This is a genomic window from Segatella maculosa DSM 19339 = JCM 15638 (assembly GCF_000382385.1).
Classification (GTDB): Bacteria; Bacteroidota; Bacteroidia; order Bacteroidales; family Bacteroidaceae; genus Prevotella; species Prevotella maculosa.
Genome location: NZ_KB908332.1, coordinates 1 through 57,671 on the forward strand (window position 1 = coordinate 1; position 57,671 = coordinate 57,671).

Below are 57,671 nucleotides of genomic sequence, written 5' to 3' on the forward strand. Positions count from 1 at the left end.
ACAAGTTCAATGTTGCTATGGGCATCAACTCAAAATAATGTATAACCCTAAACCAAGAAGATTATGACAACTAAGAAAGAACTATCCTACTTCCGTCTGAAGTTAGAGAACTACCTCAGTGAGCATTTCCCCGAAATGCTGAGTGACAAACCATTCATAACGGCAAGAGCCGACGAAGCTCTTACCACCTACTGCGATGCAGTGGCACAAGGCTTCTCGCATCTCGAAGCTGAGAGTATGGCAAGCGAAGTGTTGTATAGAGGACTGCATTTCTCAAAGTACGACACGCTTGTATCTGTCTTGGAGAATGAGTTTGAGAAAGAACTGCCCTCCCCACTCCCCGAAAGACTATCCCCGATACTCCTGAAGAACAAGGCTGTGCAAAGCGTTTTCGACAAGTATGAACTCACGGACGATTTTGGCGCAAGTCCTGAGTATGAGAAACTCTACACCGAACTGACAGGAACAATCGTTCTGCTCATTGAGGTCAATGGTCTGCCAACGATAGGCGGTGAGAACATGACTTGATGCAGCACCATCGGGAGCTTTTGTAGTGTCAAGAGCCAAGATAAACGCTCCGCTCCACACGCCAAGAGTTTGTACCAACACTTGTCTTTGTGTAGCCTGCGCATCTTGTTATTGCTCTTGAACTATTCAAAGCTCCGATTATGAATACAATCATCATGAATCAAGATGTCCACACACCTGCCTTCATCAAGGCAGACGCATCGAACAAAAGCAATAACATCAAGCAGCAGCCGATTTCTTTCAAGCAAGTCCGCCGCTTCGGTTGGACACGCTTCATCGAACTCACTATCCTGCTTTCCATCATTATCAGTGTCGTTTGGCTTATCTCAAAGATAGTAACGCCACAGGTCGTTACCGCCGTGTCAGTCATTGCAGGCTTTCTGATACTGCGCTTTATTGTCAGAGTCATTCTCCAAGTTACCTTTACGCTGCTGAGCTTTCTCTTCTGGCTGGCGATACTCTGTGCCATCCTGCTTTGCGTGCTTTGAGAAGCACGACGATGTAATCTGTAAACACTTTCATTTATCGTTCATCAGGTGGTTATCTCGCATTTTGAGATAGCCACCTTTTCTGTTTTCCACTATGGGCGTTGTACTTTCGCTTCCTTTCCAATGCTCCACAATATGCGAAATGAAGAAAACGGATGCTGTTCCCTTTTTATCCGCAAAGGTAGTACGGGGGTTGTGGCTTTCAAAAGGTCAGTGCCGCTGGGTTTGTCTGGAAAATCTCCACACCTATGGGTAGTATTTTCCGCCAAAACCTTGTGCAAGCCTCGCCCCGCTACCTCTATTTTGCTACAAAAAGGAATCAGCATACTCCGATCTTTGGACGCATAAAAAAAATGTCGCTATGGATAAGCAAAAAGTAAATACAACATCTTCGATGAAAAGAAAAGGATATAGCTCCTCCTCTCATTACCGCATTAACTCTGTGGTTGGAAAAAGTGAGCAAGTGTTGGCAATTAAGTTTGTACAATGGGACGTTCCCCCTTTGGAGAGCCTTTGTAATAGCAAAGTATATCTCCTACGTGTGAAACTCTATTGTGGCGAGCGTATGAGCCGTGAGGAAAAGAATTGGCTATGTGAAGCGGTGAACTCTAATACCTACTTCCGTACTGCCGTTCCCCTACAAGGCTATCGCTTTGACTTCTTTGACGTGCTGAAGAAATACCTTGTCAATCAGTACGGACAATGGACAGAGTATTACGCACCCGATAGAACAAGCCTAAGAGCCTACCTGTATGGACGTATCAATCAAATAGTTGAAATTCCCAAGTATTAACAACATCAAAACATATACGACAATGAAAGGAACAGAACATTTCACACGGACAATAGCCGAGTATCTTAATCAGCGTGCTATGACAGACCCATTATTTGCCCCTAACTTGTTGAAGCCAAACAAGAATATCGAGGAGTGCATCACCTACATTCTTAATGAAGTGCAGAAAAGCGGTTGTAACGGCTTTGATGATGATGAAATCTTCTCTATGGCTGTTCACTACTACGATGAGGACGATATAGAGGTCGGCAAGGCTGTTTCTTGCCAAGTTGCCGTTAATCACGTTGTGGAACTAACGGAGGAAGAAAAAGCCGAAGCAAGGCAGGAAGCCATTAAGCAATATCAGCGTGAGGAACTTGCAAAGATACAGAGCCGTAACGCACGAGTGAAGAAGACTGAGAGTGTAGTAACCCAAGTACAACCATCCTTATTTGATTTTTAAGCCTATGAAACCAAGAAACAAATTTGAAAAGGCGGTTTTGGAACAAAGCAAGCATCTTCGCCCGATAACCAAGCAACAAAGCAAGTGGGCATTCCGTGAGTGCATAGACCACTTCTCCTACCGCTTGCCAAAAGGTCGTACCACTTGTATGGATTGTGGGCATAGTTGGGTAATGAACAAACATAGAGAAACTTGCACTTGCCCTCATTGTAGGGCAAAGTTGCAGGTCAAAGAAACCTATGAGCGCAAGTTGCAGCAGAAGCAATATTTCACCATACTTACCACTTGTGGAGAGTTTCAAGTATTGCGTATGTTCCTACTTATTGTGGGTATGGAGAAAGGTTACAAAGCACAGACTTCTATAATTGAGATTGGGCAATGTTGGTGGAATATGCAGGGACGAAAAGCCGTGGTTGCCATACAGAGGGTATTGGGACACTATGTTGATACCTTTTCCTATTATAGTCCTATGGCAATCCGTAACGATAATGAAGCCTATCAGCATATTGCCTACTCACCGATATATCCGAAGTTCAAGGTTACAGACATACTTCGTAGAAATGGTTTTAAGGATAATTTCTATGGTATCGTGCCTACCCAACTTATTCCTGCATTGCTTACAGACAGCCGTGTGGAAACATTACTAAAGGCAGGTAGCACAGACCATTTACGTTACTTTCTTGGCAACAGGAGGACTTTTGAGGAACTATGGCAGTCCTACAAAATTGCAGTTCGTAACGGCTATGAGATAGCAGGCATTTCTCTTTGGAGTGATTATGTAGATACACTTAGAAGATTAGGAAAGGATATTCATAATCCAAAGTATTTATGCCCCACAGACCTTAAAGACGAACACGACCGCAGGCACGAGGAACTTCTCAAACTGCGTGAAAGGGAGGAGATAGAACAGAAGCAGCAGAAGGCAATCGAAGATGAGAAACGCTTCAAGGAACTCAAATCCAAGTTTTTCGGTATCTGTTTTACGGACGGCATAATCCAAGTCCACGTGTTGGAGAGCGTGCAGGAACATTTGGAAGAAGGTGTATCAATGCACCATTGCGTATTTTCTAATGCATACTACCTTAAGGAAGACTCCCTTATCCTTTCGGCTACCATTGAAGGCAAGCGAATAGAAACCATTGAAGTATCATTACGAACTTTGGAAGTGGTGCAAAGTCGTGGGGTATGCAACAAGAATACGGAATATCACGAGCAAATTGTAAACCTTGTCAATGCCAATCGAGGTCTTATAAGCCGAAGAATGAAAGCAACAGCATAAAGTATGAACCATTAAATTATCAGAGATATGAAGACAGAGATTGAGGACATCATCTACAACTATGCGGATGAATTGAAAATTGGCGGACAAGGTGAAAGCCAAATACTGCATATTCTCATTAGGGTTATTAATTAACCATATCCAAATCTACAGAAGAGGTTTGTCAGTTTCTTCAAAAAGGGTCTACCTTTTCGGCAAAAAAGGTAGACCCTTTTGACGAAAAAGGTAGACCCTTTTCTGATAATAGGTAGATAGTTTTACTCATTTAGGTGAACCCCTTTGCGAAAAAGGGTTGATAAGTGTCAAAAGAAATATGTGCTTTTCTTGGAGATAATCAAGAAATTTCTTACCTTTTTGATATAAATCTATTAACAAGTTGAGGAGGATAAAGCCCCAGCCTCCAAAGGCTTAACAATCGGGGGCAACACTAATGACTATGGCGAACAGACCCATTGCTTATACGCTAAAGGAGCGTAAAGGAACAGTTGGAAATTTGAAAGGGAAAATCGTTGTGCAGGCTCATCCTACAGGACGAAAGAGAGTTGATCATCGTAGTTTCTGTGATGAAGTGGCACACGCTACAACGTTCACAGGTGCAGAAGTCGAGGCTGTTCTCAGACTTGCAGCTGAGATAGCAAAGAAGCACGTTGAGAACGGAGACATTGTAGACTTCGGAGACATCGGGACACTTACACCTTCTTTCCAGAGTAAATTGGTTGAGAAGGGAAAAACGGAGTTCAACCCAAAGGTTCATATTACGAAACCTGTGGTACATCTCACCCCTTCAAAGAAGTATTTTACACTTACTGGCGTGAGCTACGAACGTGTTTCAGCACCTGACAAGAAGTCTGGTGAGGAACATCCCAATCCAGGACCTCAGCCAGAACCGCATCCATAAAATAAGATGTATGTGTGATTGCTAACTATAAAATTGATGCGTGGAGACGATGTACTCCACGCATCAATTTTATTTAGTAGTATGACTACTATTTTACAAATCCATTCTTATAAAAGTCATACCAAGCTGCAATCTTTTCCGAGGTATTGGCTTTCAGAAGTAAGAGCATTTCACGAGTGAACTCCAAGTGACCAGTAATATTTGCTGTAACGATGTTTTTATCACTTACAGCCTGTGCGTTCACATATCCTGTTTCGTTCGTGTATCTTTCACCACCCCATTGTTTAAGTTGGTCGAGACCATTACCCGTATGTTTTACGTTGTTCAAGAAGCCATGAGCACACAGAAACGATGCTCCGTTGCATATCGCTCCTACTATTTTACCCTTATCCAATGCTTCTTGTACCAATGGCGCAACAAGTTCTGCTTCAGGTGAATCCCATCGATTGCCACCGATAAGGACTAAGGCTGCATAGTCTTTGGGCATATTCTCAAAAGAATAATCAGGTAACGTTTTGAATCCACCAATGGAACAGACTGCATCTAATGTCGGAGCAACTGTATGCACTCTGTACTTGATTTCACTACCTGGTATTACGCCAACATGAAGGGCTGTAGAGAGAAAAGCACCTTCCCAATCTGTGTACTCATTCAATAAGACGAAAAGTACCTTTTTTGTTTCTTTATTCATTGCTTATCCTATTTAATCGTAATACAAAGTTACAATTTTTCAGCAAAATAGAAACAACATCATAGGAATAATTCTTGGTTTAATATAGTCAGATGATAAAGAACAACGCAAACTCAACCTTTCGGCGTTTGACTAACCCATTCAAAACTTTACCCTTATATCGGCAAAACGAAACATACTCCCAATAGAAGTTTCTATCTCCAGCCTCTATCTTTCGCAGTAGCTTACTCTTTGGGTGCTTACCATATCCAAGCAATCGCCCTACACCCACATTGTAGGCAAGCAAGGTCAGCAGCAGGGCATCCTTACCATACCCTTTGAAGTGTTCAAAGCATTTCCAAAGGTCGGCACGGAGCAGGGAGTCTGCCTGCCGTTCCGTCATATCCGCTGTGAAACGCTCTCCTGGTTGCAGCTGATGCCCATATCCAACATACGGATAATTCTTCCAGCCGTGCATACCCTCAAAGTATTTCACTACGACAACTGCACGCTCAAAAGGTGGCAAGTCTGCCAGCCGCACCCTGCGCTGGGCAAGGGTCGGCTGACAGAACAGGCAGAATACACAAAGTAAAATGAAAGCATTTATCGTTCGCATCAATTATGGTCTTAGTGGCGAGAAGATGCAGGCTTATCCTTGCCCTCTTCCCGCTCGTTGTTAAAACTAAAGGTCAGCTGCTGAACCCTGCCGAAACTATCCTCCACATATACATCAATTGTCTGGCGGTCAGATGACAGCGAGGTGTAGTACAAGCGGAACACATCTTTTGTTAGCGGATAGCGGTCGTTCGGCTTGAATACCGTGCCATTATCCATTCTTAGCAAGCCCTTTCCGTCATACTGGAAATAACGTATCGTATAGCGAGTGTCGGCAAACTCACCGCCTCGTTTTAGCGTGCAGCGTATCTCAGCCGTCTGCCCCCTTATGATGTCCTTCTGAACTGGCATTGTCTCCACCGTAAACGGATAAGACTGCTGAACATCCAAATCCCTATCACAAGCAGATAGGCAAAACACGGCAAGGGACAGCACGCCGATTACCCAAATCGTATTCAATATATTCTTCATCTTTTCTTCTACTTAAAAGTTAAACCTTAGTCCTACTGAAATAGCAGGACGAAAACGATGCACGTCCGTTCCAAAGAGGAAACGTCCCTGCGCTTTTATAAGAAAGAGCACCCTGTCTGTTAGAAACACTTCCACCGAGCCATGCACGGCACCGCCATAGACAAAGCGGGAACGGTCGAGCAGTGTCGCCCCATCGGGCAGCAACTTCTTATCTCTATTTAGTTCTTCATAACCACACAGGGCAGAAACACCCACGTAAACCAACACATTCTTTCCTCTATCTGCAAGGACGGGTTGCATATAGCCCAAGTGCAGCAATATGTCTTTCATCGGGATATTGTAGCTGCGATAAGGCAAGTTCTGTTGTTCATATCCCAAAGACGCAAAGGTGTAGTTCTCCTTTTTGAGATAACGGGTAAGCGATATGCCTACACCGAAATTATCACCTGTAAAGGGTTTCTCACCTTTGATAAGCGGAACACTCCCTAAGACTTCAATCCCACGCTGTTTTGGAATAAGCCGCTGTGCATGCGATGGCAAGCTAAAGAGCATTGCCACCGCCACACAAACTATCACTGTAATATGATGTTTCATCTTTACCATTTGAGTTTGAGATTATCAATCTTCTTTGCCAACTGCAGGTCCTCTGCCGTTACATAGAAGGTCAGCGTGCGCCCTCCGTTTCGCTCATAGAGCGTTACCTCGAGTTGTTTGTCCTCCGAAAGCGCAAATTGCTCCAGCACAAACACAGCGTGTTCACTGCCCATGCCACGCACCTGCATCATCTGATGATAGGCGCGAAGCGGCTGCAATACCTGTTCCTGTATAGCGGTTCGCTTCGCCATCTTCTTATCAACCACCTTAAAGGTGATGAAATCCACCGAGTACGGCATGTTTGTGTCGTTTTCCATTCGAGTGTGGAAATACAGCAAGCCGTTATGGGCATACAAGCCACGAAGCAGGAACTTCATGCCGAACTGCTGAGCACCGATGTGCTTGATGCTGCGCCTGTCGTTCTGATAGATGGTCTGCATCATCAGTTTTACTAATACGGGCGACTCGTTACCGAGTTCCTTAAAGTAAATATCAGAGCGATTGCTTGGCAATCGTCCGTCCGTTGGTGACAGAAAGTCCTTCATCTCTATGCTGAGCTTCTCTGGCTCATCAGCATACTTTACGTTGAAAGCATAGAAAGAGCCGTCCTCACAGATGACACTCATATTGGTTTCCGTCTCAAAGTCCTTCACGGCAGCCTTCACACGCAGCACGTTCTCCGCATCCTCCGCCTTCCCTGCGATGATGTTCTGTGAGCCCAAGTCCACATAGCGGACGGCAGCGGGAAAGATAAGATGCACGGTCTTGTCGAAAGTAACGTCCAAGCCATACGGCAGGACAACACGAGCATTGGGAATGGCACGGCTCATCCCTTGAAAGAGCTCTCCAGAAGTAAGCGGACGGCTTGGTGTCAGACCATCATTGCTTTTCTGTGCTGTGGCTGTTGCTCCCACCATGGCAAGCATAGCCATTGATAAAATAATTTTCTTCATTGTTCCTTTTTTATTTGATGTTATTTTTTACTTATCATTTTCGATTGTTTTATTTGGACTGAACCAAGAAAAGGCGGTAGCCCCCTTTGAGCGTTACCTTGATGGTGCGCAGCTTCTTCTGAAGTAGCTGACTTGCACCCTGCATCACCCCACGGGCAGCCTCGGAGATAATCTGGTCCTTGGCAGAGGAAGCGAAGGTAAAGGATGTTCCCATTGAACCGCCGATGTTCGCCCCAACTTCCTTAAGCGCATTTACATCCTCCGAACCTGGTATATACACACCCTCCTGTCCATCTGTATCGTATGCCGAGAGCTTGACGGCTATGATATGCCCGTCCACCTCAATGCTTTTGATAAGCAGGTGCATACGGTTGCCCTCTATCTTGGCAACGGCTATCAGCCGGCTCTGCCGTGGAATGCGCAGCCCCTCTACCTTGGCACTTTCAAGCAGACGAAGCACCACATTGTCGCCCTCCTTGAGTGTCGTAGTCCTGTCCACCACAACCTTGAGCGTGTTGCGCATCGTGGGTGCAGCCGTGCTTGCAAGCGAATAAAAGCCCATATTACGAGCCTTCTTGCCGTATTCCTCCATAAAGTACACATCGCTCATCGGCTGATCAAGTGAAGATACTATCTGCCTACGCTCTGGCAGAACTTCCATTACAGGCTTCTCATTCTGCATGGTCTTGCCCTTAGCGGCTTCAAAGCCGCCTGCTGTATCTTCCGTTTTTTCATTTCCTGCCGCCAGACCATTATTGAAGGTAGGTGGAGTTGATGCTTTAGGAAGATACCTCGCTGCCATCTGATAGCTCTTTTCCATCAAGGCAAGCTGCCGTTTCTCTTCATTGTCCTCCCTGCTATCCTTTTGGGATAGCTCTTTTTTGAGGTTGTCTATCTCCGAACGCAAAGCCTCACGCTCCTGCTCGTGTGGGTCAGGAGCGTAGAAGGAGTTCAAGAGCCGATTATTCTCTTCATAGCGATGCATGGAGCTTTCTATCTTTGCCGTAGAAGCAGCCGTCTCTGCACGCTGCGCCTCTGATGGAGCAGTGTTCTGTGCGAAATAGTCTGATAGTCTGCCCATCTCCTCGCGGGTCTGTTCCTCCTCGTGTGCCTTGTCGCCCAATTCGTAGGCTTTGAGCTTGTTTTCGGTGAGCTTTTCTGTCGTTGCCTGCGGGATGCTGTCATTGAGTCCCTGCTCCGCTGCGGTCTTGTCCTTGCCCGATGGTGCGAAGATAAACCACATCGAGAGGGCAAACAGTAGTCCCAGACCTCCGAAGACCAGGCCTTTCTTCATTTGTTCTTTCTGTTTATTATCCATTTTCTTTGATTGTTTGATGATGTTGTAGGTAAAAATTGCCGTGTAACTCCTGTAAGGTGCTGTCCGTTCGTATGGGACTGTCCATCAGCTTTCCCGTGGGGATGGGTAGTTTCTCCTTCTTTGGAGGAAGGAAAAACTGCGCTATCATCCAGAGGGAGCAGATAAGATAGACAAGGCTCAATCCATAGACGATTTCCTTTCTCTGCCTTATCGTGAGCCGTTCACACCGATGGCGGAGCCATAGGTGAAAGCGCAGATAGTGACGTGAGAGTAAAAAGTTTCTTTTTCTTGCCATAGCCTTATCGTTTATAAGTCTGTATGTCCCTGTTCTCCTTAACGAGGAAGTTCTCCATCAGGAAGCCTTGTGGGTTGTTGTCCGAACGGACAGAGTTCTGCAACGTGCAGGTCGTAATGAGACTACGCTCCGTGACGTTACTCTGACGGACGATAAACTCCCGTGCATAGGTCGTTACCGCATAAGGGTAAGTATTAAAGTTGCAGTGGATAGAGTCCACCTCTATGCGCTGATTGATATTACCCGATATGGCACGGTTATAATAGCCCTTCTCTGCCAAGTCTTTGTAATAGTTGAAAGCCGACTTGTCACACAGCACAAAGGCACGTTCCATATTCTTCTCAATGGCATCCTTGTCGGGTGCAATGGTGAAGAACAGCTCATGGAAGCGACGCACGTGTTCTCTTGCCTCTACGGGACGGTTACGACTTGCATCCTGACTGAGGGCAAGCATGAGCGACTTGCCTTGGTCGAGCACATAGATTTTCTCCCGCTGCTCCTTGGCGAAGCTGTACGAGGCATAGACGGCATAACCGCTTACCGCCACGCAGACGATGGCGAAGACAAAGGCGTAGAGCCTTATCTGTCTGAATGAGGTCTTGATATTGTTAAGTGATTTGAATTCCATTTTTTTCTTTTCCTTTCTTTATTAGTGATTACTTTCCTTTGAGCAATACTCCCTTGATACGTCCACCGACATTGCCGATGACCGACCCGGCACCTGCCGCGGCATATCTTCCGCCCGTGTAGGCACTTTGTGCACCGCGTTGTGCAGCCTGATTGACATTGCGACCATAAGAGCCGATACCGCCTCCTGCTTCGATAATCCAGCCTGCAACGGTGGGAACGCAGAAGTAACCCACGATACCGATAAGGAAGAAGACGATGTAGTACCACGTCCCCGAATCAGGCAGGTAGTTGGGGTCACTGAGCGCTTCGATGTCCTTCTGTACCATCAGCACCTGTATCTTCGTAAGCAGTGCCGTAAGGATAGAGCTGACAGGCAGCCACAGGTAGACAGAGATATAGCGTGAGAACCAAGCCGTGAGCGAACCCGATAACCCGTCCCATACGGCAATGCCGAAGACTATCGGACCGAGAATGGAAAGGACGATGAGTATGAACGTGCGCAACGTGTCGATGATAAGCCCTGCGGCATGGAACAGCAGCTCCATGAGGTCGTGCACCAGCTTCATCACCCACTGCTTGGTCTGATAGGCAGCACGCTCGGCATACATACCCGCTATCGTCACGGCATCTTCGGGGCCGATGATACCCATCTCCTCAATTTTCTGGTCGAACTTCTCGTTGGACACCAAGTAGGCCGTTTCGGGGTTGCGCAGGTAGGCTTCCTCCTGCAAACGGTTACGCTTGGCGGTAAGTTCCGCCAAATTGGTCTCCTGCTGGTGTACCATCATCTCCGTTCCCTGCACTACAGGCGAGAGAACGGCATTCATCGTACCCAGTACGACTGTCGGAAAGAACATGATGCAAAAGCCCAGCACGAAAGGTCGGAGAAGCGGAAAAACGTCTATCGCCTGGGCACGGGCAATGGAAGCCCATACCCGAAGGGCAATGTAAAAGAGTGCTCCCAAGCCCGCAATACCCTTGGCAATGCCCGTCATCTGTGCACAGAGGGGCATCATCTCGTCATAGGTCGAGCGTAGCAGCTCATGTAAACTGGCAAAATCCATAAGCAAAAGTGTTTTATGAAATTTCTTTCAAGTTCTTTTAAGTCTATGGATTTACCAATACCTGCTTGCCGTATTGCCATAGAGTGCCTTGACAGAGGCAAGGTTATTCTTCTCACGGGCACGGACGTAACTTACGGAGATGTTTTTCCTTGTGTAGTACGATACGAGCGAGCGGTTTTCCCTCAGTGTGGTATAAATGTGGTCGATGGCCTGCATGCGCTCGTGGTCGTTCATCGAGAGGACACCCGACTTGACGATGGACTTGAGTTCTTTGAGACTCTCCCCGCTCTGCTCCAGAAGCTTGGCATAGCCCGAAGCCATCGCAGCAAGTTCTGAAGGGCGGAAGTTCTTGTCCGAGAGCATTTTCTTATACGAGGTGACGTAAATCTCCGAGATGTCGCCCACCATCAGGATGCACTCCTTGACCTTGTAGGCATCTCCGATGAGATTGTTCACCTTCTTAAGCGCATCGTAATACTTCTTGGTGTCGTTGTAGAGTTTTTCCACCTCCTTGAATCCGTCCAAGGTGTTCTTCACCGTCTTGGAGGCGGTGGCTATCTCCTTGACCGAATTGACGATGTTGCCGGCAAAATTGCCAGGGTCGGTTACTACCCACTGTGCGTGGGCTTTGGGAACAGAAAGGCTCAATCCTAAGAGAGCCATGAAAATGTACTTTTTCATTGTTACTATAGTTTTGATGGTTTATACTTATTTCTTTTTATTGTTTCTTTTCTCTATGGCAAGCTGACGAATAGCCGTTTCGATATCACCACTGAGCTGTGCCGCACGTTGCATCACCTCCACCTTCTCGGTTTCCTCCGTGGTGTAGGTGAGGTATTCCTCCATGCTCACCTCCGTGGCATAGACAGCACTCTGCATACCGCCCAGACCTATCCACACTTCCTTGTAGAGTCGGTTCGGGTCGTTGTTCTGATTGATGGAGAGAATCTGGCTCTTTTCCTTTTCCGAAAGACCGAGCATCGCCTGTATGCCGTCGAACTTGGTCATGTACTTGCGCTGGTCGAGCAGTATCTTGCAGTCAGAGTTATTAATAATACTTTCCTTGACAATGGGCGACTGAATGATGTCGTCCACTTCCTGCGTCACGACAATGGCTTCTCCGAAATACTTTCTCACCGTCTTATAAAGATACTTGATGTAGTCCGCCATGTTTGCCGAAGCTATGGCTTTCCACGCTTCCTCAATGAGTATCATCTTTCTGATACCCTTCAAGCGACGCATCTTGTTGATGAAGGCCTCCATGATGATAATCGTTACCACAGGAAAGAGGTCCTTGTTGTCCTTCACTTGGTCAATCTCGAAGACGATGAAGCGTTTAGAGAGCAGGTCGATATTCTTATCCGAGTTCAAAAGGAAGTCGTAGCGACCGCCCTTGTAATACTGCTTCAGTGTCGTCAGGAGGTTATTGATATTGAAGTCCGAGAGCGTCACCTTGATGTCACGCTTTTCCATATCCTTGCGGTACACGTCCCGCAGATACTCATAGAAAGTATTGAAACAGGGCGTAACGCTGTGGTCAGCACATATCAGCTCGATATAGGAGTTTACGGCAGAACCAAGTTCGCCTGCCTCGGTCTTCGTGATATGCTCGTCGGCACTCTTCCAGAGCGTGAGCAGCAGTGTACAGATACTCTCCCTTTTCTCTACATCGAAGAAGTAATCGTCCGTATAGAAAGGGTTGAAGGATATCGGACTTTCATTGGTATAGGTGAAATACACACCGTCCTCTCCCTTGGTCTTGCGGTGGATAAGTTCACACAAGCCCTGATACGAGTTTCCTGTATCGACCAAGAGGACGTGCGCCCCCTGCTCGTAATACTGACGTACCATGTGGTTGGTAAAGAAACTCTTGCCACTGCCCGAAGGGCCCAAGATAAACTTGTTGCGGTTGGTGATGACTCCCTTTTTCATCGGCAAATCCGATATGTCCAGATGAACAGGTTTTCCTGAAAGGCGGTCTGCCATCTTGATACCGAAGGGAGAGAGTGAGTCCTTATAGTTTGTCTCTGCCGTAAAGAAGCAGAGGGCAGGCTCGATGAAAGTATAGAATGACTCTTCTGCGGGAAAGTCTGCCGCATTGCCGGGAATGCCAGCCCAGTAGAGCGTTGCCGCATCAATGGTGTTGTGGCGTGGTCGGCATTCCATCAAGGCAAGGGCAGAGCCGACATCGTTCTTGATTTGGCGGAGTTCCTCCTTGTCGCTGCTCCATGCCAGCACATTGAAATGGGAACGGATGGATGTCAGTCCCTGTGAGTGGGCAATGTTGAGATACTCCTGTATCCACTCCTCGTTGATTTGGTTGCTACGGCTGTAGCGTGCCAGCGAGTGCATGTTTCTTGCCTGCTTCTCAAAGCGTTCCAGATTGGCGTCGCTATCCTCGATGAAGAGGTACTGGTTATAGATATGATTGCAGGGTAGCATCAACCCTACGGGCGAGGCAAAGGAAAGACGGCAGTCGCTCCTGTCGGTTGATAGTCGCTCATACCGGCTGTCCGTGCTGACCGTTGTCGGCAGGTCATCCGTATCGGAAAGCGTATGCAGGCACAGGCGATTGTCGCCCACACGCACAAGGTCTGCGCCCAGACGGATGTCCTCCAAAGACGCATGCCCTTCTTCTGATAGAGAGAAATACCTGTCGAGTAGTCCTCCTTTTTCATTTGTGCCAACCAACTCTTCTTCTGTCATGCGGACAATCCTTATCTGCTCGGTATCGTTGATGATACGCTCGAACTGGTCTACGGCTTCCATAAACTTCATCACCTCGTCCTTGTTGGTGATTTCCTTGGGTAACAGATGTCCACGACAAAGCGAAGAAAAATTGCTCTGCTGTGCCATGCGCTGCTTGTTCGTCTTGGTAAGGAAGAGATAGACTGAATGGTGGAGATACGGACGCTCGTTGAAATGCCGTTCAGAGGAACGGGCAAGGAAGCTCAGTCCGCCATCGGAGAGCTTTCCTTGGTAGTCCTCCTTGATGAACCAGTCCTGCTTGTGTACGATGCTGTAATTGGGTAGCACTTTTATAGCCTTGTGCCAAGCCGAGTGCATCGCCTCGTATTCGGCAGAGGTGACAGTGAAGAGTTCGGGCAGTTCCACACGGAATGCCACGGTGATGTCTGCGTCCTTGCTCACCATACAGCCCTGTTCGACGGAGAGCAGCGGAAACTTTGATTCAAGGGTCGTTATCTTGCTTTTATTTCTCATTTCTTTGCTTTCTTTGGTTGAAGGTTACGGATAAGGTGGCAGACCGTTCGGCGGTTCACAAGGTAGCGTGGGTACATACGCACTGCTCCTTTTTTCATTAGTCCGTATTGCCCGTACTTTCTATTCATGGTGAACGTTTGCCATACCACAAGGCTGGCACCCACTACACCTATGACAAGACAGGTAATTTGGCTGACTCCACAGAGATAGAGAATGACCACAAGAATGAAGACTGCCAGCAGTCCTCCTGCAAAGAGGAAGAGGTACTGCGCCTTCAAGCCCTTGAACTCTACCGTCCGACCTACACCCTTGTTGATTTCAAATGATGCCATCGCCTTACAGGAAGAAGCTTCTCAGGATAGTGGCTGCCACGATGAGAAAGATACACGCACCGAACCAAGAGGCTGCGGTCTTGCTCGTATCGGGATCACCACTTGAGAACTTGTTGTACACTTTTATTCCTCCTATCAACCCCACTACTGCCCCTACAGCATAAATGAGCTTCGTGCCGGGATCGAAGTAGGAGGTTACCATTTTTGTAGCTTCATTGATTCCGGCAATGCCGTTGCCCTGTGCGTATGCTCCTATGGCGGTAGCCGTCAGCAGGAACAGCATTGTGATTTTCTTTTTGTTGTTCATTGTTCTTTTTATTTTAAGTTGTTAAATGAATTGTTTTCTTTTAGATAGAGGTGGTAAGGGGTGGCTCGGTTTTATTGTATGGCTGATATTGGTTGATTGTTTTACTTTTGAGCCACCCCTTGAACACCGTACAATATGAACAAAAACACTAAGTTTTACAAATAGTATGAAAGTGGACGGTCAGCTTCTTCCGATGTCTCGCTATTGCCGCTCTCTACATTTGAGTTCGTTTCAAAGTCAGAAGAAGAGTTTATATTATTTTCCTCTAATTCCGCTTCTTCCACCTTGCGAATGGCAGCAAGTAGCTTTTGATGGTCTTTCTCCTGCTTGAGCGTTGCCTCCTTAATGTAGTCCATTAGCTGTGTACCCCGTATCGCTTGCAGCGTGTCCTGCACCTCCGTTTCGTTTTCCTCATCAAGTGCATCGTCATTTCTGTGCCAGCCGTTGACACGGGACAAGTCCCTTGTAAGGATTGCCGATGGTGAGACTTCGGGTAAAGAATCGTCTGCAATATGCAGTTCTTCACGGATAATAGCGTCTTCGTCAGACTCGTCCATTGTATAGTCAACCTGCATTTCATTGTCATCATCCGTTTCTTTCTCACCTTCTTTTTCTTTGGATACAGATGAGTTTTTCTCTGCAAAAGTATTAGGTTTTTCATCAGGATTTTCAGAGGAGGGAACAGCGGGAACTTCTGAGATTTTTCGTGAATTGGTAGCAACCTCTTTTGATAGCTCTTCATATTGCTCCCTATATGATTTACTCTTACCAACAAGCACTTGACGTGCCTGTTCAAGCTGGTCTTGCGTAGCAGAAGAAGTACTCTGCTTTTGTTTCTGCTTGTTTTTCTTCTCGCACGCTTTCTCCAATCTACGGCGCGCTATACGGAACTGCTGCCAAAGGAAGAGTATTCCAATGAACACCCATACTACTATCAGAAGCAGAAGAATGTTGAATAGTATTGTTTGCATAATGGTGATGTTGTTTGTCATTTATTCTATGTTCAAAAGTCTATTGCCACCTTGCGTCGATGCTTTGCAGTGGCATTATTGAGCAGTTCCTTATGTTCTTTAAGGTGTTCACGGAGAATATTGTCAATATAACAAGCCATCGATACCCGCTCACCTAAGTCCTGTAAAATGTTTCTCAGCACTTGGAGTGTATCAGCACTCATAGTAAAATTGGTCCGCTCCCGAAGACGGATTGACTGTAAATAGCGTGTTCGGTAGTCCTCCAAGGAAATCCGAGGTGTTTCCGCACTTCTCTCATATCCTCTCTCGTGGCTTTTACACAAGGTTTTGTCCTGCGTATCGTCCGAGGTAGACATAAGCTCCTTTACCAGATGTTGTTTTTCCTTTTGATTGGTACTGACCTCTGGCTTCACGTCCTCTTCATCTTCCTCATCAGGTGGGTCAAAAGACACTGTTTCCTTGGGTGGTGTCTTCATCACCCCGTCTTCTGCCATTTCTTTAAGCTTGGCTTCCAATCTCTGCCGTTGTTCCTGTATCCTTGCCATAGTGCTATCTTATTTAAGTTGAATATGGGTAAGCAATTCCTCTGTCAGCTCTTCAATGCCGGTCCCAATTCGTAAAGCCTTATTGGGAGGTAGGTAAGTGGAACGGAATACTCCACGGAATCCATATTGCTCTAGTTCATGGCTGAAGCGGTGAGCAGCATAGACATGCTGATTAAGTAGCGTGTAATCTTCGTTCTTGATATACCTACTATAGTGTTCTATGAGCGTGTTCTTAACTCTTCGGTCAACCTTGTTCCATAGGAGAATGACTTCCTTGATACGGACACTTGACATGGATACACCCAAGTCGTTCACCGCCTTGATATAGGTAAGACAGGCAACCATCGACTGCACGTCTGGCTCTAAAGGTGAAAGAATATAGTCCATCTCCAGCGATAGCTGCAAAAGGTCACTTGTACCAGCATGACCAGGAAAGTCGAAAATGACCAAATCAAACTTCTCAGACGGATGTTTACGGATATACTCGTTAGCCCTTTCTATTGCCTCCTTAGGGTCTGCCTTGAGGATGCGATAGGCTGTACGCTTCAAAGAGTAGAAATGTTGCTTCATCTGCTTAGAAAGCTGTGGATCACTTTCAATGCAAGCCTTTTCCCTTTCACGGAGTTTATAGAATGAGTCCTGAGACAAGTCACAGTCTACTACAAAAAGATGGATATTTCTTTCGTAGTAAAGAATGCTGCTGACAATCTCAGCCAAAGTGCTTTTGCCAACACCTCCCTTTTGAGAGGAAAAGCCCAGGAATATGGGCAATGTTTGTATCTGTGCCATACTATAGATATTTTAATCGTTTGAACTATAATTTGAATGGTAGGTCGTTAGAGTAATCGTCAGAGCGAATTATTAATTCTTTTATCTGTCGAAACACCGAATTATCTATCGTTTTATTTGTCGATTTGTCGACATATCGATAGTTCTATCTGACGATATTTTGAACTATTGAAATAGAGTTCGTCATATCGTTCTTTAAATAGTTCTATCGAACGATATTCCGTTCGTTTTATCTGCAAAATAAAAGCTTTTTCGATAGATATTTCTATACGATAGAAGTACAGGGAAATGCAAGGAAAAAGAGTGAACATCATTGATAATGAGATATTTGAAAACTCGCCGTAACTTTGCAGGCAGATAGAAGATATGGAGGTATACTCTTAGAAACAGACAGCCTGAAAGGTGGATGCTTCTATTGCATCAACTCTTGATATTGGCAAGGTGTGTCTTTGTCCGACAAACTTCGTTTTTGCCGACAAAGCCCCTTGCCCCGAAGGGGAGATGAATTACTCCAAAGTCGTAATTAGATAAAGATAAAAACAATGAACGAAAAGATAGAACGATGGGACAGATGGGATACCCGTCTTCCCAAGCCCAAAGACCAGCAAAGGGCGATAGATTTGTTTCAGCGTTCGGGTGCAGAAACCAAGTCGGATTTCGTACGCGCTCGCATTCTTGGAGAGAGTTTCAAGGTGATTACGGTGGATAAATCCGCCGTGGAATATTACCGAAAACTCTCTGAATTGACGGCACAAATCCATAAGATTGGTGTGCTCTATAACCAGACAGTGCGTGCCATCAACAGCTATCACAGCGTAAAAACTGCACAGATCCTGCTTGAAAAGTTAGAGCATTTATCGGCTCAAATCATTGTCTTGCAGGAACAGGCTATCAGTCTTACCATAGACTACCGTAAGAAATGATTGCCAAGATTTCTGTAATGGAAAACCTTGGAGGGGCATTGGGTTACAACTTCAAGAAAGTAGAGAAAGAGAAAGCAAGCATTCTTCTTGCTCAAGGCTTGTATCAAAACAAAGAGGAAACTTATACGATGACAGAGGTGTTTGCCGATATGCAAGCAGTTATCCCGGAGAAATGTCGAACAAAAAAGATGGTATTCCATTGTTCGCTCAATCCGCATCCGGACGATAAACTCTCCGATGAAACACTCACACAGATAGCCAAGGAGTATATGGAAGCACTCGGTTATGGCAAGCAGCCCTATATCGTGTTCAAGCACAACGACATCGCCCGTGAGCATATCCATATCGTTTCACTTCGAGTGGACAATCGTGGTCAGAAGATTAATGATAAGTTTGAGAAAAGGAGGAGCAAGAAGATTACCGATACCTTGGAAAAAAGGTTTGGTCTCATTCCAAGTTCAAAGGTCAGAGATAATGTGGAAACAGAAACGCCCAAGGTGGACATTGATAGAGGAAACATCAAGGAGCAGGTGGCAAATGTTACCCGCATGGTACTGAAACATTATAAGTTCTGTTCATTAGGAGAGCTGAATGCCATTCTTTCCCGATACCATCTTGCAGTAGAAGAAGTGAAGACGGAGTTTCGGAGAAAGAAGTATGACGGACTGGTTTATGTTCCAACTGATGATAAGGGCGACAAGGTAGGCACACCCATCCACGCCTCGGACATCGGTCGTGGTGTGGGCTATACTGCCGTACAGAACAGGATGCAGAAGTCGAAACAAAACGTCAAACCACTGATACCAACCGTCAGGAACAAAGTGTTAAAAACTATGCGTACCTCTCCCAATACGGAGAAAGAACTTCAGCAAAGACTGGAGGAACAAGGCTTGCGTGTGTTTATCCGAAAGAACGAAAGTGGACGTATCTATGGCATTACCTTTATTGATGATAAAGCGGGCATTGCGCTCAATGGTTCTCGATTAGGTAAGGGATATGCCGCCAATGTATTCAATGGCTATTTCTCTAATCCTGCTCATAACCCATTCTTGGACGAAACGCTGTATGGCAATCCGTCTGTCCGTTTGGAACAATCAGCAACTGTCCAGCCTTTACAATCCAATGCAGAAGAAGGGGATAACCTTATCGATGAACTTATCGAGGATATGGCAGATGGGTTTTTCCTACCTACGGGCAACGATGATTGGAAGGAAGCGGTATGGCAACGCAAACTCCACAGACAAAGTAAGGTAAGTCTTAAACGCAGGAAGCGCTAAGTACACTATTCAAATAATATTCAAAAACTTTTCAAATAGTATTCAAACGATATTCTAAATAAAACTGCATTATGGCACAAGAAGATGATTTAAGGGCATTAGGTAAAGTCATGGACTTTATGCGGGGTATATCGGTGATATTCCTCTTGATAAATTGTTATTGGTTCTGCTACGAGGCTTTTCATGTCTGGGGTTTTACGCTTGGCATCATTGATAAAATTCTGATGAACTTCCAGCGCACCACGGGATTATTTTCGTCTATCCTTTGGACAAAACTCTTTTGTGTGGTTTTCCTTGCCTTGTCCTGCCTTGGGACAAAAGGCGTGAAAGAGGAGAAAATCACTTGGCCAAAGATTTGGACGGTGCTTTTCTCAGGCTTCGTTTTTTTCTTTCTCAATTGGTGGCTGCTGGCACTGCCCATCGGCAAGGTTGGGGCAGCTTCCCTCTATATATTTACACTTTCCGTTGGCTATATCTGTCTGCTGATGGCAGGTGTATGGATGAGCCGACTGCTGAAGAACAACCTGATGGACGATGTGTTCAATACGGAGAATGAGAGCTTCATGCAAGAAACCCGACTGATGGAGAATGAGTATTCTGTCAATCTGCCTACACGTTTTTACTATAAGAAGAAGTGGAATAATGGCTGGATTAACGTAGTCAATCCCTTCCGCGCCTCGATGGTACTCGGCACACCGGGGTCGGGTAAGTCCTACGCTATCGTGAACAATTATATCAAGCAGCAAATAGAGAAAGGCTTTGCCATGTATATCTACGACTATAAGTTTCCCGACCTTTCCGAGATTGCTTATAATCACCTGCTTCAGCATTTGGATGCTTATAAGGTAAAACCGCAGTTCTATGTAATTAACTTTGACGACCCTCGAAGAAGCCATCGCTGCAACCCTATCAATCCTGCCTTTATGACGGATATATCGGACGCTTACGAAAGTGCCTACACCATCATGCTCAACTTGAACCGTTCGTGGATACAAAAACAGGGAGATTTCTTTGTGGAGTCGCCGATTATCTTATTGGCAGCCATCATTTGGTTTCTGAAAATCTATGAGAACGGAAAGTATTGTACTTTTCCTCATGCCATCGAGTTCCTGAACCGCCCCTACGCACAGATATTTCCTATACTCACTTCCTATGATGAACTTGCCAACTACCTTTCGCCTTTCATGGACGCTTGGGAGGGTGGAGCGCAGGACCAGTTGCAGGGACAGATTGCCAGTGCCAAGATACCGCTTTCGCGTATGATAAGCCCTGCCCTTTATTGGGTGATGACGGGCGATGATTTCTCACTTGACATCAATAACCCTAATGAGCCGAAAGTCCTTGTTGTGGGTAACAACCCCGACCGCCAGAATATCTATTCGGCTGCACTTGGACTTTACAACAGCCGTATCGTAAAGCTCATCAACAAGAAGAAGCAACTCAAATCCTCGGTGATTATCGATGAGTTGCCAACGATTTACTTCCGTGGATTGGATAATCTCATAGCCACAGCACGAAGCAATAAAGTGGCAGTGTGCTTGGGCTTTCAGGACTTTTCACAGCTCACCCGTGATTATGGCGACAAGGAGAGCAAGGTAATTCAAAACACGGTGGGCAACGTGTTCAGTGGTCAAGTGGTGGGAGAAACAGCCAAGACACTTTCTGAGCGGTTTGGAAAGGTGCTCCAGCAACGGCAGTCGATGACCATCAACCGAAACGACAAGTCTACTTCCATTTCTACGCAGATGGACAGTCTTATTCCAGCATCCAAAATCAGTAACCTCACACAGGGAATGTTTGTTGGTGCTGTGTCCGACAACTTCGACGAGCGTATCGACCAGAAGATTTTTCATGCTGAGATTGTGGTGGATAGTGCCAAGGTATCTGCAGAAACAAAGACCTACGAACCAATTCCCACGATTGCAGACTTTACGAACGAAGATGGCTCCGATAATCTCAAAGAGACCATCGAAGCTAACTATCGCAAAGTCAAGGAAGAAATTCTCTCGTTAGTTGATTCAGAGATTATGCGTATTAAGAATGATCCGAAGCTTGCTCATTTAATCAAAATGTAATCCTTTCATCTATACATCATTAATTATGGATTTGATTATTCCCAATAAGAATCAAAGGTATGATCTCTGTAAATCTCACAACGATTTCGTTCAAAATTGAGTATATTAATATTATAGCCTATTTTCTCATAATGCATTAAATACGGAAACAAGTGCTTCCAACCTCAGAGGATATAGCCAAAAAGTTGGAAGTGCTTATCAAAGAATGAATGAAGGGAGATATTACAGAGTCGGAATATCTCCCTTTGATTTACTACTTCTTGAACTTGCCGCCTTTCAGGTCGCTCCCCACCATCCGCTTATTGATTTTTTCACGGAGTTAGTCAAGGAAATAAGTGCGACTGTCATCTTTGCGATGCTTTATATTCATATATACGTTGTAGCAGTTCTTTATCTCCACTCCGAAGATTTCAGAGAGTGTGTGTGCCAATTCCTCCATACCAATTTCTCCATTACTGATACAATTGCAGGTGTCGAAAGCATACAAGAGTTCGACTAAATAATAAACAGAAATACCAGAAGACAATGATAAAATTGTTACTCCAGCAAAAAAATGAAACTTAAATGTCGTTATTTTCATTGCCTGATGTCTTTGCAGGCTAAGTTCGAAAGATTGTTTAGGGCAAAATAACCCTCAAAATGCAAGTAATATTTGTGTAAAACTTATAATGAATCAAGATATTGCTTAGGTTTTATCCTGTGATATTTGCAGAAAGCCTCTGTGAAATGACTGAGGTTAGCATATCCAACTTTATAGCCTACTTCTGACACCGAGTAGAGGCGAGTGGAAAGCAGTCGTTTTGCCCATTCCATCTTTTCAGATAGGGCATATTCGGCGATGGCTTTTCCAATAACCTGCTTGAAGCACTTTTGTAATTTGGAACTGCTCATATTGGCTTCACGCGCCAATTCGGGAATACTCGGTACATTACTGAGACTTTGAAGAATCTGGCGACGAACACGGAATACTGATTCAACATCATTCAAGTTTAGGTTGGCAAGAGATTTTACTTCCGAACGTTTTTCGAGCTTTTCAAGGAACATTGTCAGTAATTCCATAGTTTTTCCATGCAAATGAAGCGTTGAAAAAGGATTGTCGATTTCAGTTATAGACTTAATGTTATCCAAGACCTGTTGCATTGCAGGTGTAATGGTCTCAAACAAATAAAAAGCCTTGTCCGATTGGAGAAGCCGACCGATATAGGTTTCATGTGCTGCATCAATCTTTTCAATCCAATCCTTATTGAAAGTCAGTGTAATATTTTCGTATCGTTTCTTTGGAGGAAAACTCCACTCAGTCGGGATGCTACTTGAAGGCATGAAAATGCCATCGAGCGTGTCCACTCCGACCGTTTTTGTACTTGTTCCTATTATCTGCTCGTGTTTATGCTCATTGATATAGAACATGACAGGAATCCATTTCGAGTTTTCCACCGAGCGACGTATCATAGTTATCGGCTCGTATGCTACGAAACTGATATAAGTCAATGTTAGCCATGGCAGAGGATAATATTGTTTGAAGAATCCACTACCAATAGAAGAAGGAATGGTAAATCCATTGTTTATTACTGATGTGCCAAATTGTTCGGCAACCATCTCCATCCAATCTTCAGGCTTATTGATTGCACAAAATTCTATGGTCATTTTATCATGTCTTTTTGCAAAGTTACAAACAAATACGGATAAAAACTTGAATTATCGCAAGTTTTTATCCGTATTACTCTCAAAAAAGAACCAATAGCTCCATGAGAAATGTTTTTAATGAGAGTTTACTCAAATGCGACTAAACTTGAAGGAACTCCTATGGCAGTAACAATTGGGTTTTGCGAGCATTCGCCTGTCTTGGTATTGTAGGTGTAATACCCCGTACCATTGTTACATGTCATTCCAAAGACGATGAAGTCCTTGTAGCGAGTTATAGCAAAAGAGCCATTGCTGTCGGTCATTGGCAAATCAAGTTTTTCGATGGTTTTGTTCCAAATGTCGATTTTCACGGGTTGGAAGTCTTTCTTGAGTATTCCAAATTCTGTATCCGTTACTTTCACGCAACTATACACAATACCATTACCTGCATAGAAAGACTTAATCATATACTGCCCTGTTTTGCCTATTCCTTTTATGGTTGTCTTCGATAGGTTGAACAGATAATCGCTATCCCATTTGTCGCTTCCTTTGCGGATACGCAGGAAACCTTCCTTATCGGCAACATTGAAGTTGTTGCCCGCACTGTAAAAGTAGATGTCACCCCGCTCGTCTATGAATGCGTCAGAATGGCGGAACAATCCTACAACACTTGTGCGGTTATCTTTGATAACTTCAGTCTTTTTCGTCTTGAGGTCAATGATAGCTACCTCTGCTCCAGTACCCGGTACAGAGGTATGAGGCGAATTGAGCTGATTGAGGGCAACATACATCCTTCCATCACGGATGACATTACAGCCGGGATCAGGATTGTTGTCTTGAACCGCATAAGACGAGAGGTCAATTTCATCTTCCTTTTGCAATGTTGAAGTATTGATTAACGCAATTTTTCCACGTCCATGCAAAGCAACGTATGCCCGCTGTTCATCAACGAAGTTAATTTCTCCGGGTTGAGCCATCTGTTCAAATGTCATAGTACCTGCTTTTATCAGTTCTCCATGGGCACCTCTTGTAAACTTATGTATCTTATCCCCGAATTTCCCTTCGGGTACAAGCACTGTATTACCCTTAGCAAAGAGGTAGCAACCGAACCCGAATTCAAATGCTTTCTTATTGTTGGTCGCTTGAGGAGTCAAATCACTGAATGTCCCTACATAAGCACTTTTGTCCACATAATGCACAAAGGTGAAATGTTGCTGCACCTCTTGAGGAGTAGGCGTAGGTTCATCATTTTTGTTACAAGATGTCAGCCCTATGAAGCCGACCAGCATAGCAGAAAAAGCTATACGATTGAAAATTGTTGTATTCATCTTTTTATATTTGTTAAATTAGAAAATTCCTTTTGAGAAGACATATCTGAATTTGAGGTGAAGTGTCCGTCCTGCCAATGGTTGGCGGAATTGGTCCCAAACTTCTTTGTTCATTATATTATGGCATTCCAAGGCTACGGAATATTTGCTTTTGTAGGTCAACAATAGCCCTATGTCATTGACGAAACTGCGGGGAATACGTCGTTTCTGTAATTCGGTAAGTTCCCAGAAGTAGAAGAACTCCTCAGTAAATTTGCCGTCCCAGAAAGCCTTGACATACCAATTCTTGAATAATCGGTTGCTGTGATACTCCGCCCCGAAGTTGGCGAACAAATAGGGAATGTTCGGCAGTCGCAATCCTTTTGTCGGATTGGGGGCTTGGGTACCGGGTAAATAGTTCAAGACATCACGCACATCCTGATAAGTTAGATTTCCGTAGGCATAGACCGTTGGCGATATGTCCAATTTTATTTCGGTTTCTATACCTTTAATATGTACCTTTTCTGCGTTTACATATCCGGCTGCCATGTGCTGTTTCATCAGTTTTATCATATCGCTTACCTGCATATAAAAGCCGTTCACTTCAAACTGCAATCGCGATAATCCGAGGACATCATTTTTGTCTATTAAGAACCCCAGATTGAAGTTGTGGCTTTTCTCTGGTCTCAATCCGGCTGCAGGAAAGGTGATGATACCATCACCGAATAGTTCTTGTGAATTGGGAAGGCGTATTGCCCGCTGGTAAGATGCTTTCAAGTGAAAACCTCTGAAGGGCTCGTATTTTATTGCCTCTATCCAGCCTATTTGTGAGGTCGTATTGTTCTTTTTCTTCGGAGCCTCAATCAGCTCGTATGAAGTCAAATCTTCTATCTCGGAATGGAGGTGGAAATACTTTGCGGAGAGCATATTCGTCAGTTTCTTATCAAAGAGTTTTGACTCCCAAGTCAACCCCGAAATGACACTGGTCTTTTTGCTGGGAAATCCTCCGATAACAAAACCTGCATGCTGACTTGCAATGTTGTCGCTCGGTTGTCTTCTGGCGTAGTTAATAAGTGTGTTCAGATTCAAACTGTGATTGGCGGACAACTTGTAATCAAAATTGATACGTTCATTGATTTCCAAGCCTTTGTCATTTGAGTTGTGAGGAACATCTCCTGTTTCTCCCTGCCCATTCGGACTCGGATATATGTTTCCTTCGAAATCGTGATTAACTCGTGCCGTATCCACAAAATTGTTTGTTGTATGTGAAAGGGAGAAATGGGACTCAAGATTAAGGCGGTCGTTCAGCATTCCGCTTTTTACCAGTTTGTTTTCCAACATAAACATTCCTGATTGGTTTTCGGCATGTTGTATGTTTTTTAAGATACCTTGGATTTCATTGAAACGATTGTAATACCCGAACTCGGTACTAATCTCATCGAACCAAAGTTTCGTGAAAGCAATTTTTCCCTTCAACATATACGAACGAAAACGGTCATGGTCACGTCTTACCAACAGATTTTCTCTCTCGGGAACTCTGAAAGAGTAGTCATTCTTTGCAGATGTATAATAACCTCCCGCACCGAGTAGAATGCCACTCTTTGGAAAATTCTTGCGAGAGAAGACACTTCCTTTGTGTGTTTGGTAAGATCCGAATTCATACGAGGCGTCTAAATAATCCGTACTAAACTCTTTAGTAACGATATTGACGGCTCCCCCCAATCCATCACATCCGAAACGGGCGGGTATGATACTCTTATAGACTTCTATTCTTTCTATAATGTCTATCGGAATTTCATCAAGAGAAAAAGCCCCGTCAGAAGTACTCATTGGTATTCCGTCCCATAAGATTTGAATGCGGTTTCCTTCCAATCCATGAACAATAATTCTCGAACTGCTTCCCAAACCGCCAGTCTGCCCAACTTTCAAACCTATGGTTTTATTCAAAACGGTTTCTAACGAAATAGATCTGCCTTGAAGTTCTTTTGCATTTATTACAGAAACAGCTTCAGGCGACTCTCTGAGTATTTGTGCTCTTGTTTTTCCTACTACGACTACATCTGCCAGCTCTGTTGATTCTGGGAGTAGTCTTATGGTATAACGCTTCCCATTTGCAGTAATCGTATCGGTAATGGTCTGATAACCGACATAACTTACCATAAGCATAAGTTTTTGATTACTTGATGCACTTAGTTTTGCAATACCTTTCCTATTTGTAGTCGTACCATTCGTGTACGTTGGAGCATTCAAACCTTTCCAATGTACAGCGGCAAATTCTATACTGTTCCCATTTTCTGCATCAATAACTTTTATTTCTGTTGGTTGCAGTTGTGCAAACATAGGAAAAGACCACAACAATAGAAAGCCGACAATGAGCATTCTTTTGTATAAATGGACTACTGAGCTGATTGACATATCATATTTGTTTGTGAGATTCTATGCAAAGGTACTTACCTTCCGAGCAAATAAATAACCCTATTATACACGCTTATACCCCTGTTGTGTTTATATGCGAGCAAATTGTTGTTTTGGGGCAGTGTAATGTTTATTGGGGTTATTTTATTCCTGCTTGTTGCCGTACTTTTGCAGCAGAAAAAATCAAAACGACACATATATGGATAAACAAAAAGTCAGACCCCTTGATGAGGAACGGGAGAGCCGTAGCCTGCTCTCCAATGCTGTGGTTATATTGCACCTTATTTTAGGCACACTCCCTATACTGCTTGTAGTGTGGGCGGTTGACAAGTTGATGAATAGTACACTCTCTCCCATAATAGTTTGGGGTATTGGAGGAATAATGATACTGTTGGCAATGCTTAGAGGCGTATTCTATGGAACCTCGATTTGGCGTGCACACCAGTCGGCTTACAATGCCCTTACACGATTGAGGTTGCGTATCATAAGTCATCTGCAACGCTTGCCGCTCGGTTTCTTTCAAGAACGGAAAGTTGGCGACTTGGTGAATATTATTAACCACGATGTGGAACAAATTGAAATTTATTTAGCACATGGATTACCCGAAATCCTTTCGGCTACGCTTTTTCCAGCCTTACTCTGGGTAATCATTATGGTGTTAGACTGGCGTTTGGGGCTGTCGCTCATTTCTCTTTTGCCTGTGGCATTTCTTCTGCAAATGGCTGTCAAAACACTTTGGGGAAAGAGCTTTCAACACTTTATGGAAAGTACGCAAAAAATGTCGGAAGACCTTTTGGAATATGTAGCTACCATATCGGTAATCAAAGCCTTCAGTAACGAGGAAAACAGAACGGAACGGGTACTTGGTGGTATGCGCGACTACATCCGTTGGGTAAAGCGGAGCATGTTTAGCGTTACCGTTCCCATGACATTGATAACGATGTTCTTGGAAGGTGGTATCGTGGTAATGACTCTTATTGGACTATGGATGATGAGTTCGGGCGAATTAACTGTAGCTCGTTTTATCCTTGCCTTGATATTGGGCGGTTTATTCTCGTCCTCCTTTGCTAAGTTGGCTACATTCCAACATTTCCGAATCGTCTATGGTCAGTCGTTGGCAAAAGTACAGTCCATTACAGAGGTACAGACAAAGGAAACTGCTGACAAGAAAACGGATACGACACAAACGGATGTTTGTTTCGAGCATGTTACATTTTCCTATCCAAACAAGGAAGACAATGCGCTGAAAGATGTATGTCTTCAATTTCCGAAAGGAAGTCATACAGCTATCGTCGGCGAATCCGGATCGGGAAAAACCACGTTGGCAAGTCTGATGATGGGGTTCTGGCAACCTCAAACGGGTACTATCCGACTGGGAGGAGAGAGTATTGCGGAGCTTTCCGAACGCAACATTGCTGATTACTTTTCGATGGTACAGCAGGAGGTTTTTCTCTTTAACACAACTATTCGGGACAATATCCGTATTGGAAGACCTACCGCCACACAAAAGGAAGTGGAAATGGCAGCAGAGCGTGCTCGTATTCATGATTTTATCATGGGCTTGCCGAATGGTTATGATACGCTGGCAGGCGAAGCCGGCATAAAATTCTCTGGCGGAGAAAAACAGCGTATTTCCATTGCTCGAATGTTGCTCAAAGACTCTCCAATAGTTATTCTTGATGAAGCCACTGCCGCATTGGACGGAGAGAATGAGAAACTAATCCAAGAAGCTCTTGATGAATTGCAGCGCAACAAGACAGTCATTACCATTGCTCACCGTCTCAATACTATTCAGGATATGGAGCGTATTGTTGTAATGGACAAAGGGCATGTCGTGTCGAAGGGAACACATCGTGAACTGATGAAAGAGTGTTCTCTATACCGCAATATGACGGAAACGCAAGAACAAGTAAGTAAATGGCAATTAAAAGAAGAGGAGGAATAAGAATGGTACGCAATATACTGAATGAATTGACCGCTCGCGGAGTGCGGCATCTAATTATCTCCGCACTGTTTTTCGTGGTTTATGCCCTTTGCGGCACGGCGATAATGCTCACAGTCTTGTTTCTCATCGACCGTCATATACATGGAGAAAGCATCTCTTTCATTTCGGCAGCATGGGTACTCGGTAGTCTGCTGGTCTTGAAAACCATATCCAATGCCATTGCCGATATGAGTAAGCATTTTGCCGGATTTGATCTTGTGGAACGTATCCGCGAGAAAATCATACTGAAACTGAAAATGTTCTCACTCGGCTTCTATACCAATGAGCGTCTGGGAGAGATAAGTACAATCATTCACAAAGACGTTGATAATATGGAAATGGTAGTAGGACATCTATGGACACGGATGTCCGCCGACTTCATTGTAGCTCTGATACTTGGCATCGGACTTTTCTGTGTGGACTGGCTCATGGGGTTGGCGATGATTTCCGTCCTCCCCATTGCCCTGTTTTCTTTGTATCGAGGCATTCGCTCGGGAATGAAAGCACAGGAAGAGTCTCAGGACAATCTGGCGGATATGGTCAGCCTGTTTGTGGAATACGTCAAAGGCATTCCAGTTTTGAAAGTGTTTGGAGGAAAAGGAATGTTCCGTGACAGACTCGACCACTCTGTCAGTGAATTTGGAGAAAGCAGTAAGAAGACTTCACGTTTGGCAGCTGTGAGTGTGGGCAGATACACTTTTCTGATAGAATTGGCTTTCGCTCTGATGGCTACAATCGGTCTTTGGTGGACACAGCAGGGGGAACTTTCTCTTTTCGCTTATTTAATGTTTATCATCGTCTCAAAAGAATTCTATAAACCTTTTGTCAATATGGAGAATCATTGGTTGAATTATATCAAGGTAAAAGATAGTTACGGACGCATTTCCCATTTATTGAATGCTCCTGTTATCACCAATCCTGAACAGCCGAAAACAGCAACCCATTTCAATCTTTCCTTTGACAAAGTGGATTTCCATTATGAGAAGGAAGGTTTTGAGATGAAAAATCTCACGTTCCATGTTCCCGAAGGAACGGTAACGGCACTTGTTGGCTCGTCAGGTTCAGGTAAAACAACCATTACCAACCTGTTACTCCGTTTCTGGGAACCGCAGACCGGCAGTATTCGTATCGATGGTATAGACATTCGAGAAATGGACTATGATTATCTGCTCAGTAAAATCAGTGTAGTGATGCAAAATGTTATTCTCTTTTCAGATACCATTGCCAATAATATCAAAGTGGGCAATCAACATGCTACGCAGGAAGAAATCGAAGAAGCAGCACGTAGGGCGATGATACACGACTTTATCATCAGCCTGCCGGAAGGTTATGAAACAAAAATCGGAGAAAACGGTTTGGGTCTATCCGGAGGTCAGAAACAAAGACTTTCAATCGCTCGTGCGTTCCTCAAAGATGCTCCTATCATTCTTTTGGACGAGATAACGAGCAATGTTGACCCAGTCAATGAATATAAGATACAACAGGCAATGTCTGCCCTTATTCGAAATCGCACAGTCTTGGTCATTGCCCATCATTTGCAAACCATCCGTAATGCTAATCAAATTATTGTGATGGACAAGGGACACCTTGTAGAGAACGGGACGCATGCAGAACTTGCAGCAAAAAACGGAATGTACTGCAAATTACTGTCTATGCAATAACCTAATCAATGAAAAATATGGAGGTATGGAGTTTGATCCATACCTCTCTTTTTGCCACTTTCATCCATATCAACGCCACAAGTACGCAGTTATTTCCAACTGCCAACATGCACAGTTTCTTTGATTTACCTTTGCCCATACACCGCTATTGGTGTCATTAAATACATTGTAAGATGGACGAAAAAATCAAAGATCAAGAAGCCCTTTTGGTGAAAGACTCCAAGGACGAGAATCTCAAAGCCCTCTCAGGGACAGATGAGAAAGGCAGACTGAAGACAGTATCGCCCACCGCCGAGCATGAACAGAGTTTCCTGAAGTTCAACAAGCACAGCAATACTTTGGAGAACTTCCTCTCCAACTTCATACGGCAGTTCAAGCCCCCCACACAATTCCACTTCTTCAAAGTCCTCTTCGAGGGTGTTGTTGCCAGTGCACGAGTGCTCACCGAGATGCTCAAAGCACCGGATGCTCCCTCCAATAATGCCAGTTCGGGATAAGAAAATTCCCTAAAAAGTTGGTAATCTTGCCATTGTTTTGCAACTTTATGGTTGAAAATCAATAACTTACAAACATATATAGCGATGATTTCCACTGACAAAGTTACATAAATATTCTGTGTGTTGGATGACTTCTGCAAGAATTTAGATACCGAATTAACTAAAAATCTCCATATCGCCCCATGGACGAGGGATATAAGTGAATGAGAAACTGCAAAGGGCAAATGTCCAAAAGCGAAATCATGACTATCCTGCTGTGCTACCATTTTGGCTCATTCCGCAACTTCAAGCACTATTACCTCTTTTTCATCGAGGAACATTTGGCAAGCTACTTCCTCTATGCCGTGTCCTACACGTGTTTCGTAGACAGTACGATGATTCCCGTATGCCACAGCATGAGAAGGAAATTCAACAAGGTGTTTGATGGACTTACCAAGAACGGAAAGGGAACGATGGGCTGGTGCCCTGGTCTCAAGCTGCATCTGCTGTGCAACGAGATGGGCGACGTACTCACATTCTGCCTAACTCCCGCAAACGTAGACGACAGAAAACCTAGGGTGTGGAAGGTCTTCACCAAGGTGCTCTATGGCAAAGTGTTTGCCGACAAGGGATACATCAAGCAAGAATTCTATGAGAACCTCTTCAACCAAGGCATCCACCTCGTTCATGGGCTCAAGTCGAACATGAAAAATAAGCTTATACCCTTGTGAGACAAGATGATGCTGCACAAGCGATATATAATAGAATGCATCAACGAACTGCTCAAGAACAAGGCCAACCTTGTCCACTCACGCCATCGCTCCGTACATAACTTCATTATGAATCTCTGTGCGGCATTGGCTGCATACTGTATACTATTTCTTCGAGAATAAGCCCGAGGCACTGCCAGTGCGCATTGAAAAGAGTAGGCAATTGGAACTATTCTAAGCAAACCCTTATCCCGAACTGGCGTAAATATGAGGGTAAGCAACTGATTCCAGCAACTAAAGAACTTCACATACTTATCACCTCCGTATTTACGTACGAAATAATTGATGTGGTTTCTGTCAAGAAATGAGACTAACTGAGCGAAAACGTATTTGTCTTTATACATATGCAGAATCTGATGATACCCTGCAAAGGTACAAATTCAAATCCGTTGACTCAGAAAAACTTTGCAACTAGCTAAATTTTAACTATTTCAAAGGACAATTACTGAGTTTAAGTGGACAGCAGTGATAATGCTTAAATCCTTATAAATTGACACCTCGTTTTTATATTTTCTGTCTTTATCTTAGTATGTCCTGATTTTTCCTTCATGACTAGTTTGGAAGATTTTTCACTATAATTTTGTTGTTCGAAACTCTATACATATAATAGTAACAAATTATGGAATCAAACAGCAATGACAACTATGTGCTGGTCTTGGAAGACCGCACGGAAATGAAGAATGAAAAGGAAGCGGGAAAACTCTCCGTAATTTCTGGTGTTGACGATAAGGGAAACCTTAAAACAACTGAGGCTGTCGCTGCCAATCAAGCCGCATTCTTGAAGTTCAACAACAAGGATGGACTTCTGAAGAACTTCATGACCAACTTCCTTAAACAGTTCAATAACCCGACTCATTTCGGACTGTACAAGGTATTGGCAGACAATGTGGAGCAGGGTGTGGATAACCTGCGCACCATGCTGCAAAGCCGAGAGAAACCGGAAAACAAACAGCAACTGGCAGAGATGGGCATTCCCTTTGAGGACTATCTGCCCCAGCAGAAGAATGCCACCGCTATCGACCCCGAAAAGGTGGATTGGAAGATGCTCGACAATCTCGGTCTTTCCCGTGAACGATTGGAACAGAGTGGAGAACTGGAAAAAATGCTTAACTGGCAGAAGAGTAATCTCATCACAATTGCTGTTCCTATCGGCGACACCACCATCTACACTGAAGCACGCCTTGCGTTCCGCACGGACGATAACGGCAATATTGGTTTGGCAATTCATCCTTTGAGAAAGGAACCGCAACTCGATTTTCCCTATATGGGCTACAAGTTCTCTCCCGAAGAAAAGGAGCAGCTCCTCACTACGGGTAATCTCGGCAAGACCATTGAGGTAACCCCCAAGAACGGGGAACCGTTTGCCGCCTACGTCTCCATCGACCCGCAGACCAACGAGATTGTAGCCCTGCGTGCCGACCGTGTGAACATCCCCAAGGAAATCAAGGGCGTTACCCTTTCCGATGCCCAGTATAAAGACCTTGTGGAAGGCAAAGCCGTGAAGGTGGAGGGCATGACCGCCAAGAGCGGCAAGACGTTCGATGCAACCTTGCAAGTCAATGCCGAGCGAAAGGGCATTGAGTTCATCTTTGGCGACAACAAGAGTTTAAGAGAACGACAGGAACACAAACAGACACAGCAGCAAGGCGTCCCACATAAGCTATGCGGACTGGAACTATCAGAAAAACAGCGTGAAGCCTTAGATAGCGGTCGTACGCTATACCTAAAGAATATGGTGGACAAACAGGGACAACCATTCAACGCATACGTTCGCATGGACAAGGAACAGAACCGCCCACGTTTTTACAAGTGGAATCCTGACAAGAAGCAGGAAACCGGCAAAGAAAAGGTCGTAGCTGTGGCGGAAGAACACAAGACGCAGGTAGCCGTAAACAACCACGGTAAGACCAACGAAGCCACCAAGAACGTGAAAGAGCCTCTCAAAACTGGACAGACACAGCCTACTGCTGAGCAGAAGCAAAAGCAGGACGAGAACAAACAGAAGAAGTCCCGTGGACGTAAGATGTAACCTTAAAATCAAATCACACTATGACAACTTGTATTATCGCCGAGAAGCCCTCGGTAGCCAGAGACATTGCACGCATCGTAGGGGCAAACAACAAGCAGGACGGATATTTAGAAGGAAGTGGGTATCTCGTTACTTGGGCAATGGGACACCTCATCGCCCTTGCCATGCCCGAAGCCTATGGTTTTTCTGCCTACAAAGCTGAAGACCTGCCCATTCGTCCCAATCCCTTTCAGTTAGTGGTACGACAGGTACGTAAGGATAAGGAGTATGTATCAGACCCATCAGCACTCAAACAGCTCAAGGTGATACGCTCCTGTTTTGACAAGGCTGACCGCATCATTGTCGCCACCGATGCGGGGAGGGAGGGTGAACTCATCTTTCGCTACATCTATCAATATCTTGATTGTAAAAAGCCTTACGACCGTCTTTGGATAAGTTCACTCACAGACAAGGCTATTCGTGAGGGACTTTCCAATCTCAAACCTGGAAACTGTTACGACAATCTCTATCATTCTGCCAAGGCAAGAAGTGAAGCCGACTGGCTCGTGGGCATCAATGCAAGTCGTGCTTTGTCCATCGCCCGCAGGGGAGGCTATTCATTGGGACGGGTACAGACCCCGACTTTGGCAATGGTCTGCCGTCGGTACATTGAGAACCGTGATTTTTCTTCCGTGCCCTATTGGAAATTATCCGTTCTCACAGAAAAAGAGGGATTGTCGCTGAAAGCCGTTGGCTGTAAAGACTATGAGAGTGAAGCATCGGCACAGACTGCACTCGCTGCACTTCGCAGTCAGAGCCGGCTTACAGTGGAATCGGTCGCAAGACGAGTTGATGAGCACGGGCGAATAAAGGTAACGCAAAGTGTACTAACCTCCTTCTATACCGATACCCGTATCGTTTCCTGCTATCTCAGACGCACTTGCCTCCACAAACCTACAGGTAAGACGATGTTTAGCCCCTTCTATGGGCATGAAAGCGCACATTTGAAGTTAAAAAAAGGCTGCTCCAGCAATCAACTTGCCAGAGCAGCCTCTCTTTTTACTCACAAAGTTTATGATTTCTTTCCACGAAGCATTAGCACGCTTTATGGATGAGCCTCAGATTCAGGTTTCTTTTTCCCGTTACCCTTCCCTTCTTTCTTCTTAGCCTCCTTCTTCGCCACCTGCTCATAAGTAACATCGGTCAGCGTGAAATACTTGTTTGATACCACCAGTCGCACCACAGGCTTTTCGATATGCACCTGCGCACGGAATGGCGTACCCACTTCAACGGCTTTGCTCTTGAACGATGGCTTCAGCGTACCGAGGTCACCAAAGTCCACGATGTCGCCATTAGCCACAATGTCGCGAGCCGTTTCAGTAGCAAGATTAAGAACTGCTGCCACCTCCTGTGGATTGAAAGTAGTAGACTTAGCCACTCGTTCGCAGAAGTTGCGGAAATCCACACGGTGTCGTCCCGTAGGTTGGGCAATCTGTACGGTTTTCTCACCCGCCTTGCCCACATTGAGCTTGCGCTCAGTCAGAATAAATTGTAAAGGCTTGTTTGCCATAGTATACACAAAGTCGGTCTGCATTGTTAGCCTTGCGTGAGTTTGAGACCATAAGACCCACAAAGGTGGCTGTCATGGGCAACCAACAGCAAAGATAGTAATAAAATTTTATCAAACCAAGAACTGACAGGAAAAAGCTCCTAAGCTTTTTAGAAAAAGGTTAGGAGCTTTTTGAAGAAAGCTTAAGAGCTTTTTGCCGAAAGCTTAGGAGCTTTTTGAATATTACTTAATAGCTTTCTGAAACTCAACTAAAACCTTCTTCCAGATTGATTGCAAATAATTTCTTCTCGAATTAACAATTTACACCTCTATTCGCTTGATATTTAAATAAAAAATCTTAAATTTGCATCGTGTTTCTTTCCCATATATAGTTGTGGTTTGTGGTAAATCATGAGGCGTATGGCGAAGGCCAAGCCGCCGGGCGTTGGCTCGAGTGGCGGAAATAACGAGCATCCGTAAAAAGTAACAATCCCTCTCTTCCGTCCAAGTGGAGAGAGGGATTGTTTCGTAAATTAGTCTATGTTCCGTATCCAGCGTTTGGCATTTTCAAGTCCCCATTGAACATGCCATTTACGTCCATCAGTCTTGTCGATTAGAATGAATTGATAGATATTGCTTGTCGGGTACAACTCAAAACTGCCAGAACCATAACCCATTCCCAATGATAAATCTACATTGTTAATTACGACAGAGCCTTCTTCCTTCTCATCCAAAGACCATTGCACTTGTTGTATCTTTCCTGTTTTCGTGTCTAACTCCAAGAAGTTGTAAATATTTTCTGTTTTATAGAGTTTGAATCTCCCTTTTAGGGAAGAATCTATTTCTATTTGCTCTAACAACATATTGTTTGTGGTTAGCAACGTGTCAATCTTTGAAAGCAAAGCGGATATATTCTTGCCTTGGCTGTCTGATGTACTTTCTTGTTTTTTACCTACTGTCTGTGCCATTCCCGAAAAAGGAATCGGCAGAATAAGTAAAAAGAATAAAAACTTTTTCATAAGTTATTGACTATTTAAGTTATATTACAAATACCAGTTCTCTAAAATCTTCTTCATCAAAGTGTTTGCATACTCTTTCGCTTCTTTCAGTGGAATTTCCTTGCGCTCATCATATCCCCAGTCGTTTCCAAATTCCATATTCACGACAAACTCAGCTTCCTCTTTTTGGAAATTCTTAGCCCACTTATTGAACTCTGCAGAATCTTCTGCTTCAAATCCGTGAATGGAGTCGGTGATGTAATTTACCAGCCATTCTTGTAACTCTTTGTTGTTTTTAATGAAATCCATAGTTTCTTTATTTTAATATTTGCTATTTTCCTGTATGCACGACCATAAATATATGATTGCTTAACAAAAGATACGGCAAAGATAGAAAAAAAACTTTGAGAAAAGAGTTTTTTCGGAGGTTATTAGTTTTTATGCCGTACAGGGTGAGTTCCGCCGCTATGACGGTATCAATCTCTTGAAGCATGCCCTGCACAATACCATTCCCGACATCAACAAGAGTAAGGAGGTGACGGACAAGGTTACGGGAGAGACTAAGACCATCAAAGTAAGGGACGGACATGCTATACAGATGGCAAATGCCAAGATTGAGGAAATCAGACAGGGATTTGTTGATTGGCTCGGACGCACACCTGACACGTTCAAGCAACAACTCTCTGACCGTTATAATCGCCTTTTCAACTGTTTTGTGCGACCCAACTTTGACGGTACGCACCAGACGTTTCCCGACCTTGACCTCAGACGGTTGGGCATTGCCGACCTCTACAAGAGTCAGAAAGATGCCGTGTGGATGCTCAAAACCAACGGTGGCGGCATCTGCGACCACGAGGTGGGGGCAGGCAAGACACCCATCATGTGTACGGCAGCCTACGAGATGAAACGGTTGGGTTTGGCGAACAAACCGATGATTATCGGGCTGAAGGCAAACGTATTCGATATTGCCGACACTTTTAGGAAAGCTTATCCCAATGCAAGGATTCTATATCCGGGCAAGAACGATTTCAACAAGCAGAACCGACAACGCATTTTCAACGACATCAAGAACAACGACTGGGACTGTATCATCCTTACGCACGAACAGTTCGGTATGATACCGCAGACCTTGGAGATACAGGAAGCGATTATGCAAAAGGAACTGGACTCCGTAGAAGAGAATCTCGAAGTGTTGCGACAACAAGGAAGAGACATCTCCCGTGGGATGCTCAAAGGACTGGAGAAGCGCAAACAGACGCTTGAAGCCAAGTTGCAGAACATACAGGAGAGTATCGCTGAGCGCAAGGACGATGCCGTAGATTTCAAGATGATGGGTATCGACCACCTCTTTGTTGATGAATCGCACCAATTCAAGAACCTGATGTTCAACACACGCCATGACCGTGTGTCGGGTTTGGGCAATCCTGACGGCTCACAGCGTGCCTTAAACATGCTCTTTGCCATTCGTACCATACAAGAACGGTCGGGCAAGGATTTGGGAGCGACTTTCCTTTCGGGAACGACAATTTCAAATAGTCTGACGGAATTATATCTTCTTTTCAAGTATCTGCGTCCGCAAGCTTTGGAGAGGCAAGGTATCAACAGTTTTGACGCATGGGCAGCCGTCTTTGCCAAGAAGTCGACTGACTATGAATTCTCCATCACAAACGACATCATTCAGAAGGAACGGTTCAGAACATTTATCAAGGTGCCAGAGTTGGCTGCCTTTTATGCGGAGATTTGCGATTTTCGCACTGCCAAGGACATCGGTATCGACAGACCGGAGAAGAATGAGATACTGCATAACATACCACCGACACCCGAGCAGGAAGTCTTTATCGGAAAGCTGATGGAGTTTGCCAAGAGTGGCGATGCCACGCTTTTGGGACGAGCACCTCTGAGTGAGAGCGAGGAAAAGGCAAAGATGCTTATCGCAACAGACTACGCCCGCAAAAGATTCCATAAATTTGTATCTTTCAGATAATCAGTAAACTAATAATGAATAAAGAATAAATGGGTTACGAGGTGGAAACGAGCAAGTTTCTTTCCCATTCTTTATTCTGCATTGCCTCAAAGAGCACCTATTCTATGTTACAAAGATAATAATTTCCTGATGAAAAACAATAGTTTGAAAAATAAAAAAGTTTGGGGAATATATTTTTATATTGTTGTCCGATATATAAAAATAAATTAAAGACATATAAATCTTTATCTATAGGCAATACAGATATTTTATTCTATGGGAGTCTTTATAAGATATGGCTAAATAATCAATGAATAATCTCTAAAATAATTTTGCTATATGTTCGATTTTGACTACTTTTGTGTATCAAAAATTTGATTATACCAACGTTGGTGACCGCTGTTGACATAAGAGGTTGGCAACAAAAGATAAGGAAAGACAAGAATGGTAATGTTTGATGATAGCCAGAAGACTATGTCTACGGGTGTTTGGTTGCCGTCACTCCTGCTATCGCTGTTGCTGTATTCCACAATACTTTATACCGGGATTTATCGTTTTACCCATTTGATCAGCGCGCAAAGACGGCCCCATTTCGTACTGTTAAGCCTTGACTTTAATAAGGATCTTGTCAACAGTGGCAACAGCATCAGACCTTTATTATTTGATCATCAAGGACGATACTAATTGTTAATAATAGTTACAAATAGGTATTCTATTTATCTTTCTACGTATTTTATTTATATTCATGAAAAAACAAATAGTAAATTTAAATCAACAATATTTGATGGAGCCATTGCCTATAGTGAAATTTGACCAAATGCCGTGTAAAGTTGCTCAAATCTCAGACGGGGTGATGTGGAACTTAATGTATGAAAGGTTCTCATTGGTACCAAGATCAGCTGAAACGAGTTACAAATTATTTCAATACATTTGGCGAAATTTGCTTTCTTTAATTCATTTGCTCCCATTTCTAATTGTTTGACAGTAAATATTCTCATTTCTATGAAAGACAATTATAATGGATATATTGCAGAACTAAAAGAAGGATCTTATGATGCTTTCTCTGATTTATATATAAATTATTCAAATAAATTGTATAGCTTCGCGTTAGTACAAACTAGAAATAATGTACTTGCAGAGGATATTGTGCAAGAGACATTCTTAAAATTATGGAACACACGCCGACAATTGAATTGTTATGGAAACGTTCATGCCCTATTATTCACAATAGCTCGCAATCTGATAATTGATGGATTTAGAAAACAAATTGCACATATTGATTTTGAGGAGTATCGTCAATCATGCAATAAAATTTCTCCATTACCAACACCAGAAGAGGAGGTTGTTTACCATGAGTTTATAGACCGATTGCAGCAAACAAAAAGACTTTTGACGAAGCGGGCTTGCCAAATCTATGAGATGAGTCGAGAAAAGAATATGCCTATTCAAGAAATTGCAGAATCATTGAATTTATCTTCGCAAACAGTTAAAAATTACCTAACATCAACATTAAAGATCTTCAGAAAAGAATTGATGCGATAATAGTCCCTTATTTATTTCTCCTTTACATCACTTCCGGTTTAATTTTTTATTCAATAGTTAACAAAGGTTATGTATATGGGTATTATTTTTGCGTGTTTGCGTATATGTTTTAGATACTAAATTTTATGGAAGAACAAATTGAAGTTTTATATCAACAATATTTGCTGGGACAATTGTCTCGAAAGGAGTTTGAACAATTACAACGCAAAGTAGCTCAATGTTCTGATGATGTGTTGTGGGATTTAATGTGTGAAGACTTTTCATTATCATCGGAATTAACAAAAATGAGTCACCATTCACAGCAAAAAATATTGCAAAGTCTTCATGATAAGATTTGTAAAGCCCCCCATCATAAGCTTAATTATAAGTTTTTACGCTATATATCAATGATTGTGCTGATTATTTCTTTGTGCGGCAGTAGCTATTGGTGGCTCAATCCGCTGCATTCAGCGGGTTCCACCTATACTTATGTGAACGTGAAAGCAGGGAGCAAGAGCATAATCACACTACCCGACGGCACGCATATCAGTCTCAACGGAAACAGTCAATTACGCTATAATGTAGTGCCAAAAGAGCATCGTGAAGTGGTATTGATGAAAGGAGAAGCTTATTTTGATGTGGCTAAAGATGCTGATTGCCCCTTTCGGGTGCATGTAAACGACATGCAAATTGAAGTGTTGGGAACAAAATTCAACGTGCGTTACCATTCAGAAGAAGTTGAAACCGCCTTGTTTTCGGGTGCCGTTCGTCTTTCAGCCAATGGTCTTTCTCGTGATTATCGGCTTTCTCCTGGGAAGAAATCCATCTATCATCTGGCCTCCCATCGCATGGCTATCTGTAATCATGATACAGCAACCGATGCCCGATGGAAAGAGGGTTATTTGGCATTTAGCAGCCAACCCCTCAGCGAAGTGTTGCGTGAAATCGAGAATTGGTATGGCGTAACGATTCATCTCCGCAATCATCAGTTAGCCGAGGACCTGCTTACCGGCTCATTTTATCATGAGTCATTAGAAAGTGTTCTCCACTCGTTGAGTATGCAATACGGATTTAAATATGCGATGAATCGCGGCGACATCGTCATTGAATAAAATCAAAACCTAAAAACCTATATACATATGGTAGACTATCTAAACAATAGCAGGAAAGGTATTTTGCGTTTCCTTTTGGTCATGGAACTGTTGATAACACCGACCGCATTGTTGGCGCAGCGGGGCAATGTGAGCCTAAATCTTCACAACGAAGAGGTGGGTCAATTTATCCGACAAGTAGAGAAACAAACGAGCTATACGTTTGTTTATCGCAACAACGTACTTCAACCTAAAACAAAAGTTACGTTGGTGTGCAAAGACTTTCCGTTGGAAAAAGCGCTGAGTCAGGTATTTTCACCGTTAGATATTCAGTTTTCTTTCAACAACAACACTATTATTTTGATGAAGAAAAAGGTTGAAAGTGCCGACCAAAAGAAGGCGAAATCATCAGAAGGAAAGATGCAAGTGCCAACGGGAAACAAGATTTCGGGCGTCGTTCGTGATGCAAATGGCGAACCAATTATTGGTGCCAGTGTTTTAGTAAAAGGTACAAAGATTGGTACTGTTACGAATATTGATGGCAAGTTTGAGATAGAAGTGCCGACAAGCAGCACACTGTCAATTTCGTATATCGGCTTTGCTACGCGTGAAATTCCCATAAGAAACCATTTAAGCCTGAAGATTACCTTAGACGAAGACGAGGCACATAACCTTAATGAAGTGGTGGTTGTGGGCTATGGTACACAGAAAAAAGCATCTGTCACAGGTGCTATTGCATCGGTAACGACAAAAGATTTAGTACAAACACCACAAGCAAACATCAGTAATATGTTGGTAGGTAAGATGCCGGGACTGATTGCAATGCAACGAAGCGGTGCACCGGGAGAAGACAATTCCACGTTATTAATCCGCGGTGTAAGTACATTTTCTGACAATACGGCACCTTTAGTGATGATTGATGGCGTAGAGCGTCCCAATTATAATGGCCTCGATCCGAACGAGATTGAGTCGATAAGTATTCTAAAAGATGCATCAGCTACAGCGATTTATGGTGTTCGTGGAGCTAATGGTGTGATTTTAATCACCACACGAAAAGGTAAGAAAGGCAAACCTCATTTGAGCTATTCGGGCAATGTAGCGGTTCAATCGCCTACAGCCTTACCACATTATTTAAATAGTGCGCAGTATTGTGAGATGTATAATGAAGCGCTGAAGAACGATGCTTATACCAAAGGAACGGCTTATGTTCCACGCTTTACTGACGACGATATCAAACTCTATCGCGACGGAACTGACCCTATTATGCACCCCAGCACTGATTGGGTGGGAACTTTTTTACGCAAAGTCTCGCTGCGTACACAACATAATTTTAATATCTCTGGCGGCACCGATCGTGTAAAATACTTTATCTCTGCCGGCTTTTTCAATCAAGGCGGCATGTATAAATACACAAAGATTGATCGTAATCATGATGTAAACGCCTCAGACACACGTTATAACTTCCGTTCAAATCTTGACTTTGATGTTACACAAGACTTTAAAGCTTCTGTACAGTTATCAACGCAAATCAATAATATTCGTACGCCGGGCATCGGCAATAGTAACCTTTGGAAAGAGATTTCTTGGGCGACTCCTTTGGGAACTCCCGGCATGGTTGATGGCAAATTGGTGCGGCTTGAAAACACGATTGATGATGAAAACCCGTGGCAAGCCTTATTAAATAATGGATATAAAAACACCTATGCCAACACTATTAATACGACACTGCGTTTTGAATACGACCTATCTCGCTTGTTATTGAAAGGCTTATCGGTTCATGCCAGCACCTCTTATGATAGCTATTATAACAGTAGACGTCTCTCAGTAAAGACAATGCAAACCTTTGTTCCTAAGCGAGCCCCGAATAATCCCACGCAAATCGTTCTCATTCCTCAGAATGAAGCCAGCACATGGGGCGGCGGTTTTGAATACGATAAAAACAGAAAAGTGTATTTTGAAGCAGGGATTCATTACAACCGCACATTCGGAAAGCACCAGACAACAGCCCTTTTGCTCTACAATCAAAGTAAGTATTATGCGCCCAAATTGGCTTATCATGTTCCAAATGCCTATCAAGGAATCGTTGGACGCATTACCTATGATTACGCCAATCGCTATTTAGCAGAATTTAATATGGGGTATAACGGCACTGAAAATTTTGCTGCAGGGCGCAGGTTTGGCTTCTTTCCGGCCGTCTCTGCAGGCTGGGTTGTCAGTGAAGAGCCTTTCTTTCCTAAAAGTAACTGGGCTGTTTATATGAAGTTAAGAGCAACTTATGGTGAGGTAGGTAATGACAAAATTGGTGGCGATCGCTTCTTATATCTGCCTTCTGTCTATGGTGAAACAAGCGGAAAGCTATCGGGTTACAACTTTGGATCGTCTGCAAATCCGGTTTATTCGCAGATGATAGAAGAGAAACGCTTAGGCAATCCACTACTAACATGGGAAAAAGCACGTAAGCTAAACATTGGCATTGACATGAATTTCTTGAAGAATCATCTCACTATGACATTCGATTATTTTAAAGAACGCCGCAACAATATTCTCTCGAATCGTAATAGTGCCCCCATGTTAATAGGTGCTTCGTTACCTGCTTACAATATGGGTGAGATGGAAAATGCCGGCTTTGAACTTGACATCAACTATCGCAATAACATCCGTGACTTCAATTATTGGGGACGGTTCAACTATTCTTTTGCGCGCAATAAGATTCTTTTTCAAGATGAAGTGCCCGAGAAATATGCTTATCAAATGCGTACAGGCCGGCGTGTAGGCCAGTTCTATGGCCTTCTTTTCGACGGTTTCTACAATTCATGGGAAGAAATTAATGCGCTTGATCGACCTGTAAGCAGTTGGAATGGAAATCGTTTACAACCAGGAGATATGCGTTATGTTGATGTTAATAAGGATGGAAAAATCGATATGTATGATATGGTACCTATCGGATATTCGCCGACTCCCGAAATTATATACGGTTTTTCTGTGGGTTGTAACTGGCGCGGTTTTGACTTTTCTGCACTCTTCCAAGGAGCTTCTCATGTATCAATCAAGTATTTTGGCCGTGCATTGTGGCCCTTTATCAATGCCCATAATAGCGCGAAATCCTTAATTTTGGAGCGTTGGACACAGGAACGTTATGAGCAAGGAGAGGCCATAAACTTTCCTCGTTTATCGATGAGTCCGTCGCGAGACACTGATAACAACTATCAAGATTCTAATTTCTGGATTCGCAATGCCAACTATTTGCGTCTGAAAAATGTAGAGATTGGTTACACTTTCCGTAAGCATCAACTCAAGGCTTTAGGGTTAGAGAGCTTGCGACTCTATATCAGTGGTACAAATTTGTTTACTTGGACAGATGTGATTGACTTAGATCCTGAAGCCCCTTCTAAAGGAGGTGCAACAGAAATCAACACTTATCCGCTACAAAAAATCTACAATGTTGGCTTAAATATTCAATTCTAAAACCTTTCGTATGAAAAAGAAATTTATATATATCGCATGGATACTTGCCCCTGTTCTTTTGGCAGCTTGCTCCGATTTCTTAGAGACTCCGCCGTCTGTTGACTATGGAGAGAATGAGGTTTTTGCAACACGTGCAGATGCAGAAAAGCTCTTAACGACGCTCTATGCCGAAGGAATGCCCTATGGATTCTGCATGAGTAGCACCAATACCGATCGCCGTTTGTTATCATCTTCCACTCTGGCTTCTGCCTGCGATGAGGGCGAAGATGTGGCCACTTGGGCTATGGGAAACGCAGCATGGAATGCAGGAAATCACACAAACAGCAACTTTACATGGGATGAAGACTGCCGTTTTTATCTACGAAATCACACGACACGAGTTGCAAATCTCATTTTAAAGCGTATTCATGAAGTACCTTTCGATGAGGGAGATCCTGATTTTAACCAACGCACAATAGGTGAAGCCTACTTCATGAGAGCCATGTTATTGTGGGAAAGTGTCTATCGTTATGGCGGAATGCCTATTGTAAGAGATGTCATTGATCCGACAGATTTTTCACAACGTACGCGTAGTTCGTTTGCAGACTGCATTGACTCGATTCTCATTGACTGCGATCGTGCTACGCAATATCTGCCAGATTACTACACCGACAACGCAAAACTTGGGCGCGCTACACGCATTGCGGCCTTGGCTTTAAAGGCCCGAGTTTTGCTTTATGCAGCAAGTCCTCTGTTTAATACAGACACACCCTACATGGCATTTCCTGGTAATGAAGAGCTCATTGGCTATGGAAACTATGATAAAGAGCGTTGGAAAAAGGCCGCCGATGCTGCCAAAATAGCTATTGATGCAGCAATAGCTTCTGGCCATTATCATCTTTATAACACAGGAAATCCCGATAAAGACTATGAAGATGTGTGGACAATCCCAGACAATGAAGAAATCATTTTGGGCAACATGAAGTATCGGAATTTCAAAACAACGAGCCGCCCTTTGGTTGCAAATCTCCCCACATGGGCTATGAATAAAGCATGGGGAGATGCAGGATTATACGTGACATTTAATTTCGTTCTGCACTATGAAAAGCGTGTAGATGGGCAGCCTGCTGATTGGAATATGAATGGAGGTGACAACCTAATAGATATTTATAATAGTCTCGACCCACGCTTTAAACAAACCGTTGCCTATCATAGTAGCAGTTGGAATGATGAAATTCCGTTTATCAATTTCCTTGAAGGTGGTGCCGAAAAATCGAAGATGGATCATACATCCCACTTACTTCATAAATGGGTACCACGCATATTACATGTCAATGGTAGCAACACAGCCAATGTCCAATGGCCGGTTTTCCGTATGGCTGAGCTCTATTTAAACTACGCCGAAGCACTTAATGAATATGAAAGTGCTCCGCCGCAGGCTGCCTATGATGCTGTCAATGCCATTCGTTCACGCGCAGGAATGCCCGCTTTTCCAGCAAATATGACACAAGAAGCTTTCCGAACGAAGCTCCGTAACGAGCGTTCTGTGGAGTTAGCTTTTGAAGATCATCGTTTTTGGGACATCCGAAGGTGGCGCATTGCCGGCGAAGAAGGTGTGATGAAAGGTAAGTTTTATGGTTTAAAAATTCATTCAACAGATGGCAATAAAACTCATATTCATTATGAACCATACGTATTTGAACATCGTTTTTGGAATGATAACTGCTATTTATATGCCATTGATCAGAAAGAAGTCAACAAAGGCTATCTCATACAAAACCCCGGATGGTAATTTAAAACAAACCTTAATGTAAAATAATAGAACAATGAAATATAAATATTTTATTATCAGCTGTGCGCTTATACCGTTCTGTTCGCCCACCAATGCACAAGATATCATTGACACTATAATGACCCATATCGCCTATGGTGCACAACCTTCATGGGTACAATCGGCAGCCATTTCAACAGTAAAAGGTGAACGCCTTATGGAGATTACATCGCCAACGGTGGGCAATTCATTAAAAGGAATACTCCCTGGCCTATCGATTCTTCAGAAATCGGGTGAGCCAGGCTACGACTTCTACATGGAGAATATGTTCACACGTGGTGTCAGTTCATTCAACAGCAAGCAGCAAATGCTTGTCTTTATCGACGGGTTCGAAGCACCTTTAGACAATCTTTCCATCGAAGAAATAGAGTCAATATCTTTATTGAAAGATGCATCAGCATTGGCAATCTATGGTTCAAGGGGTGCAAATGGCGTATTGTTGATTACAACGAAGAAGGGCTATCGCTCTGCTCCAAAGATTGGTTTCCGCATGCAAACAGGAATTCAAATGCCAACAATTATGGATACACCGATGGATGCTTATCAGTATGCCAGCCTTTATAATCAGGCACTTGCCAATGACGGGAAAGCCCCTCTATACACAGATGAAGCTCTCTCGGCCTATCAGTCGGGCAGCAATGGCTATCTTTATCCAAATGTAAACTGGAAAAAGCAAGTATACAAGAATACAACTCCTCTGACGATGGGCGAACTTACTTTCCGTGGAGGAGGCGGTGGATTGAACTACTATGTCATGGCCGGATTACTGCAAAATGACGGCATCTATCGTGGGACAGACCATAAACAACGTGAAAGTGCTAATGTAGATTATGCACGTTATAATTTCAGAGCCAACTTAGATGTTGACATTACACGTTATTTCAGGGCTTCACTTTATTCAGGAGTGAGCCTGGCAGAGAAGACAACACCTGGCGGAGGCGGTGCAGAAGACTATCTGAAATCCGTTTGGACCACTCCTCCTAATGCCTTTCCTGTCTATAATCCGAATGGAAGTATCGGTGGAACCTCGTTATATACTAATCCCGTGGCAAATCTCTTGAACCGCGGTTTATATAAGGAGAACTCACGTTCACTGCAGATTATTTTCGGTTTGCAGTATGATTTTAGTTCTTTTGTGCGTGGTTTGAGTGCCAAGGTTATGTTTGGCTATCATAATTTCATGGCCGAGACGTCACCCAAGACGCGTGATTATGCACGCTATTCCCTGACTCAAACCGGCGTTGATGCACAGAACAATCCCATTTATAGCTATACGCAATATGGATCAGATGCTGCGCTGACAGCCACAGAAGGCTTCCGAACAAGTCAGTCACGTGTTGGCTTACAGGCACAGATTGACTATCAACGTCGTTTCAACAAGCATGGTATTCATGCCATGTTACTGATGCTCAACGACCGCTACCAGGTATATAATGTGCGCGACGACGAGTGCTATGTAAACTTTGCAGGACGCTTAACCTATGACTTCGAAAAGCGGTATATCGCCGAGTTGGTTGCATCTTATATGGGGACCGACAACTATGCACGCGGTCATCGCTTTGGCGTGTTCCCCGCATTATCGGCTGCATGGGTGGTAAGCAATGAGTCATTTATGAAAACAACGCCATGGGTTAACTTCTTGAAACTTCGTGCTTCTTATGGCCTTACAGGTAACAATCAAACGTCAGCCCGCTATATTTATGACGAGACTTATGGCAGTAATGGAAGTTATCTCTTTGGTATTGGGAGCTCTCAATCTTCCGGTTTCACCGAAAAGACCTTAGCCAATCCTTCTGTGACGTGGGAAAAGAAACGTATGTTCAACTTTGGAATCGATGCGACACTTTGGAAAAATCTGTCCGTCAACTTTGATGTTTTCCATGAGATTCAGTCGGATATCCTTACATACCCTTATGCGCAAGTGCTTGGTTTCGTAGGTGCGTCTTATGGAGGCATACTTCCTTTAATGAATGTTGGTAAGGTAACAAATCATGGTTTCGAACTCAAGGCACGCTATCAAGGCAGTGTTCGCAACAAATTCACCTATTTCGCTGAGGCCGGAACATGGTATGCCATGAGTCGGGTTGACGAGCAGGGAGAAGATGTTAAGGCTGAAAGTTATCTCTATAAGAAGGGCAACCCTGTGTGGAAACCTATCGTATTGGAGGCTGAAGGCTTCTATACAGCCGATGATTTTGACAGTAATGGCAAATTGAAAGCCACCTTGCCACAACCTCAATTTGGGCATGTTGCACCTGGAGATATTAAGTATAAAGACTATAACGGTGACCAAGTTGTCGATGATAATGACGCACATCCCGTTGGAAACACAAGTGTCCCGGCATGGAACTACATGCTGAGTGGCGGCATTAAATATAAAGGTTTCGATATTAGTGTACTGTTCCAAGGGGTGGCTCAGCGTGATGTCTATTTGCGAGGAGCCAGCATCTACTCTTTCCAGAATAACGGTACAGCGTCTAATTTAGCTCTTGACAGTTGGACTCCCACGCATACTGATGCCACATATCCACGCTTGTCGACAGTTGATTTCAGCAATAACTATCGCACATCTACATTCTGGCGTCGCAACGGAAGCTTCCTGAGACTGCGCAATGTGCAGGTAGGATATGGACTGTCTGATGCTGTTTCGCGTGCACTGCACTTGAGTAGTGTTTATTTTTATGTGAATGCGACCAACCTGTTTACGCTGGATCATCTTGGTAAATTGGGTGATGCCGAGCAAGATTACCTTTTAAGTTATCCGCTCATGCGTACTGTTAGTGTAGGTTTGAAACTCGCATTCTAATTTATTTCTCATTTAGAAACTTTATCCTATGAATACAAAGTTTTTTCCAAATAGCTTCATTTCGGTGGCAATAGGCACTGCTCTCACGCTCTGTTCGTGTAATAACTTTCTGGATCGTGAGGAAGATTCGTTTATTGATAAGACTGCAACGTTTGATTCTTACAATCGAACGCAGCGATACCTCACTTATGCTTATTCCCTTCTCCCTAACGGATTGAACCGTTTTTCAAGTGGAGCAATGCAGGCAGCTGCAACAGATGATGCTGAGTTTGCTATTGAGACAGCAAATATTCAGCAGTTTAATAATGGCTCGTGGAATGCCTTGAGTAATCCGGATGACAATTGGGCTCGTTTCTTCTCGGGCATCTCCAAATGTTGCACTTTGTTAGAAAACACCGACCATATAAATCTTGATATCACGCGATTAGATCCCGATAAGCAAGTAGAATATGCCAATAATCTCAAGGATATCCGCATGTGGCGCGCTGAAGCTCGTTTCCTTCGTGCCTATTTCCATTTTGAGTTGTTGAAGCGTTATGGCCCGATTCCTATCATTACTTCAACGCTTAGCATTAATGAAAACTATGAAAACACGCCTCGACCAACGATGAAAGAGGTTGTAGATTTCATAGCTAAAGAGTGTGATATGGCTGCTGATACACTTGAACTTACACCTTGGCGTAATGTTAATGATGCCTTTGGACGTGCAACCAAAGGTGCAGCTTTGGCGTTGAAGAGTCGTTTATTGCTTTATGCTGCCAGTCCACTTTATGTTGATTTTGGCGACATTGATGAAGCCAACAAGCCTTCTGATGCTTCGCTGTGGAAGGCTGCTGCCGATGCAGCTAAGGCTGTAATCGATCTCAATCAATATGAATTGGCTGCTTCATATGGTGATTTGTTCAAGAATGATTTCCAAAACAAAGAGTATATTTTCGTACGTAGATATGCAGCTGATGTTGGCTTTGAGAGAAGTAATTTCCCCGTAAGTTTCGGTGGAAAGGGAGGCACTAATCCTTCGCAGAACTTAGTTGATGACTATGAGATGCTTGATGGAACGCCCTTCGATTGGAATGACCCAGCCAAGGTAGCACAGCCTTATGAAAATCGAGATGCACGCTTAGCTGCGACAGTTCTGATGAATGTTGCGTCTTTCAAAGGCAAAAAGGTTGCGGCTTACCCAGGCGGTGGTGATGCTATCCCTAACCCAAATGCTACAAAAACGGGTTATTATCTGCGGAAGTTCCTCAATGAGGATGTGAACATTCAAACTGGAGGCAGCAGCAGCGGACATGTTGTTTCGCTGTTTCGTTTAGCAGAAATCTATTTGAATTATGCTGAAGCGCTTAATGAATATGATCCAACGAACCCTGATATTGAAGTTTATCTCAACAAAGTTCGGCATCGGGCATCGCTCCCCGACATTGCAACAGGACTTTCGCAAGAGCAGATGCGTAAGGCTATTCAGCATGAACGGCGCGTAGAATTAGCTTTTGAGGAACATCGTTTCTGGGATGTACGCCGTTGGAAAATCGCTTCTTCTACCCTTGGAAGTCCGCTCATGGGTGTGCAGATTGCAAGAAAGAACGGGGGTGGTTTCACTTATAAACCTGCAGAAGTAGAGCAAAGAGTATTTCAACCCAAGATGTACTGGTATCCAATACCACAGTCTGAAGTACTCAAGTTGAAGCAATGGAAACAAAATAAAGGTTGGTAATAAAATCAGATTATCATGATAAAATTAAAGCATATCTTAGCAATGCTGTGCGTTTTAGGCGCAACAGCTTGTACAGAAAACAACATAGCCTACGATGAGGTGGTGAATGTTCCCGAGGGAGTCTACCTTTCTGGAGGTTCCTCTGAGTTTTCTTTGCCTATTGAAACAGGGCGGTTGAAGGCTGGTTCTCATGCCAATATGTTGAGCATTCGTGCCTGGCTGAAGAAAGACGGACGTTTTCAGATTTCCTTTGTGGGCACTGACGGACAGCCGGTTGCCTACGGTAAGGGAAGCGATATCGCGCTTTCCAACGCGAGTGCTAAGGCTTATAGCTTGGTAGAAGGCGGTGAAGGTTTCTCTGTTCCAGCCGAGGGACTTTATCAAATCGTTGTCAACAAACAGCGAAAAGAGTTGACTGTCATTCCTATTCCATTTACGATGCAGGGTGACAATGCGCTTACGGCAGACGGAAGCAATGCTGTTGCGCTCAGCAACGTGACTTATGATAAGCTTACACATGTTGTAACCTGGAGCAATGCAGACTCAACCCAACAGCTGTTGCCTGGTAAATATGTATTCAATATGAACGACGGCAAGACGCTTTATCTGCGTGATGACGACACGGTAAACGACACTCTGTCGGCCGTATTCACGGGTACTGCTGCTGCTGAACGTACCAATCAGCTCAACGATACTTATCAGCCACTCACCAATGAGTCTGATGTGAAGCTTAAATTCCCTTTGAAGGGACAATATAGTGTGCAGGTGCAATACAGTGTTCTCACAGGGAAGTTTACTGCACGCATGGGTGGAAAAGGTGTTGAAGTTACAGGACTTGCTAACGAACTTTATATGGGTGGCACGAACTTCGGAGCTTGGAACACCAATGATGTGGCGAAAATGGCTCCTGTGGGTGCAGTTGGTAATGGCGAATTCTGGCGTTTATGCTATTTGCAGGCAGGTAAAACTGTGGAATGGGCAACGGCAAAAGACGGTTCACAGGCATTTTCTTCGTTGCAGACGATGCAGGGTGTTACGCTGAATGGCAGTGAAAAAGCCACAGTGAAAACCTCTGGTCTCTATGTGGTCTATGTGAACTTAGACCGCAAGTTGATTTCTTTTGAAACGCCCAAGGTTTATGCTTCGGGAGCTGCGTTGGCTGATAAAGAGAAGCCGTTGGCATGCAATGGCAGTCAACTGTCTGTAGAAACAACCGCAACGGGCAACCTTAATCTTTTTGCAACCTCAGCGCAGAATGCACGCGATTGGACGACAATGCGGTTCACCATTCGTAACGGCAAGGTGGTTTATCCGGGTACTTCAACGACCGAAATACCGCCATTACCTGTTGCAAAAGGAACGACTGTAACCCTTGATATGGCTGATAATACCGCAGATTTTGGTGGGACAACTCCTGAAAATCTTATTCCCGAAGGTGTCAAACAGCTTTATATGACCGGCGATGACTTTGGAAACTGGGATTGGAATGCTCCCGAAGTAGCATCATTTGAGAATGGCTATGCGGGTGCTTCACGTTGGTTCTATATCACGTATCTGCGTGGAGGAACGGCTTTGGAGTTCTCAACAGAGAAGGCTTTTGGAAAAGGAAACTTTGCAAAGCTAAAGACTGTAACCGACTATAGCGTAGTCAATAATCGCGCTGTCGTGCCTAATGATGGCATCTATGTCATTTTCGTGGCCTTGGATTCGCGTGAAATAGCTATACAACCTTTGAAACTCTCGGGCGATTGTGGCGGCTCGTCGGTTCTGTTTACAGCCAATGCTGACGGACGAACTATGAGTGCAACGCTTGCCAAAGGAGGCAGAATGCGTATCTATCCCGATATACCTGCATTCAAGAGGGCCAAGAAGTTTGGTTCGTGGAAGCGTGAAGTCTATGTTGATCCTGTATCTAAAAACTTCCTGTATCGTAAAAATGGCGAGGGAGAGCCTAATAAGGATTATGTGTGGAAAGCAGGAACAAAGATAACCATAGACTTTGTTTCAAAGAAGGCTACAATCTCAGAGCCTTAAAGGTGATGTTGAATGGTTTTGCAATCTCTATCAGATTATACGGTAATCTCAGTCAGATTGCAAGCTAATCTCAGTCAAATTGCATGCTAATCTCTATGATATTACAAGGTAATCTCTATCAAATTATAAAGCGAGTTCTATCCCATTGTGTTACAAGGCTTTTCAGAGCATTCCGTTATTGGGATGGAGTCGCTTTATAAACCAGCGATGAAAGACTTATCAGAAACCTCAAAAAGAAAACGAATGAAAACAATCTTTACAACTATTTGCGCCCTAAGTATAGGGATCATCAGTGCAAATGCACAAGCAGTAGTATCTAATATTCCCTCTTTACCTGGTTGGAGAAGTCTGCCGGGCGATGAGTTTAATGGCACATCTATTGATAAAAAGATTTGGGGACTCTATGGGGATGCTGATAGAAACTATGCCAATGATACCTATGGCAATAATGAAGGGCAGGGTATGGCACAGACTTATCGCGATCAAATGGTGTCGGTGAAGGATGGAATTATGACCATTCGTGCCACACGTGATGCGATAAATACAGGAATCAGAAAGCCAAAATATCCTGATATAAACGAAGATTACAGCGTAATCCCTCGCTATCCGCTGAAGCCAAATCATGATTTTACTACCATAGGCTGGTGGTCTGGCTTCTTGTCCAGCAGGGATGTCAAGAAGTATTATCCACTTTATTCACGTATAGAAATAAAAGCAAAGGTGCCTTATGATTTTGGAACATGGATGGCATTATGGCTTCGTCACCGTCTGGGTGCCAGTACCTTTGAGATTGACCTGCTCGAATTCTTTGTGAATGATGATAATGCCGATATCGTGAATGATTGGGAAGGACATACTTATAAGTTCAAGAATAAGCGAACTTTACATCAGTCTGTGCATGGATTAGGGTGGTATCAAGAGAAAGATACCAAGGCTATCAAACTCAAAAACAGTTATAACCATAATCCTTTCTCTGAGCGTGTAAGAGAGATTTCGTTTGATCCGACAGCTGATTTCCATGCCTATGGTGTGCAAATTGATCCTTTGCCAGGTGATTCCTCAGTTCATTTGGCCGTAAGTTTCTTGTTAAACGGAAGAGTAAGGTCGGTGTTCTCAACAAAAGATTATGTGATTAACGGAACTTCTATTTATAAGTATAATGAGGTTTTGAAAGATAAATATCTTGTAGATGGCGACATTGATCATGTCTGGGATGTGGCCATCAATGGAGGCATTGGGGGCAAACCCGATGGCAAGGGAGGTGGAATATTGTATCCACATCTTGACCCTCAATATGGTGGAGACCTTAATAAAGTGCCCCACAATTATGAAATGAATGTTGATTGGATGCGTGTTTATAAGCGCACGAATAGGCCATTGTGGCTTGGTTCTAAGCCCGTAAGTTGGGATTGGAAAGCAAAAGATGTGGAATTGGAAATCCCTGCAGAACGTTTTGCCGGCTTGAAAGTTGGCGATCAACTCGTGATAGATATTGACACGCTCAGTGCTTCTGAATATCGTGTTGCAGGAAAATCTGTACTTGATATCTATGACAAAAACGGAGAATCTATCACAACATTGAAACCTGAACTTACGCGACTCGATGCACAAGTGACATTTGTTATGAACACAGATGACCTTTGTAAGAAACTAAAAGCCCAAGGTTGTGTGCTGAAAGGTGAAAATATTCGCCTGTTCTCCGTATGCCGTGCGTCTAAAGATAGTGCAAAGTGGGTTGGCTTCAAGCAAATCCAATGGGGCGAAACGCTTATCCCTGCTGGGCAATTTAAAGATGTAGCAGAAGGGCAGCAATTAGAAATCATGGTGAGAGATGTTGATACTAAGGCACAGGTTTTCTTGCGACAATTCAGACAACCAGAGCAGGGAGAACGCAACAGACCTGCCCTTTCAACTGACAAACAGTATGGGCATATCCTGAATTTGACAGCAGGTAGTGATGAAAAAACCTATACGCTTACGCTCAATGCACAAGCAGCCCAGGAGTTAAAGGACCATGGACTGGCAGTAACGGGTAAGGGATATTATTTGCGAAGTGTGCGTGTTATCGGTGAAAAAAAAAGTGATACAGCCGTGAAAATGGTAGAAACGACGTCTCAAAAGGACAGCGCAGTTTATACTATTGATGGTCTCAAAGTGGCTGACCGCTGGCAGGAAAGTGCCTTTCCGCGTGGTGTCTATGTTGTAGGTGGCCGGAAAATAGTAGTAAAATAAGGTAAAAAGAAAGCATCCTCCTCTATTTCTATTGGCCTTTTCTGCCATAGGAATTAGGAGGATTGCACCTTGAAAAGCATAGAAAGACTTTCAAATATAGTCATTCAGTAATCGAAAATCCATAACAATTCTAATTAAAAATGAAAACTTTTTCTCATCTTCTTTTTCGATATTCCTGTTTTGTCGTGATATCCCTATTGTGGTTTTGTGGTTTAGAATGTAAAGCTTCCGAACGCCATTTGTGGGATGAAGGCTGGAGATTCTCCTTGCATCAAGATGATAAGCCACAGCAATCTGCATTTGATGACAGTGCTTGGCGCTTATTGGATTTGCCTCATGACTGGGCTATTGAAGGCGACTTTTATGCTCAAAATCCTTCGGGTGCCAATGGAGGTGCGCTGCCTGGTGGCAAAGGGTGGTATCGGAAGCATTTGGTTTTGCATGATAATGATGCTGCATCTCGTTATGTTCTTCATTTCGACGGAGCGTATATGAACACGTCGGTCTTTGTAAATGGCACGCTTGTAGGCACTCGTCCTTATGGATTTATCAGTTTCAGTTACGACCTTACGCCTTATCTTGATAAACAGGGAGATAACGTTATCGCCGTGAAAGTAGATAATTCGCAGCAGCCCAACAGTCGTTGGTATACGGGATGTGGCATCTATCGCCATGTGTATCTGTCGAAATCTACGGATATCCGCGTAGCAGAATGGGGAGTACATGCTATTTCTAAGGTAGAGAAAGGAATTGGTAATCTCACGCTCAACACGCAGATTGAGAACCCAAGTGGGCGCTGTCGTCGGGTTACTATACGTCAGAAGTTGTGGAATAAGGCTCATCAGATTGTTGCTCAGACTTCTAAAACCTGCCAGGTTGAGGCTTCTGGAGCAACAATCTGTCAGCAGATGCGAGTTCAAAAACCACAGTTGTGGTCGCTTTCTTCGCCTTATCTCTACACGGTTACAACTGAAATCATAGAGAATGGTCGTGTATTGGATAGCGACACAATTACAACTGGTATTCGAACTGTGGCTTTTGATGTTGCGAAAGGTTTCTTCCTGAATGGTGAGAATATTAAGATTAATGGGGTTTGTCTGCATGGTGATCTCGGATGTTTAGGCGCAGCAATCAATGAAGATGCCCTTTATCGTCAACTTGTGATGATGAAAGAAATGGGAGTTAACGCCATAAGATGCTCTCATAATCCTCCCGCACCCGAATTGTTGAACCTTTGTGACAGCATGGGATTACTCGTTATGGACGAAGCTTTCGATAGTTGGATGCAAGGAAAAACGGCATATGACTATTCATTGTATTTCAAAACATGGTTTGAACGCGATTTAAGAGATATAGTGTTGCGTGACCGTAATCATCCTTCTATTATCCTTTGGAGCATCGGGAACGAAGTTTTGGAACAGTGGAATAAAGTGAACAATTCGGGAATGGCATTGGAAGATGTGAATATTCTGCTGAATAATAATCGCGATAAAGCTGCTTTGACACAAGGAGATTCCCTTAATTTGAATGCAAGACTCACCCAAGTTTTGGCTGCTGTTGTGCGTCGTTATGACCCAACGAGACTCATTACGGCTGGATGTAATGAGGTTTCACCCGATAACAATTTATTTAAGAGTGGGGCATTAGACGTGATTGGCTTCAACTACCACCAGAAAAAGGTGGCTGATGTGCCTCAGAATTTCCCTGGAAAGCCTTTTATTATGACCGAAACGGTATCTGCTTTGCAGACGCGTGGCTATTATAGAATGCCGAGTGATTCGTTATACCGTTGGCCAACTCATAAGCGTCCGTTCACCGAACCCTCGTTGATGTGCTCGTCATATGATAATTGTTGCGCCTATTGGGGTTCTACTCACGAGCAAACTTTGAACATAGTGAAGCACACTCCCTATTGTTCGGGACAATTTATATGGACTGGTTTCGATTATATCGGAGAGCCAACGCCGTTTAATTTCCCTGCAAGAAGCAGTTACTTTGGCATCGTTGACTTAGCGGGTTTCCCCAAAGATGTGTATTATCTCTACCAAAGTGAGTGGACCAATAAGCCGGTTTTGCATGTGTTTCCACATTGGAACTGGATAGAAGGACAAACAATTGACCTCTGGTGTTACTACAATCAAGCCGATGAAGTGGAGCTTTTCATCAACGGCAAGTCGCAAGGTGTGCGCAAGAAAAGCAACGAACATGCTTATCATGTGGTTTGGCGTGTGGCGTATGAACCGGGAGAAGTGAGTGTCGTTGCAAGGAAAAATGGAAAACAAGTGAATGAAAAGACAATCCGAACTGCCGGTGCTCCTCACCACATTCGGCTGACTCCTAATCGCCAAATGCTGAAGGCCAACGGCAGAAGTCTGTCGTTTGTGACCGTAGAAGTGGTCGATAAGGATGGTAATCTCTGCCCATGGGCCGATCAAAATATTCTGTTTTCGTTGACAGGTGAAGGCAAAATCGCTGGTGTCGATAATGGAAGTCCTTTCTCGTTAGAGCGCTTTCAGGCAAACGCTCGACATGCTTTCTTCGGCAAATGCATGGTTGTTGTGCAGGCAGGAAAGACACCTTCGGTAATCAAACTCACTGCAAAAGGGGTAGATTTGCAGCCACAAACCATTGAAATCAAATCTGAATAAATCACAAACTCAAAGAATATGAAACGAATAATCGTAGCAGTAGTCTGCTTGATGGGTTTTTCTTTTGTTGGTTTTGCACAAGGTTCGGCTCCTCGTGTGCCTCGAAAACCTGTA

General features: G+C 43.9%; 44 protein-coding genes and 6 pseudogenes (1 of these 50 running past the window's edge). 26 read left to right on the forward strand and 24 right to left on the reverse strand.

The genetic code is table 11. The features are described from left to right. Window positions 1-63: 63 nt before the first annotated feature. The 6 genes from H164_RS0110595 to H164_RS0110620 all read left to right on the forward strand — a co-directional run bounded on the left by H164_RS0110595 (window position 64) and on the right by H164_RS0110620 (window position 4,428). A complete protein-coding gene (locus tag H164_RS0110595; protein ID WP_019968592.1) occupies window positions 64-528 on the forward strand; it encodes a DUF1896 domain-containing protein in 465 nt (154 codons plus the stop codon). Between the two features lie 140 nt (window positions 529-668). Continuing rightward, window positions 669-1,016 carry a hypothetical protein gene (locus tag H164_RS0110600; protein ID WP_019968593.1) on the forward strand — a complete coding sequence of 116 codons (348 nt, stop codon included), beginning with the start codon at window positions 669-671 and terminating at the stop codon, window positions 1,014-1,016. Window positions 1,017-1,377: 361 nt separating this feature from the next. Next, window positions 1,378-1,809 (forward strand): hypothetical protein, encoded by a 432-nt coding sequence (locus tag H164_RS0110605; protein ID WP_013265685.1) that lies wholly within the window; start codon window positions 1,378-1,380, stop codon window positions 1,807-1,809. Between the two features lie 22 nt (window positions 1,810-1,831). Beyond that, complete coding sequence (locus H164_RS0110610; protein WP_019968594.1) at window positions 1,832-2,251, forward strand: PcfK-like family protein; 420 nt, start codon at window positions 1,832-1,834, stop codon at window positions 2,249-2,251. Window positions 2,252-2,255: 4 nt separating this feature from the next. Further along, the gene (locus H164_RS0110615; RefSeq protein WP_019968595.1) at window positions 2,256-3,530 is read left to right on the forward strand and encodes a PcfJ domain-containing protein; all 1,275 of its coding nucleotides are present in this window, start codon (window positions 2,256-2,258) and stop codon (window positions 3,528-3,530) included. Between the two features lie 436 nt (window positions 3,531-3,966). Next, complete coding sequence (locus H164_RS0110620) at window positions 3,967-4,428, forward strand: HU family DNA-binding protein (RefSeq protein WP_004384181.1); 462 nt, start codon at window positions 3,967-3,969, stop codon at window positions 4,426-4,428. Window positions 4,429-4,516: 88 nt separating this feature from the next. Here H164_RS0110620 and H164_RS0110625 read toward each other — a convergent pair whose 3' ends face one another. The 16 genes from H164_RS0110625 to H164_RS0110700 form a co-directional block, all read right to left on the reverse strand. Further along, window positions 4,517-5,119 carry a type 1 glutamine amidotransferase family protein gene (locus tag H164_RS0110625; protein ID WP_006045095.1) on the reverse strand — a complete coding sequence of 201 codons (603 nt, stop codon included), beginning with the start codon at window positions 5,117-5,119 and terminating at the stop codon, window positions 4,517-4,519. An 88-nt stretch (window positions 5,120-5,207) separates the two neighbouring features. Next, entirely contained in the window at window positions 5,208-5,714 is a 507-nt protein-coding gene (locus H164_RS0110630; protein ID WP_008566134.1) for a glycoside hydrolase family protein, read from the reverse strand. Between the two features lie 11 nt (window positions 5,715-5,725). Next, on the reverse strand, window positions 5,726-6,184 hold the full coding sequence (locus H164_RS0110635) for a DUF3872 domain-containing protein (protein ID WP_019968596.1): 459 nt from the start codon (window positions 6,182-6,184) through the stop codon (window positions 5,726-5,728). Window positions 6,185-6,196: 12 nt separating this feature from the next. Further along, a complete protein-coding gene (locus H164_RS0110640) occupies window positions 6,197-6,787 on the reverse strand; it encodes a conjugal transfer protein TraO (protein ID WP_019968597.1) in 591 nt (196 codons plus the stop codon). Further along, a complete protein-coding gene (gene traN, locus H164_RS0110645) occupies window positions 6,781-7,731 on the reverse strand; it encodes a conjugative transposon protein TraN (protein ID WP_025830144.1) in 951 nt (316 codons plus the stop codon). Before traN ends, H164_RS0110640 begins: the two co-directional genes overlap by 7 nt. A 49-nt stretch (window positions 7,732-7,780) precedes the next feature. Beyond that, window positions 7,781-9,049, reverse strand: coding sequence for a conjugative transposon protein TraM (gene traM / locus H164_RS0110650; protein WP_019968599.1), 1,269 nt, complete (start codon window positions 9,047-9,049; stop codon window positions 7,781-7,783). Next, window positions 9,042-9,344, reverse strand: coding sequence for a hypothetical protein (locus H164_RS0110655; protein WP_025830145.1), 303 nt, complete (start codon window positions 9,342-9,344; stop codon window positions 9,042-9,044). The genes traM and H164_RS0110655 overlap by 8 nt, the downstream gene beginning before the upstream one ends. Before the next feature lie 4 nt (window positions 9,345-9,348). Then, a complete protein-coding gene (traK, locus tag H164_RS0110660; protein ID WP_019968601.1) occupies window positions 9,349-9,972 on the reverse strand; it encodes a conjugative transposon protein TraK in 624 nt (207 codons plus the stop codon). A gap of 28 nt (window positions 9,973-10,000) precedes the next feature. Next, window positions 10,001-11,038, reverse strand: coding sequence for a conjugative transposon protein TraJ (traJ, locus tag H164_RS0110665; protein WP_019968602.1), 1,038 nt, complete (start codon window positions 11,036-11,038; stop codon window positions 10,001-10,003). A 51-nt stretch (window positions 11,039-11,089) separates the two neighbouring features. Next, on the reverse strand, window positions 11,090-11,719 hold the full coding sequence (locus tag H164_RS0110670; protein ID WP_025830146.1) for a DUF4141 domain-containing protein: 630 nt from the start codon (window positions 11,717-11,719) through the stop codon (window positions 11,090-11,092). A gap of 27 nt (window positions 11,720-11,746) precedes the next feature. Beyond that, window positions 11,747-14,260 carry a TraG family conjugative transposon ATPase gene (locus H164_RS0110675; protein ID WP_019968604.1) on the reverse strand — a complete coding sequence of 838 codons (2,514 nt, stop codon included), beginning with the start codon at window positions 14,258-14,260 and terminating at the stop codon, window positions 11,747-11,749. After that, window positions 14,257-14,592 carry a DUF4133 domain-containing protein gene (locus H164_RS0110680; RefSeq protein ID WP_019968605.1) on the reverse strand — a complete coding sequence of 112 codons (336 nt, stop codon included), beginning with the start codon at window positions 14,590-14,592 and terminating at the stop codon, window positions 14,257-14,259. The genes H164_RS0110675 and H164_RS0110680 overlap by 4 nt, the downstream gene beginning before the upstream one ends. Window positions 14,593-14,596: 4 nt before the next feature. After that, complete coding sequence (locus tag H164_RS0110685; protein ID WP_009011627.1) at window positions 14,597-14,899, reverse strand: DUF4134 domain-containing protein; 303 nt, start codon at window positions 14,897-14,899, stop codon at window positions 14,597-14,599. Between the two features lie 155 nt (window positions 14,900-15,054). Further along, window positions 15,055-15,870: a hypothetical protein gene (locus H164_RS0110690; protein ID WP_025830149.1), complete on the reverse strand. Its 816-nt coding sequence runs from the start codon at window positions 15,868-15,870 to the stop codon at window positions 15,055-15,057. Between the two features lie 32 nt (window positions 15,871-15,902). Next, a complete protein-coding gene (locus H164_RS0110695; RefSeq protein WP_019968607.1) occupies window positions 15,903-16,415 on the reverse strand; it encodes a DUF3408 domain-containing protein in 513 nt (170 codons plus the stop codon). 9 nt (window positions 16,416-16,424) lie between these two features. Next, window positions 16,425-17,204, reverse strand: coding sequence for a ParA family protein (locus H164_RS0110700; protein WP_019968608.1), 780 nt, complete (start codon window positions 17,202-17,204; stop codon window positions 16,425-16,427). Window positions 17,205-17,746: 542 nt separating this feature from the next. Here H164_RS0110700 and H164_RS0110705 point away from each other — a divergent pair. From H164_RS0110705 to mobC, 3 genes are all read left to right on the forward strand, one after another. Continuing rightward, complete coding sequence (locus H164_RS0110705) at window positions 17,747-18,127, forward strand: plasmid mobilization protein (protein ID WP_019968609.1); 381 nt, start codon at window positions 17,747-17,749, stop codon at window positions 18,125-18,127. Next, entirely contained in the window at window positions 18,124-19,404 is a 1,281-nt protein-coding gene (mobB, locus tag H164_RS0110710; RefSeq protein WP_019968610.1) for a conjugal transfer protein MobB, read from the forward strand. Before H164_RS0110705 ends, mobB begins: the two co-directional genes overlap by 4 nt. A 71-nt stretch (window positions 19,405-19,475) precedes the next feature. Next, window positions 19,476-21,479: a conjugal transfer protein MobC gene (gene mobC, locus H164_RS0110715; protein WP_019968611.1), complete on the forward strand. Its 2,004-nt coding sequence runs from the start codon at window positions 19,476-19,478 to the stop codon at window positions 21,477-21,479. 253 nt (window positions 21,480-21,732) lie between these two features. Here mobC and H164_RS14575 read toward each other — a convergent pair. The 4 genes and pseudogenes from H164_RS14575 to H164_RS0110735 all read right to left on the reverse strand — a co-directional run bounded on the left by H164_RS14575 (window position 21,733) and on the right by H164_RS0110735 (window position 26,824). Continuing rightward, window positions 21,733-22,059: pseudogene (locus tag H164_RS14575) on the reverse strand (RteC domain-containing protein). 83 nt (window positions 22,060-22,142) lie between these two features. Continuing rightward, the gene (locus tag H164_RS0110725; RefSeq protein ID WP_004341627.1) at window positions 22,143-23,123 is read right to left on the reverse strand and encodes a helix-turn-helix domain-containing protein; all 981 of its coding nucleotides are present in this window, start codon (window positions 23,121-23,123) and stop codon (window positions 22,143-22,145) included. A 125-nt stretch (window positions 23,124-23,248) separates the two neighbouring features. Next, window positions 23,249-24,430, reverse strand: a complete 1,182-nt coding sequence (locus tag H164_RS0110730; protein WP_019968613.1) for a hypothetical protein — start codon at window positions 24,428-24,430, stop codon at window positions 23,249-23,251. Between the two features lie 18 nt (window positions 24,431-24,448). Beyond that, window positions 24,449-26,824: a TonB-dependent receptor gene (locus H164_RS0110735; protein WP_019968614.1), complete on the reverse strand. Its 2,376-nt coding sequence runs from the start codon at window positions 26,822-26,824 to the stop codon at window positions 24,449-24,451. Window positions 26,825-27,023: 199 nt separating this feature from the next. Between H164_RS0110735 and H164_RS0110740 the strand changes: the two genes are divergently transcribed. The 4 genes and pseudogenes from H164_RS0110740 to H164_RS16165 all read left to right on the forward strand — a co-directional run bounded on the left by H164_RS0110740 (window position 27,024) and on the right by H164_RS16165 (window position 31,893). Further along, a complete protein-coding gene (locus tag H164_RS0110740; RefSeq protein ID WP_019968615.1) occupies window positions 27,024-28,769 on the forward strand; it encodes an ABC transporter ATP-binding protein in 1,746 nt (581 codons plus the stop codon). A gap of 2 nt (window positions 28,770-28,771) precedes the next feature. Next, a complete protein-coding gene (locus tag H164_RS0110745; protein ID WP_025830150.1) occupies window positions 28,772-30,469 on the forward strand; it encodes an ABC transporter ATP-binding protein in 1,698 nt (565 codons plus the stop codon). A 173-nt stretch (window positions 30,470-30,642) separates the two neighbouring features. Continuing rightward, window positions 30,643-30,948: pseudogene (locus H164_RS0110750) on the forward strand (hypothetical protein); the annotation flags it as partial. A 129-nt stretch (window positions 30,949-31,077) separates the two neighbouring features. Further along, a pseudogene (locus H164_RS16165) lies at window positions 31,078-31,893 on the forward strand (IS982 family transposase). A gap of 34 nt (window positions 31,894-31,927) precedes the next feature. Here the strand turns inward: H164_RS16165 and H164_RS16150 are convergent. Then, window positions 31,928-32,059 (reverse strand): annotated as a pseudogene (locus H164_RS16150) (DUF4372 domain-containing protein); the annotation flags it as partial. Between the two features lie 275 nt (window positions 32,060-32,334). Here H164_RS16150 and H164_RS0110760 point away from each other — a divergent pair. Then, on the forward strand, window positions 32,335-33,744 hold the full coding sequence (locus H164_RS0110760; RefSeq protein WP_019968619.1) for a DUF4099 domain-containing protein: 1,410 nt from the start codon (window positions 32,335-32,337) through the stop codon (window positions 33,742-33,744). A gap of 20 nt (window positions 33,745-33,764) precedes the next feature. After that, a pseudogene (locus tag H164_RS14585) lies at window positions 33,765-34,574 on the forward strand (DNA topoisomerase); the annotation flags it as partial. A 254-nt stretch (window positions 34,575-34,828) separates the two neighbouring features. Here H164_RS14585 and H164_RS0110770 read toward each other — a convergent pair. The 3 genes from H164_RS0110770 to H164_RS0110780 all read right to left on the reverse strand — a co-directional run bounded on the left by H164_RS0110770 (window position 34,829) and on the right by H164_RS0110780 (window position 36,579). Continuing rightward, window positions 34,829-35,293 carry an HU family DNA-binding protein gene (locus H164_RS0110770; RefSeq protein ID WP_019968621.1) on the reverse strand — a complete coding sequence of 155 codons (465 nt, stop codon included), beginning with the start codon at window positions 35,291-35,293 and terminating at the stop codon, window positions 34,829-34,831. 512 nt (window positions 35,294-35,805) lie between these two features. Then, window positions 35,806-36,291 (reverse strand): hypothetical protein, encoded by a 486-nt coding sequence (locus H164_RS0110775; protein WP_019968622.1) that lies wholly within the window; start codon window positions 36,289-36,291, stop codon window positions 35,806-35,808. A gap of 24 nt (window positions 36,292-36,315) precedes the next feature. Beyond that, a complete protein-coding gene (locus tag H164_RS0110780) occupies window positions 36,316-36,579 on the reverse strand; it encodes a hypothetical protein (RefSeq protein ID WP_018911409.1) in 264 nt (87 codons plus the stop codon). Window positions 36,580-36,709: 130 nt separating this feature from the next. On the opposite strand from H164_RS0110780, the pseudogene H164_RS0110790 reads away from it, so the two are divergent. From H164_RS0110790 to bglX, 11 genes and pseudogenes are all read left to right on the forward strand, one after another. Then, window positions 36,710-38,254: pseudogene (locus H164_RS0110790) on the forward strand (DUF2958 domain-containing protein); the annotation flags it as partial. Window positions 38,255-39,235: 981 nt separating this feature from the next. Then, window positions 39,236-39,775 (forward strand): RNA polymerase sigma factor, encoded by a 540-nt coding sequence (locus tag H164_RS0110800; protein ID WP_025830155.1) that lies wholly within the window; start codon window positions 39,236-39,238, stop codon window positions 39,773-39,775. 125 nt (window positions 39,776-39,900) lie between these two features. Beyond that, a complete protein-coding gene (locus H164_RS0110805; RefSeq protein ID WP_025830156.1) occupies window positions 39,901-40,866 on the forward strand; it encodes a FecR family protein in 966 nt (321 codons plus the stop codon). 81 nt (window positions 40,867-40,947) lie between these two features. Further along, a complete protein-coding gene (locus H164_RS0110810; RefSeq protein WP_019968629.1) occupies window positions 40,948-44,310 on the forward strand; it encodes a TonB-dependent receptor in 3,363 nt (1,120 codons plus the stop codon). A gap of 10 nt (window positions 44,311-44,320) precedes the next feature. Then, window positions 44,321-46,081 carry a RagB/SusD family nutrient uptake outer membrane protein gene (locus tag H164_RS0110815; RefSeq protein WP_019968630.1) on the forward strand — a complete coding sequence of 587 codons (1,761 nt, stop codon included), beginning with the start codon at window positions 44,321-44,323 and terminating at the stop codon, window positions 46,079-46,081. A 34-nt stretch (window positions 46,082-46,115) separates the two neighbouring features. Continuing rightward, window positions 46,116-48,926: a SusC/RagA family TonB-linked outer membrane protein gene (locus tag H164_RS0110820; RefSeq protein WP_019968631.1), complete on the forward strand. Its 2,811-nt coding sequence runs from the start codon at window positions 46,116-46,118 to the stop codon at window positions 48,924-48,926. A gap of 28 nt (window positions 48,927-48,954) precedes the next feature. After that, window positions 48,955-50,643: a RagB/SusD family nutrient uptake outer membrane protein gene (locus H164_RS0110825; protein WP_019968632.1), complete on the forward strand. Its 1,689-nt coding sequence runs from the start codon at window positions 48,955-48,957 to the stop codon at window positions 50,641-50,643. Window positions 50,644-50,658: 15 nt separating this feature from the next. Further along, window positions 50,659-52,677 carry a SusF/SusE family outer membrane protein gene (locus tag H164_RS0110830; RefSeq protein WP_025830161.1) on the forward strand — a complete coding sequence of 673 codons (2,019 nt, stop codon included), beginning with the start codon at window positions 50,659-50,661 and terminating at the stop codon, window positions 52,675-52,677. A 243-nt stretch (window positions 52,678-52,920) separates the two neighbouring features. Further along, window positions 52,921-54,909 (forward strand): glycoside hydrolase family 16 protein, encoded by a 1,989-nt coding sequence (locus tag H164_RS0110835; protein ID WP_025830162.1) that lies wholly within the window; start codon window positions 52,921-52,923, stop codon window positions 54,907-54,909. 140 nt (window positions 54,910-55,049) lie between these two features. Beyond that, window positions 55,050-57,557, forward strand: a complete 2,508-nt coding sequence (locus tag H164_RS0110840; RefSeq protein WP_025830163.1) for a glycoside hydrolase family 2 TIM barrel-domain containing protein — start codon at window positions 55,050-55,052, stop codon at window positions 57,555-57,557. 18 nt (window positions 57,558-57,575) lie between these two features. Beyond that, on the forward strand, window positions 57,576-57,671 hold the beginning of the coding sequence (gene bglX / locus H164_RS14590; RefSeq protein WP_051082195.1) for a beta-glucosidase BglX. 2,217 nt of this gene lie beyond the right edge of the window; only the first 96 of its 2,313 coding nucleotides appear in the window; the start codon lies at window positions 57,576-57,578; its stop codon lies beyond the right edge, outside the window.

What these genes read in the sequence shown, in the direction of transcription:
- H164_RS0110605 (WP_013265685.1), top strand. Translation starts at nt 1,378, where the DNA reads ATGGATAAGCAAAAAGTAAATACAACATCTTCGATGAAAAGAAAAGGA.
- H164_RS0110775 (WP_019968622.1), bottom strand. Translation starts at nt 36,291, where the DNA reads ATGAAAAAGTTTTTATTCTTTTTACTTATTCTGCCGATTCCTTTTTCG.
- H164_RS0110600 (WP_019968593.1), top strand. Translation starts at nt 669, where the DNA reads ATGAATACAATCATCATGAATCAAGATGTCCACACACCTGCCTTCATC.
- mobC (WP_019968611.1), top strand. Translation starts at nt 19,476, where the DNA reads ATGGCACAAGAAGATGATTTAAGGGCATTAGGTAAAGTCATGGACTTT.
- H164_RS0110635 (WP_019968596.1), bottom strand. Translation starts at nt 6,184, where the DNA reads ATGAAGAATATATTGAATACGATTTGGGTAATCGGCGTGCTGTCCCTT.
- H164_RS0110655 (WP_025830145.1), bottom strand. Translation starts at nt 9,344, where the DNA reads ATGGCAAGAAAAAGAAACTTTTTACTCTCACGTCACTATCTGCGCTTT.
- H164_RS0110630 (WP_008566134.1), bottom strand. Translation starts at nt 5,714, where the DNA reads ATGCGAACGATAAATGCTTTCATTTTACTTTGTGTATTCTGCCTGTTC.
- H164_RS0110690 (WP_025830149.1), bottom strand. Translation starts at nt 15,870, where the DNA reads ATGCAAACAATACTATTCAACATTCTTCTGCTTCTGATAGTAGTATGG.
- H164_RS0110670 (WP_025830146.1), bottom strand. Translation starts at nt 11,719, where the DNA reads ATGAAAAAGTACATTTTCATGGCTCTCTTAGGATTGAGCCTTTCTGTT.
- H164_RS0110640 (WP_019968597.1), bottom strand. Translation starts at nt 6,787, where the DNA reads ATGGTAAAGATGAAACATCATATTACAGTGATAGTTTGTGTGGCGGTG.
- H164_RS0110695 (WP_019968607.1), bottom strand. Translation starts at nt 16,415, where the DNA reads ATGGCAAGGATACAGGAACAACGGCAGAGATTGGAAGCCAAGCTTAAA.
- H164_RS0110820 (WP_019968631.1), top strand. Translation starts at nt 46,116, where the DNA reads ATGAAATATAAATATTTTATTATCAGCTGTGCGCTTATACCGTTCTGT.
- H164_RS0110835 (WP_025830162.1), top strand. Translation starts at nt 52,921, where the DNA reads ATGAAAACAATCTTTACAACTATTTGCGCCCTAAGTATAGGGATCATC.
- mobB (WP_019968610.1), top strand. Translation starts at nt 18,124, where the DNA reads ATGATTGCCAAGATTTCTGTAATGGAAAACCTTGGAGGGGCATTGGGT.
- H164_RS0110725 (WP_004341627.1), bottom strand. Translation starts at nt 23,123, where the DNA reads ATGACCATAGAATTTTGTGCAATCAATAAGCCTGAAGATTGGATGGAG.
- traN (WP_025830144.1), bottom strand. Translation starts at nt 7,731, where the DNA reads ATGAAGAAAATTATTTTATCAATGGCTATGCTTGCCATGGTGGGAGCA.
- H164_RS0110685 (WP_009011627.1), bottom strand. Translation starts at nt 14,899, where the DNA reads ATGAACAACAAAAAGAAAATCACAATGCTGTTCCTGCTGACGGCTACC.
- H164_RS0110805 (WP_025830156.1), top strand. Translation starts at nt 39,901, where the DNA reads ATGGAAGAACAAATTGAAGTTTTATATCAACAATATTTGCTGGGACAA.
- H164_RS0110730 (WP_019968613.1), bottom strand. Translation starts at nt 24,430, where the DNA reads ATGAATACAACAATTTTCAATCGTATAGCTTTTTCTGCTATGCTGGTC.
- traJ (WP_019968602.1), bottom strand. Translation starts at nt 11,038, where the DNA reads ATGGATTTTGCCAGTTTACATGAGCTGCTACGCTCGACCTATGACGAG.
- H164_RS0110770 (WP_019968621.1), bottom strand. Translation starts at nt 35,293, where the DNA reads ATGGCAAACAAGCCTTTACAATTTATTCTGACTGAGCGCAAGCTCAAT.
- H164_RS0110815 (WP_019968630.1), top strand. Translation starts at nt 44,321, where the DNA reads ATGAAAAAGAAATTTATATATATCGCATGGATACTTGCCCCTGTTCTT.
- H164_RS0110740 (WP_019968615.1), top strand. Translation starts at nt 27,024, where the DNA reads ATGGATAAACAAAAAGTCAGACCCCTTGATGAGGAACGGGAGAGCCGT.
- H164_RS0110620 (WP_004384181.1), top strand. Translation starts at nt 3,967, where the DNA reads ATGGCGAACAGACCCATTGCTTATACGCTAAAGGAGCGTAAAGGAACA.
- H164_RS0110780 (WP_018911409.1), bottom strand. Translation starts at nt 36,579, where the DNA reads ATGGATTTCATTAAAAACAACAAAGAGTTACAAGAATGGCTGGTAAAT.
- H164_RS0110825 (WP_019968632.1), top strand. Translation starts at nt 48,955, where the DNA reads ATGAATACAAAGTTTTTTCCAAATAGCTTCATTTCGGTGGCAATAGGC.
- H164_RS0110745 (WP_025830150.1), top strand. Translation starts at nt 28,772, where the DNA reads ATGGTACGCAATATACTGAATGAATTGACCGCTCGCGGAGTGCGGCAT.
- H164_RS0110625 (WP_006045095.1), bottom strand. Translation starts at nt 5,119, where the DNA reads ATGAATAAAGAAACAAAAAAGGTACTTTTCGTCTTATTGAATGAGTAC.
- traM (WP_019968599.1), bottom strand. Translation starts at nt 9,049, where the DNA reads ATGGATAATAAACAGAAAGAACAAATGAAGAAAGGCCTGGTCTTCGGA.
- H164_RS0110615 (WP_019968595.1), top strand. Translation starts at nt 2,256, where the DNA reads ATGAAACCAAGAAACAAATTTGAAAAGGCGGTTTTGGAACAAAGCAAG.
- H164_RS0110830 (WP_025830161.1), top strand. Translation starts at nt 50,659, where the DNA reads ATGATAAAATTAAAGCATATCTTAGCAATGCTGTGCGTTTTAGGCGCA.
- H164_RS0110840 (WP_025830163.1), top strand. Translation starts at nt 55,050, where the DNA reads ATGAAAACTTTTTCTCATCTTCTTTTTCGATATTCCTGTTTTGTCGTG.
- H164_RS0110705 (WP_019968609.1), top strand. Translation starts at nt 17,747, where the DNA reads ATGAACGAAAAGATAGAACGATGGGACAGATGGGATACCCGTCTTCCC.
- traK (WP_019968601.1), bottom strand. Translation starts at nt 9,972, where the DNA reads ATGGAATTCAAATCACTTAACAATATCAAGACCTCATTCAGACAGATA.
- H164_RS0110700 (WP_019968608.1), bottom strand. Translation starts at nt 17,204, where the DNA reads ATGGCACAGATACAAACATTGCCCATATTCCTGGGCTTTTCCTCTCAA.
- H164_RS0110810 (WP_019968629.1), top strand. Translation starts at nt 40,948, where the DNA reads ATGGAACTGTTGATAACACCGACCGCATTGTTGGCGCAGCGGGGCAAT.
- H164_RS0110680 (WP_019968605.1), bottom strand. Translation starts at nt 14,592, where the DNA reads ATGGCATCATTTGAAATCAACAAGGGTGTAGGTCGGACGGTAGAGTTC.
- H164_RS0110760 (WP_019968619.1), top strand. Translation starts at nt 32,335, where the DNA reads ATGGAATCAAACAGCAATGACAACTATGTGCTGGTCTTGGAAGACCGC.
- H164_RS0110610 (WP_019968594.1), top strand. Translation starts at nt 1,832, where the DNA reads ATGAAAGGAACAGAACATTTCACACGGACAATAGCCGAGTATCTTAAT.
- H164_RS0110675 (WP_019968604.1), bottom strand. Translation starts at nt 14,260, where the DNA reads ATGAGAAATAAAAGCAAGATAACGACCCTTGAATCAAAGTTTCCGCTG.
- H164_RS0110800 (WP_025830155.1), top strand. Translation starts at nt 39,236, where the DNA reads ATGAAAGACAATTATAATGGATATATTGCAGAACTAAAAGAAGGATCT.
- H164_RS0110595 (WP_019968592.1), top strand. Translation starts at nt 64, where the DNA reads ATGACAACTAAGAAAGAACTATCCTACTTCCGTCTGAAGTTAGAGAAC.
- H164_RS0110735 (WP_019968614.1), bottom strand. Translation starts at nt 26,824, where the DNA reads ATGTCAATCAGCTCAGTAGTCCATTTATACAAAAGAATGCTCATTGTC.